Below are 57,092 nucleotides of genomic sequence, written 5' to 3'. Positions count from 1 at the left end.
TGGGGCCGTGGAGCCGCCCGCATGTCTCGCAATCCTATGTGTTCCAGTGCGCGGATGACGGCTGGATCGCGCTGCACATGTCCTCCCCGCCCAAATTCTGGGAAAATCTGGCCGAGGCGGTCGGCCGTCCGCAGATGCTGGAGGATCCGCGCTTCGCCACGCGGGATGCGCGCATCGACAATTACGAGCAGATCGTCGCCTATCTCGCGCCGCTCTTCGCCGAGCATCCCCGCGCCTGGTGGTGCGAGCGGCTGGCCGCGCTGGAAGTGCCGCACTCGCCGGTACTCTCGTCCAATGAAGTGATCGAGACCGAGCAGGCCAAGCATCTGGGGCTCGTGCTAGAGGCGCCCGGCCCCAAGGGCACCTTCCGCACGATCCGCTCGCCCGTCTCCTTCGATGGCGAAGCGCAGACGAGCGTGACAGCGCCGCCCACCGTCGGGCAGCATGATGCCGAGATTCTGGGAGATTTCCGCTCTCCGAAAGACAGCTGAGCGCGCGCAGACCGCCGCGTTTTGCGCTCTCCCTGCATCACCCCTGTAAAAATTGCTGAAATTCGGGCACTTCGCCGGGCCTTGATCGTTCGTTGGCTATGAATGGCCGAAATTCCCAAGCCGGCGATCGCGACACGCTCCTTCTCGACATGCTCGGGAAGGGATTGACCGGACGTTTCAAGACACCCGAAGACCGCAGTTTCTCAGACCTCCTGAGCCAGCTGGACCGGGCTGCCGACGCGGACAGGCGAAGCGCGCAATCGCGCTCCGCATGACAATCGGCACGTCGCGGCCTATCTTCGCGTCATGCGCGTCTACACCATCGGTTATGAAGGCACGACGCAGGCCGAGTTCATCGCCGCGCTGAATGCCGCAGGTGTGAAGCGCATCGCCGATGTGCGCGCCGTGCCGCTCTCGCGCCGCCCCGGTTTCTCGAAGAACATCCTCGCCGCCAGCCTGCGCGAGGCCGGGATCGACTATGTCGGCCTGAAAGCGCTCGGCACACCGGCCGAGGGTCGGGAGGCGGCGCGCAAGGGCAATCATGCCCGGCTTGCCGAAATCTACGCGGGGCAGCTGATGCTCCCCGAAGCGATGGTGCAGGCGGCGCAGCTCGTGGAGCTGGTCGAGGAAATGCCGACGGCCCTGCTCTGCTTCGAGCGCGAGCCGGGCTGCTGCCATCGCTCGCTGCTGGTCGCGTCCGTTCTGCCCGATGCAGAGGTGATCGACCTCTTCGCTTGATTGGCCGCCGAAAACCGCTCTCGCGCGTCTCTGCCAATCATTCCTGCGATTCATTCGCAAATTCTCGCTTGACCCTTCCTCTCACACTGTTCATTTGCATCGCTATTGCGACTCATTTTCATTTGCAAGAAATAGGGGACATATGCGGCGCTGTGAGACAGGGAACGGTTTTCAAGGCTTGACGGGCAGCCGCTCGTCACGGGCAGGGCGCTGGAGTGGCGCTGGGCTGGTGCTTGCCAGCGCCCTGCTTTCCTCGGGCGCGCAGGCGCAGGGCGATGACGGCCTCTATCTTGTAGATCGCGCCAACCGCATCGTCGTGACCGCCACGCGCACACCGATCAGGATCGAGGATGTGCCCCTCACCGTCTCGCAGATCACCGCCGAGCAGATGGCCGACGAACTCGTCACCGACATTCGCGATCTCATCCGCTTCGAGCCTGGCGTCAGCGTCCAGCGCCAGCCTGCCCGCTTCGGCGCGGCGCTCGGCGCCACCGGCCGCGCGGGTAACGACAGCTTCAACATTCGCGGCATTGGCGGCAATCGCGTCCTCATCCAGGTCGATGGCGTGCGCGTGCCGGATGGCTTCGCCTTCGGCGCGCAAGCGTCGGGCCGCGGCGACTATGTCGATCTCGGCCTCATCAAGTCGGTCGAGATCCTGCGTGGCCCGTCGTCCGCGCTCTACGGCAGCGATGGTCTTGCCGGCGCGGTCAGCTTCGTGACGTCCGATCCCGAGGATTTCCTGACCGGCGGCAAGTCGGTCGGCGGCCTTGTCCGCGCAGCCTATAACAGTGCGGACCAGGAATTCTCCGAGACGGCAATCCTCGCCGGCCGCAGTGGCGACTGGTCGGCCATGACGGCCTACACGCGCCGCGACTTCAAGGAACTGGAGAACAAGGGGACCGTGGGCGGCAATGGCGCCACGCGCACCATCGCCAATCCGCAGGACGGCCATTCCAATGCCGTGCTCGGCAGGCTCGTCTTCGCCCCGGCCGGCGGTCACAAGCTGCGCCTCACCGGCGAATATCTCGACACCTATCTCTTCACCAACGGCCTGACCGGGCTCAGCTCCACCGTCGATCTGCTCCAGGGCCGCGACACGGGCGAGCGCAAGCGCGTCACGCTGGACTGGAGCTGGGAAGGCGACGGCGCGATCGATGCTGCGCGCGCCGCCGTCTACTGGCAGGACGGGCTGGACAGCCAGTTCACCGACGAAGATCGCACCCCCGCGGCCGACCGCGAACGGCTCAACACCTTCGAGAACCGCGTGATCGGCGCCTCCGCCGATGCCCGCGCCGATTTCGCGACCGGCAGCCTCACGCATCGCCTCGTGTTCGGCGGCGACATCAGCCAGACGCGCCAGCGCGGCCTGCGCGACGGCGTCGTGCCCCCGGCAGGCGAGGTTTTCCCGACCCGCGCTTTCCCGACCACCGAGTTCACCCGCGGCGGGCTGTTCGTCGGCGACGAGATCGGCATCGCGGACGGCGTCTTCACCCTCTACCCGGCGCTCCGCTTCGATTTCTTCAAGCTCTCGCCGGACAAGGACCCGCTCCTCCCCACCTTCACCGGCGCGGCGCAGGACGGATCGCGCTTCTCGCCCAAGCTCGGCGCCGTGCTGAAGCTGGCCGAAACGGTTCGGCTGTTCGCCAATTATGCGACCGGCTTCAAGGCGCCCGAGCCAGGCCAAGTGAACCAGTTCTTCGAGAATATCGCGTTCGGTTATACCTCGCGCCCCAACCCCAACCTCAAGCCCGAGCATAGCGAAAGCTTCGAGGGCGGCATCCGCTTCAGCACGCCGCATATGAGCCTGGACATCACCGGATTCACCTCGCGCTACAAGGATTTCATCAGCCAGGAAGTGGTCAGCGGCGGCTTCACCCCGGCCAATCCCGCCATCTACCAGTTCATCAATCTGGACACGGTCCGCGTCAAAGGCGCCGAAGCGCGCTTCGAGGGGCGCACGGATTTCGGCCTCCATGCCAATGTCGCTCTGTCCTATGCGACCGGCGACGTGATCCGCCCCAATGTGGCGCGAGCGCCGCTCTCGACCATCGATCCGCTCAAGCTGGTGGTCGGCGTGGGCTATCGCGACCGCCAGGGCCGCTTCGGCGGACAGATCATCGCGACCCACAGCGCCCGCAAGGAGATCGATCGCACGACCGGCGTCTGCTCGCCCGCCTGCTATCGCCCGCCGGCTTTCACCATTCTCGACGCCACCGCCTTCGTGCAGCCGATGGAAGGCCTCACCTTGCGCGCCGGCCTCTTCAATCTGCTCGATCAGAAATATGCCTGGTGGAGCGACGTGCGCGGCCTCGCCTCCACCTCGACGGTGACCGACGCCTATACCCAGCCCGGCCGCCACGCGAGCGTTTCGCTCAGCTACCGCTTCTGACCAGCCCCAACGAAAACAGCGCAGGGAAACAACCATGAACCGTCTTCGCCATCTCCTCGGCCCCGGCCTTCTGGCCCTCGCCTTCGCCGTCAGCCCCGCGCTGGCGCATCCGCCGATCGCGGCCGAGCAGGCCGCGGCCAGCTTCGAGCAGGACCGCAAAGACATTCTCGCCATGGCGGGCAACTTCAAGGTCAAGTTCGACATGCAGGAGTCGACCCGCTGGGACGGCGCTTACACGCCGCTCGATCGCAAGATCTCCGGCGGCAACGAGATCGTCCGCGTGATCGAGGATAGCGGCCGAAAGATCGTGCTCCAGCACATCCTCGTGATGGAGCATGAGGGCAAGACCTTCGTGATCAAGCATTGGCGGCAGGATTGGGAATATGAGCCGGCCAAGGTGCTCGTCTACGCTGACCGGAACCTCTGGACGTGGGAAGAGGTGCCCGAGAAGATGCGCACCGGCCGTTGGTCGCAGACTGTCTGGCAGGTAGATGACAGTCCGCGCTATGGCGGCTGGGGACAGTTCGAGACGCAGGGGGGCGTTCGGCGCTGGCGCTCGAACTGGACCTGGCGGCCGCTCGCCCGGCGCGACGCCGTCCGCAATCCGGTCTATGACCGCTATCTTTCGATCAACCGCCACCAGGTCTCGCCCGATGGCTGGATCCACTGGCAGGACAATAGCAAGATGGGGCCGAAGAGCGGCAAGCTCACGCCCATCGTCCAGGAATATGTGCTGAACAGCTATACGAAGGCGAGCGACTTCAACGCCAAGCCGGGCGACGATTACTGGGCGGCGACCAGGGACTATTGGACCCCGATCCGCGCGGAATGGGACCGCATCGCCGTCGCCAAGGGCGCGATCATCATCAAGGAAGAAGCCGAGACCGGCACCGTCATCGCCGGTCGCCTGCTCGAGTTGGCGGACGAGATCGTCGCCGGCAAGACGACCACCGCCAAGGCGCTCGCCGAGGCGAAGAAGCTGATGGACGCCAACACCAAGGTGCTCGGCAACTAAGCGGCACAAGCAACAGGAGAGACCGCCATGTATGCTTTCCTCGACCGGCCCGTCCAATCGCTCAATCGCGGCGGGCAGCTGCTGATCTGGGCGATGCGCCACTGGGTGCGCGCCGCGAGTGCCGGGCGCTGCCCCTGCGGCGACATCGGCCCGGCCTTTCACAAGTGGAACCTCATGGCGGGCTTCCCGCACTTCCACATGATGATGGCGCTGCTCAACCGCAACGCGACCGAGAAGCTGCATTTCGGCACGCTCGAGTGCGAGCATGTCACCGAGCATGAGGCGCTGCTGCTCTCGCTCATCCGCATCGCGCGGGAAGCGCCGAGTGATCAGCTGCGCGGCATGGCCACCGCCATCGTCGACGAAAGCTCGGTAACGCCGGTCCTCATCGCCTTCGCCGCCCTGGCCGAGGCGATGGTCGAGGTCGGCCTGCGCCCGCTCCCGCCCCTCTTCGATCCCGACCGCGCGAGATATCCGATATGAACGACATGACTCATCAGGGCTTCACACTCGAACCGACGGGCGCGCTCAGCGTGGAGGAGGTGCGCTGGGTGCGGCACTGGAACGAGCATCTGTTCAGCTTCGCGATCACCCGGCCGCCGAGCTTCCGCTTCCGCTCCGGCGAGTTCGTGATGATCGGCCTGCCGACCGAGACGCGCCCGCTGCTGCGCGCTTACTCGATCGCCAGCGCATCCTATGCCGACGAACTCGAATTCCTCTCGATCAAGGTGCCGGATGGCCCGCTGACCTCGCGCCTCTGTCGCATCGAGGCCGGCCAGCAAATCTATCTCGGCCGCAAGCCGACCGGCACGCTCGTCGCCGACGCGCTCAATCCCGGCAGTCGCCTGTTCCTGCTCTCGACCGGCACCGGCCTCGCGCCCTTCGTCAGCCTCGTGCGCGATCCGGACATTTATGACCGCTTCGGCCAGATCATCCTCGTCCACAGCGTTCGCCGCGTCGCCGATCTTGCCTGGCGCGAGGCGCTGGAGAGCCAGCTTGCCGGCGATCCGCTGGTGCAGGATCAGGCGCTGCTCCAGTTCCACTATCACCCGACGGTCACGCGCGAGCCCTTCCGCTCGACCGGCCGCATCGGCACGCTGATCGACAGCGGCGCGCTGTTCGAAGGCGTGAGCGGCCCCGCCCGGCTCGACCCCGCGACCGACCGCATCATGCTCTGCGGCTCGATGGACATGATCCGCGAGTTCGCCGCGCGGCTCGATGGCATGGGCTTTGCCGAAGGATCGAACGCCAAGCCCGGCGACTATGTGATCGAGCGCGCCTTCGTCGACTAACTAGCCCCTCCCCTTCAGGGGAGGGGTTTGGGGTGGGGGACAAACTCTCGATTTTGCCTGTCCTTGATCGCGAGCTCCAGCCCCACCCCAACCCCTCCCCTGAAGGGGAGGGGCTAAGCTCTGCTCCCGTTCGCCCCAAGCAGACCCAACTTCGCCGACCGCAAAGCCTTGCGCGCGCTACCATGCTAGGGCCACACTTGGATTGGCGCGCCACAGATCGCGTCGGCACGGGTGAGGAGGTGAGCATGGAATTGCGCGGCAAGGTCGGCGTCGTCACGGGCGGCGCATCGGGCATCGGCAAGTCGATCGCGGCGGCCTTGGTCGCCGAGGGGATGCAGGTCGTCATTTCCGACATCCAGGCCGACCGGCTGCAGGCCACCGCCGACGAGATCGGCGCGACCGCCATCCAGACCGACGTCTCGAAAGCCGAGGAGGTCGAGGCGCTCGCCCAAGCCGTGAAGGCCCGCTTCGGCGCCGTCCATCTGCTCTGCAACAATGCCGGCATCGGCCCCATGGGCATGATCAAGGACCTGACCCTCAACGACTGGCGCTGGATGCTCAACGTCAATCTCTGGGGCGTGATCCACGGCGTGACGAGCTTCCTGCCGATCCTGCGTGAGAACGCCGATGGCGGCCATATCGTCAACACCGCCTCGATGGCCGGTCTGATCCCGGTCCCCGGCCTGACCGCTTACTGCACCACCAAATATGCGATCGTGGGCCTGAGCGAAGCGATGGCGCAGGACTTGGCGCTGGAGGGCGGCAAGATCGGCGTCTCGATCCTGTGCCCCGGCCCGGTCCAGACCGATCTCGGCAACAGCACGCGCAATCGCCCCGCCGAGCTCGCCGGCGGCCTCGCCGATGTGCAGCTCGAAGATTCGGTCCAGTTCCAGGATCAGGCGGTCGACTGGCTCTCGTCCGAGGCGACGGCCAAGCTCGTCGTCCACGCTATCAAGCATAACGAGCGCTACATCATCACGCATCCGTTCATGGCCGAGCCGGTCGAGCGCCGCAATCGTGTGATCGAGGAGGCCTTCCGCACCGAGGCCGCCCGCCGCGCGGAGACTGCCGAATGAGTACGCCAGAAACGCTGCTGCCGACGCCCACGCCTTCGCCCCACATGCCCGCCAGCGATGGCGACCCCTTCTCGCCCGGGTGGATCGCGCGCCTGCCTTACGCGGACGCCGAGCTCTGCCAGAGCGCCCCGGCCACCTGGATGGAACAATATGGCTTCGTCGCAACCGGCAGCCACGCCATCGTCCGCGCCATCCTGCCGGACTGGCGCCGCTTCACCTCCACGGCCAAGCCCTGCGACGATCCCTTCAGCCTGGTCCCGCCGATCCTCGTGACCGAGGACCCGCCTGAGCATACCGAAGTACGCAAGGCGCTCATGCAGTTCTTCACCCCCGTCGCTCTTAGCCGCAATGCCGATGCCTTCGCGGCGGCAGCGGAGGCGACCGTCGCGAAGGCGCTGAAGCGCGGCACGGTCGACGCCGTGCGGGACATCGCCGCCGCCTTCGTGCTCAAGGTCTTCCCGGACATGATCGGCCTCAAGGACGAAGGCCGCGAGCTCATCCTCGATTTCGGCGAGGCTGCGTTCAACACGGTCGGGCCCATCAACGAGATCTTCCGCGAGAGCTTCGAGCGCGCCGGCCCCGCCTTCGCCTGGATCGAGGAGAATACGCGCTACGACACGGTGAGGCCCGGCGGCCTCGGCCGCGCGATCCTCGATCTCGGCAAGGATGGCGTCATCTCCATGGAGCGCGCCGAGCTGCTGCTGCGCGCCACCATCGCCGCCGGTTTCGATACGACCGTGCTCGGCATCGCCAATGCCATCGGCGCCTTCCTGCGCTTCCCCGATCAATGGGACGTGCTGCGCGCCGACCCAAAGCTGATCCGCGGCACCTTCGAGGAAATGCTGCGCTACGATCCGCCCGCCCGCGTGCAGGGCCGCACTGCCAATGTCGATTGCGAGATCGAGGGCGTGCAGTTCCGCAAGGGCGATCCCGTCGCCCTCTTCCTCACCGCCGCCGGCCGCGATCCGGCCCGCTGGGAGGATGCCGACCGCTTCGACATCCGCCGCACCGGCGCCAATCTCGGCTTCGGTGCTGGCATTCACCTCTGCCTCGGCCAGGCTCTCGCGCGCATGGAATTCGACGCCGTCCTCGCCGCCCTCGTCCGCCAGGTCGCCCGCATCGAACCCGCCGGCGAAGGCCGCCGCTTCATCAACAACGCGGCGGTCGGTTGGAGGGAATTGCCGGTGCGGCTGGTGGGGGCCTGACGGTCAGGTCCTCGCCCTACCCCAGCTTCCCAGCAATCCACCGCTCGATCACCGCCGCGCCCTCGTCGCTGTTCTTCTCCAGCATCATCGCGTGGCCATTGCCGAATACTTCATGGTCCTCGAAGCGGACATGCTCGACATCGGCGCCGGCCTGCCGGAGGACATCGACGGTGCCGTGATTGTCCGCCGCCATCCAGCTCGCCTGTGCGGTGACGACGGCGATGGGGTAGCCCCGCAGCCCCGGTAGCGCGCGGGCGGGTTCGGCCTGGACGCGGCAGGCGACCAGATCGGGCGCGGGCGCGGGGCGCTCGACCGAGACGGGCAGTTCGCCCTCGGCCAGCGGCGGATCGAAGCGGATCGGTGCCGCCGTCAGCCCATAGGGCAATTGGCGCTCGGGCGGGCTGCCGGGCATGCCGGTAAAAGGCGGACCATAGGGCTCGATCGCGACCAGCGCCTTGATGAGATGCGGCCGCGCGTCCGCGATCATCCAGCCGCAGGGGCCGGCCGCGCTGTGCGTCATGAGGATCGCCGGGCCGATCAGGTCGAGCGCCTCCGCCCCCGCCTTCTGCGCGGAGAGATGGCTCGCCGCCATGTCCGATTGCGAGGGACCGGTGCCCGCCATGAAGGCGTCCAGCGTCGGGTCGCCGATCTCGCCGGTACCCGGCCACTGATTGTGAAGATGCGCCTGCGGGTAGGCCTCCGGGCGCTTTGACGGGTTGGTGAAGAAGGCGCTGATGAACTCGTAGGCGCCAAGGCCGGACATCGGCCCGAGCGCATCGGGATGATAAGGCGCGCGGCCATGGCCCGGCCGGTCCATCACATAGACGGCATAGCCCGCCCGCACGAAATATTTGGCCCAGCCCTCGCGGCCGTCCGGCGTGCCGAGATAGTCCGTGCCCTGCCCGCCGCCGCCATGAAGCATCAGGATCGGCCAGGGCTTGGTCAGTGCGGTCGGTATGAAATATTCGACATAGGCCTGGCCCGCGATGACCGTCCCGCCCGGTGTCGCGCGCCGCTCCATGCCCGTCCAGAAGAAGCCGTGCGCGGCGAGGCTCAACGGCTTCGTGCAAGCTGCATGCAGGTCCCCCGGTTTCAAACTGCGCATGGCCGCTCCTCTCTGCTTTGCTCTCATTAGCTACCTTGCTACAGACATGCCAAGCGCGGCGCGACTGTTTCCGATGCCGGGTGCAGGAGAGAGACATCATGGAAGATTGCGGCGACGTGCTGATCGTCGGGGCCGGCCCTGTCGGCGTGTTCAGCGCCCTTGCGCTGGCGCAGACGGGCGCGAAGGTCACGCTGATCGAGGCGGGCGCGGACATCATGAATTCGCCGCGCAACGGCGTGCTGCTGCCGACCAGCATCCTCATCTTCCAGGAGCTCGGCATCCTGCCGGAGGTGGATGCGCTCGGCGTCACCGGCCGCTCGCTGGCGGTACATGTCCCGGGCTATGGCGAGAAGTTCGTGCTGCAATATCCCGAGATGTTCGGCCCGGTGCTCGACCGGCAGCTCCATGTGGGCCAGCATCTCTTCACCGCCGTCGGGCTTGAGCATGCGAAGCGCGCGGGCGTCAACGTCCTGTTCGACACCGCGCTCGTCGCCCAGCGTCAGACCGACGAACACGCCATTGCCGAGGTCGAGACCAACGGCACGCGCCGCGAACTGCACGCGAAATGGCTGATCGGCGCCGATGGCGGCGGCAGCACGGTGCGCAAGCTGATGAACGTCACGTTCGACGGCTTCACCTGGCCCAACCGCTTCGTCGCCAACAACATCTACTGCGACTTCGACCAATATGACTACGAGCCGGCGAACTTCATCTGTGATCCGGTCTATGGCGGGGTCGTCGCCTTGCTGAGCAAGGACGGCCTCTGGCGCGTCACCTATCAGGAGGATGCCTCGCTCCCGGTCGAAACCTTCATGGAGCGCCTGCCCGAGCGGTTCGACCATATCATTCCCAAGGGCGCGAGCTACACGATCGACAGCTCAAGCCCCTATGCGCTCAACCAGCGCGCGGCGAGTTCACTGCGCGAAGGCCGCATCCTGCTCGCGGGCGACGCCGCGCACGTCACCAATCCAAATGGCGGCATGGGCATGACCGGCGGCATCTGGGACGCGATGATCCTCTCGGACGTGCTCGGCGCCGTCATCCGAGGCGAGGCGGACGAGGCCATTCTGGACGCTTACTCGAAGGAGCGCCTGCGCGTCTTCTGGGATGTCGCCTCGGCCAGCGCGGTCGAGAACAAGAAGATGCAGGAACGCAGCGACCCCGCCGAACGCGAGGCCGATCTCGCCGGCTTCCGCGCGCTCGCCGCCAATCCGGAAATGAGCAAGGTGACTTTCGCCTATCCCTTCCGCCTGATCGGCGACACGCTGCGCCCCGGCTCCCGCTGGGCCGGCGTCGATCCGACGCGCGGCACCCAGATCGGCACTTCGGCATCGCAGCTCTCGACCAGCCAGGCCTGAAACCGCGGTTTTGAGCCAAAGGTCACAAAGGTCACACTTTCGCGCTTGTTCTTCCGCACCGCCACTGGCGGCGCGAGACGGGATTTTCTGACCTGAGAAAGAGCTCGATCCGATCGTGCCATGGGTCGAAGGCTGTCGGACAGCCCTAATTTATGGACTGCCGATCCAAACCTACAGGTGCAGCGCCGCCGCCGCGATCGTCGCAAGGATCCCGCCTCCCAGCGCCGGTCGCAGCCAGGCGCCGACCAGAGCCCGCCGCGCCATAACGAGCGCCAGCAGCACGATGGTCGCGCTCAGCCCCCAGAAGATCGCCACCAAAGGCGCGCCGTTGCCGATCACCAGCCGCGCCAGGAAGGTCGCCGTCAGCGCCAGCGGGAAACCCCAGACCACGCCCGCCCAGAGCGCGCTCAGCCGCGGATGGTCGTATCCCCGCCGCTCGCGCTTGCCGAGCCAGATCGAGACACCCGTCCCGCTCACCACCGTCACCGCCAGACCGAACACGAACCAGGCGATCTTGACCGGCAGCCCTCCGAAATTGCCGAAGTGCAGATTATAGGTCGAGGCTGCCATCTGCTGCCCGACATGTCCGTCCGACAGCCCGGCATGCCCGTGATAGCGCCCGTCGGCGTCGTAATTATAATTGTCGCCGTAGATCAGCCGGCGGTCATGCTCAGCGATGATCTGGACATGCTGCCCCTTCGTGCCCGGATCGTGCAGCACGACATAAGTGGGCCGCACGTGAGGAAAGCGCGTCGCTATGTCGCTGAGCGCCGCCGCCACGTTCGGCACCTTGCCCGGCGCCGGATCGGGCTTCGCCTCGCCGCCGAAGATCGGGGCATAGACCGCCTCGATGTCGCCCTTGTAGAAGCCTGCCGCCATGCCATAGGCATTGAGCGTCGCAAGGCCGATCATCGCCCCGGTAAGCGCGATGGCGATGGCGAACGGCAGCGTCCAGACGCCGAGCCGGTTGTGCCAGTCGGCGAGGCCCACGCCGCCCTTGTCCCGGCTGCGCAGGCGGAAGGCATCGCGGAAGATGCGAGGATGCGCGATCACGCCCGTGACCGACAGCGCCAGCATCATCACGCCCAGCACGCCCACGATGCTGATGCCGACCAGCGACGGCAGGTTGAGCGTATAATGGAGCTGCACCAGAAAGTCGGACCAGCCGATCTGCTCCGGCCCGACGACCGCGCCGCGCGCATCAACATGCACCGCACCATGATCGGTCGTGATGGTCGTGCGCGGCACAGCATCGGCGGGCATATGCACATAGAGATGCGTGGTCGGCGTCTTGCCCTTCTCGCTCGCCAGGACGGCCTCGACACCCGCCTGCACCGCGGCCGGCGAGATGTGCGCCATTTCCGGGGCGACCGGCTGCTCCAGCCGCTGCCACTCCTCGTAGAAGACGCTGAGCGTGCCGGTGAGGCAGACGAGATAGACCAGCGCCCCGGCCAGCAGGCCGAGCGCTGCATGCGCGGAAAGGCCCCGTTGCACGGTGCTCTTGTGAAGGATCTGGTTCATCGCACGATACTCACCGCAAGAAGCCCCGCACAGGCAAGCCCCGGCAACAGCAGGACAGCGAATTGCATCCGACGCGCCGGCCAGACGAGCAGCACCGTCGCCAGCAAAGTCCAGACCAGCGGGACGATCAGCAGCATCAACGCATTGCTGTCCGCCTCGTGCAGCCCCGCGCCGGCTGCCGCGATCCGGCTCGCCATGCCGATCAGCACGGAAACGATGAAGGCCAGCGGCACGGCGATGAGGAATGTCAGAAACCGCTCGCCGATCCGCTTCGGCTCCTTACCCTCGGGCAGCATATTTGCGCGGCGATTGGAGGCGGCCACCCTGGCGGGCGGCGCCGTGATCGCGGCATGGGTCAGAACCGCCATCGCGACGGCGGTCGCGACCGCCGAAACGACAGCCATACCCCAGGCCCCGTCCGACATCGCGCCCAGAACGAGCGCGAGCAGCAGCAGGCCCCAGCCGAGCGCATTCAGCGCCATGGAGCGCCGGGCAAGACTCCAAGCATAGCGAAGCAGGCCGACGCTTGCGGCGGCAGCGGCCGCCGCCGTCAGGATCAAGGCATTTCCGGTCATCAGAAGCGGTAGCTCAGCGTCGCGTAGATGTTGCGGTCCGCACCGTTGAAGCAATCGCCGCGCGCCAGACAAGCCGAATAATAGCGCTTGTCGAACAGATTGGTGGCGTTGAGCGCGATCTGCCAGCGCTGCCAGTTCAGCTCCACCAGCGCATCGACCAGCGTATAGGCGGGCGTGCGCACGCCGCTCGGGAAGGCGGCGCCGAACGACCAGTTGGCGGCGCTATGCCGCACGCCGGCACCGATCCGCAGGCTTCGCGCCTCGCCGAGGTCGAAGTTCTTGGTGCCCCAGACGGAGGCATTCACCTTGGGCACATTGTCCAGCTGCTTGCCGAACTCGTCGAGATAGGCCTCGTTGTAACTGTAATTGGCGATGAGCTCGTAATCGCCCGGCAGCCTCCGGCTGGCCTCGATCTCGAACCCCTTGGAAGTGCTCTTGCCTGCCTGGATGCGCTGCTGCGGCTTGGCCGGATCGTCGATCAGGCGGTTGTTCTCCTTGATGTAATAGCCGGTGATCGTGAGCAGGGTGGCGTCGTCCGGGTGGAACTTGACGCCGCCCTCGAACTGGTTGCCGCGCGTCGGGCGAAAGATCCGGCCGGTGCCGTCGCCGGGGATCGGCTGAAAGGATTCGGTGTAACTGAAGAAAGGCGAGACGCCCGGCACCAGCTCGCCGATGACGCCGGCGCGGAAGGTCGTCGCATTGGCGCTCTCCACAGCGCCGCCGCTCGCCTGCGTGCGGACATGGTCGTGCCGCGCGCCGAGCACGACCGAGACCCGGTCCCACAAGCGGATCTGGTCCTGCACGTAGAAGCCCGTCTGGTTCTGGCTGGTGTCCTCGGCCGAATAGGTCGGCTCGGGTAGCCCACCGCCATAATCGGAGAGCGCGGCATAGTCGGGAGCATAGACGTCGATCGTCTCGAGCGCGAAGCCGCCGGTCTTGCGCACCTTGTTCCAGCTATAATCGATGCCGGCGAGCAGCACATGCTCGATCTGCGCACCGGTGTTGAAACGGTACTGGAAATTATTGTCGGTCGAAAAGATCTCCATCCGCGCAATGCTGCCATCGACATAGAGGCCCATCACCCGCTTGGCCGGATCGAGGAACGGGTCGGTCGGATTGGAGTAATTGTCCGGATAATGGGTCAGGTAAGTGAGATCGCTGTCGATATAGCGCGCCTTGAGGCTGAGCTTCCCCTCGCCGAAACGCTGGTCGAGCATCGCCGTGCCTTGCAGCAACCGCCCGTCATAGCGGTCCCAGCCGGGCTTGCCGATGAAGCGGTCGTGCGGCAGCTCGCCATTGGGATTGCCATAGAGCGTACCGTACAACGGCAGGAACTGTGCGGTCGAGCCGCCGTCATCCTCCTGGTAGAGGCCGATCAGCGTCAGCTCGGTATTCGCGCCGGGCCGCCAGCTCAGCGACGGCGCGAGCATGATGCGATCGTCCGGCACATGGTCCGTCTGGCTGTTGGCGTCGCGCACGCGCGCAACGACGCGCGCCGCCAGATTGCCCGTAATCGGCCCCGTTATATCCGCGAGCGCCTCCTTGCGATCGAACGACCCGTAGCGAACCGAGACCTCGCCACCGAACTCATATTGCGGCCGCTTGGAGACCATGTTGATCAGGCCGCCCAGCGAGCCCGAGCCGAACAGCACCGAGGCCGGCCCACGCACCACTTCGATCTGGCTGAAATTATAGGGATCGGAGCGGATGCTGGCATAATAGCTGAATAGGTCGCGCATGCCGTCGCGGAACTGCAGCGGATCGATGCCGCGAATGAAGCTGCCGTCCACGCGACTGTCCGGCCCGTAATTATTGGCCTGCACGCCCGCGACATAGCGCAACGTATCGGCGATCGAGACCGCGCCCTGCGCCAGATAGACGTCGGAACTGACGATCGTAACCGGCTGCGGCGTCTCGATGAGCGGCGTGTCCGTCTTCGTGCCGGCCATGCTCACCTCGCGTGCGCCGGTCACGATGATGTCGCTCCGCGGGGTCTCCGCATCGGCTCCATCCTCAGCGCAAGCCGGGAAAGCGGTGAACATGGTGCAGGCGAGGAGAGCGGTTTTGGCGAATTTCATGACGTCCCTGAGCATTGTTATAAACGAGCGATGAATCGCATAATGCGAGTCAATATCATTTGCAACAAATGCATTTCCGCTTTGTTTTCTTTGCTCTGGCGGATGCCGAGGCCACAAAAAGAGCCGCCGCGCCCATTGGCGCGGCGGCTCCCGAAAGGTCTCCGCCGGATGGCGGACGGCAGGCGCCGGACCGGAAGGCCCGGCTCTCCCAGCTGGATCAGAACTTCTTCTTGACGCTCACCGCCCATTCGCGCGGACGGCCGGGCTGGCCGTTGGCATAGCCCTGACCGCCGACCGTCTGGTCGTACAGGGTGAGCAGATAATATTCGTCGAACAGGTTGGTGACCTCGAGCGACACGTCGAGATCCTCGTCCGCATTGCGCCAGGTCAGACGCGCATTGGCCGTGCCATAGGCATCGATGCGGTTGCTCGGACGGTTGGCCGAGACCGTGTAGACCTTGCTCTGATACGAGCCATCGACACGCGGCGTCAGCGAGCCCGCGTTACCGAGCGGAATCTCGTACTGAACGCCCACGCTCCACTTCCACTTCGGCGTATAGGGCGCATAGTCGCCATATTGCGGGCCGTTGAGGTTGGTGGGGCCACCCACGGCGACGGTCGTGGCGCCAGCGGTGTAGGTGCCGAAGCGCTTATACTCGAAGTCCAGATAGCTCAGCGCCGCGTCGATGGTCATGCCCTCGACCGGACGGAACGTGGTCTCCACCTCGATGCCCTTGATGTCGGCGTCGCCGGCATTGACCGGCAGGGCGCAAGGCGCGCCGAAGCCGGCACCGGTGATCGCCGTGCAGTTACCGAGCGAAAGCTGGATGCCCTTATACTTCGAGAAGAAAGCAGCGACGTTGAAGCGCAGCTTGCGATCGAACAGATCGGTCTTGAGGCCGACTTCATACGAATCCAGCGTCTCCGGCCCAAAGGACAACGCCTGCTGGACGAAGAAGGGACGCGGATTGACGCCGCCGCCCTTGAAGCCCGTCGAGAACTGCGCATAGCCCATCACGTCGTCGGTGAACGCATACTGGACGTTGGCGCGGTAATCGACGCGCTCGCCGCTGTAGCGGCCGATCGTGCCGTTGAGCGGCAGCACGGCATTGGCAGTGACCGAGGTCGGATCATTGTACGGCCGCTGGCGGATATACTGATAGGTCTTCGATTCCTTGGTATAGCGGATGCCGCCGGTCAGCGTCAGCGGATCGATCGGGTTCCACGAGATGTGGGCGAACGCCGCCTTGCTGTCGGCATCGACCGGATCGCTCTGCTGGAACTGCAGGCCCGAGGAGCGCAGGTCCTGGAACGAGGTGTAGACCGACTTCTGGTCGCTGTAATAGCCGCCGACCGTATACTCGATCGTGTCGCCGATCGAGCCGTTGAGCCGCAGCTCCTGGCTGAAGAAGCGGAAGGTCAGCGGACCATAACCGAGGCTGTGCGCCATCGGCGACACGTCATTGTCGTTCGAGAAGTTGGACGTGTACTTGCGGAACGCGGTGATCGAGTTCAGCTGCAGATTGGCGCCCAGTTCCCATTCGATCTGACCGGAGATGCCCCAGCCGCTGAAGCGGACACGGCCGTCACCCGAGGATGAACGGAAATTGCCGTCCGCGGGCATGTCGTAGCTCGCATAGTTGCAATATTGGCCACAGACGAAGCGGTTGTCATAAGCCAGCAGCGCGTCGGGCGCCGCATAGGGATTGATGTCGCGACCGGGCGCCGAGGCAGTGGCATAGTTCTGCGCCGGCGACGATCCGGTGGCCGGGATCAGCGGCAGCGGGAAGCGCGGGCTCGCCACTTCGCCATTGGGATAGCTCCGCAGGAGCAGCACCGAGCCGGCAGCTGTGCGGTCATCCTCTGTATAGTCGCCGATGATGTTGATATCGATCGTGTCGGTCGGACGGAAGCGCAGCTGGGCGCGTCCCGCGATGTAGCCGACTTCGCCTTCCTTCGCGATGAGGCAGTCCGGGCGGTTGGTCTTGGCGGGGACGCCGCCGGCCGGGTTCACCTGGAACGTGCCCGATGCGCCGTTGATCGTGTAGGGGCGCGTGAAGGTCGCCGAGCCGCCGGCCGGATAGACACAGCCGAAGTCGAGGCGGTCCACATAGCCCTCCTGCTTCTTCGCGACGCCGGCGATGCGGACATCGACGCCCGGAGCGAGGTTGAAGTCCGCGCTGGCGCGCAGGTCGAGGCGGTTGCGGCTGCCATAAGCGGCCGTGATGCTGCCCGTGTTCGTGCCTTCCGGCTTCTTCGAATAGAGCTTCACCGCGCCGCCGATCGAGTTACGGCCGGCGAGCGTGCCCTGCGGGCCGCGCAGCAGCTCGACACGGTCGAGATCGAGCAGGTCGAGGATCGAGCCGGTCAGCGTCGCATAATAGACGTCGTCGACATAGAAGCCGACGCCCGGCTCCAGCGCGGGGTTGAAGTCGAACTGGCCGACGCCGCGGATGTTCGCGCCGAGCGAGGGACCGAAGGCGGCGCCCTGTGGCTTGAGCGTCACGGACGGCGCCTGGTTGGCGACCTGGCTGATGTCGGTCTGGCTGCGCGATTCCAGCATGGCCGAGTTGACGGCGGTGATGGCGATCGGCGTGTCCTGCAGGTTCTGCGCGCGGAACTGCGCAGTGACCACGATCTCGTCGGTCTGGCTGTCGTCCGCCTCGGCCGTGCCGGCCTGCTCCGCTGCCTGTGCCCACGCGATCGACGGCATCGCCAGCGCAAGCGCCGACGAGCAAAGATAGAGCAATTTGGTGTTCATGGGTTCTCCCTCCATTCAAGTTTCGATATTCGGCGATCGACTTCAGGCCGCCGCCGTATGTGATGTTTGCTGTGACGTCTGGCCGGTTGGTTCCGAGTTTGCGGTGTCTTGCCGGAGGTCGGCCTCTTCCTCATCGACAGCCCGTTGCACTTTGCCGAGCAGGCCGAGCAGTTGCTCGCGCTCGCCAATGTCCAGATGTTTCGCCAGCAGCTGCTCGGCCGCCTCGTGCCGGCGCAGCACGGCAGTGAGAGCGTCCTCGCCTTGTGCGGTGATGAAGAGCCCCTTGCTGCGACGGTCCCGCCCCGCGCCCCGCGTCAGCAGGCCCCGCGTTTCCAGGCGGCTTGCGACCTTCATGCCGACCGAGCGGTTGCCCGCGAGCAAGCGGCCGAGCAGGGTCTGATCGCAGCCGGGCTGCTCGCGCGCAAGCAGCAGCGCCGTCGTGTCGGCAGGCCGCAGCGTCTCCGCCGCCAGATGGCGATTGAGGCAGCGCAGCGCCGCGCAGTGCGTCATGTCGAGCTGATAGCCCAGTATGTCGGCAAGTTTCACCGCCCGCACCTCTCCTACGGGCGCCGTCTGTATCCGCTCGATACAGTTGCAAAAAGAGATAATGTGTTTCCTAAATTATCTTATGTCGTGGCGTTGCAAAACTGCATCAGCGTCTCGCGACAGCGCCCGCTGCAACGAAAATCGGGCGGCTGGCGGTTGAACTTTGAAGGCTTCTTTCCGACTAGCGAAACATCGGCCTATATGGATTGCGGCACCGTTGGCTTGCGCGCATTTTCGCGTAGCGGAACTCCGAAAGGGTCCGCCTCGCGTACCGGGGTTAGAGTATCTGTTCATGAAACAAGATGAGAGAGAGAAGAGCAGCGAAAGCGTCCGGTCCGTCGAGCGTGCGATCGCATTGATCGAGGCGCTCAACCGGCGCCCCCTCTCCACACTTCAGGATCTCCATCGCGACACCGGATTGCCCAAGCCGTCGCTGGTGCGGCTGCTCCGCACGCTGGAAGCAGGCGGTCTGGTCACACAAACGGGGAGTTACGGCGCCTATCGCTTGCTCGGCCGCACACGCTCGCTCTCCGAGGGTTTCCCGCACGAGCCGCTGATCGTCGATGTCGCCGAAAGCCTGATGATCGAGTTCACGCGGCGCGAAGGCTGGCCGCTCGCCTTCGGGATGCCGGACATTGATGCAATAGTCGTTCGCGCCAGCACGATTCCGCACACCTCGCTCACGCTTGCCCACTCGACTCTCGGCCTTCGTCTCAGTTTCGTCGGCTATGCACTCGGGCGCGCGTTCCTCGCGCATTGCTCGCCGAGCGAGCAGAAAGCCTATCTGGACGTGATCCGACACAGCACCAAAGCCGTGGACCAATTGGCGCAGGACGTCAGGGCCACAAAGCGCATGCTCAAGCAGGTGCGCGAACAGGGCTATGCGACGCGCGACACCGAAAACTTCCCGCTGACAGGCGGACTTGCGGTGCCGGTTTTCGAACGGGGCCGGCTCGTCGGCAGCCTCGGCATGACATGGCTGTCGGCTGCGATGCCAGTGCAACAAGCGCTCGATCAATATGTGCCGCTGATCACCGCTGTGGCTCGGAACATCTCGCAGGAAATCGAGAGCCAGCGGCGGGCGCACAAGTCCGGTACGGCACGCCAGACGGATCGCCACGCGGCCTGACGGGGCGGCCGGAAGGTCGGCCCGTTTGATTGGCTGACAGGGCCGGCCCTGTCTGTTCCCGGCGCCATCTCTCTCGGCAGTTTCCAGCAAAGCCAGGCGATTGCTAGGCACAGGCATCGATCGCATCGACAGACGCGAACGTGAAATGGCCGATGCGCTTGGCCACCCCATTATAAACGCTATGATGCACCCCGATTGGGGGCGCGAGCATGACGGAAATCCTGTTTCTCGTGACGATCATCCTTGGCGTGATCGTTTTCGACCTGCGCAGCAAAGTGAAACGGCTGGAGCGCACATTCCGGGAAGGCGGCATGTCGCTGGCCGTACCGGAGCAACCGCGCCGCGCGGCCGTCATCGTCGATGCGCCGGTGATCCCACCCGTGCCGCAGGCGCAGCCGCTCGTCGTGCCGCCGGAGATCCCGGTCGAGGTGCAATCGGCCGAGCCCGTGCCGGAACCAGTCGTGGCGCCCTTGGCAGCCGTACCGGAACCATCGACGCCCGTGGAGGCTGCCACGGCTTCGCCGGAAGCGCCGCCCGCAGCACGCTGGGAGCCGGACCAACCACCGCCGCCGCCTGCCAAGCCGAAGCGCGCCTCGATCAGCTTCGAGGATCTCTTCGGCCGCAAGCTTCCGATCTGGGCTGGCGGCATCACCCTGGTCGTCGCGGCGGTGCTGCTCGTCAAATATTCCATCGATGCCGGCCTGCTCTCCCCCGTGGTGCGGGTCGTGCTCGGTCTCCTTTTCGGCGCCGGGCTGATCGGCGGCGCGGAAGTCGCGCGACGCAAGGCCGACCTTGTCCAGGACGCCCGTATCGCGCAGGCGCTGGCGGGCGCCGGCATCGGCAGCTTCTATGCCGCGATCCTCGCCGCTCATAGTCTCTATGCGCTGATCTCGCCCGGCCTGGCCTTTGCGGGCCTCACCGCCGTCACCGCGCTCGCAATGGGCCTTGCCCTGCGTTTCGGCGCACCGACTGCCGTGCTCGGCCTCGTCGGCGGCCTCGCAACACCGGCCATGGTCAGCAGCGGTGAACCCAATGTGCCAATGCTCGCGGGCTATCTCGCGCTGGTCATCGGCGGAATCACGCTCCTGTCACGCAACCAGCGCTGGTTCTGGCTCGGCGTCAGCGCGCTCGCGGGCGGCGGCGGATGGACCGCGCTCCTCCTGGTTTTCGGGGGGCTGGACCAATTGTCGAGCCTCTCGGTCGGCCTGCTCATCCTGATGCTCGGCCTCGGCCTGCCGATTGTCGCCTCGGCCGATCGACGCGGTCCGGTGCTGCAAATCGTCTCGGCCGTCATCGCCTCGCTGCAGCTTGCCCTGCTCGTCGCGACCGGCGGCTACGCGATGCTGAGCTGGGGACTCTATGCGCTGCTCTCGATCGCGTTCATCTGGCTGACCCTGCGCATGCCCGCCCTGCGGACGACCGTCGCGGTACCGCTGCTCACCAGCCTTCTGCTCGCCGCGACATGGCCCGGGCCAGCCGCGGGATCGTTCATCGCCGTCATCGCGGGCATCGTGATCATCTTCGGCGGCAGTGCGCTCTGGCGGCTGTGGCGTGCGGACGGCGGCGTAATCGACGCGGCGCAGATCGTGCTGACGGCGCTCGGCGGCTTCTTCGTTTCCTACTGGCAGTTCCAGTCGGTTCCGCCCGGCGTGGACACGCGTTTCGCGCTGATCGCCCTTGGCTTCGCGGCGCTGCCCGCCGCTGGTGCGGCGCTTGGCTGGATGCGGGCGGAACGGCAGGGAGACCTGCGCTTCGCGATGCTCGTCCTCTCGTCGGCGCTTCTGGTGGTCATCGCCGCCATACTCGGCCTCGCCGAATGGACGGTCCCGGTCTCCATCGCCCTCGTCGCCGCCATCGTGCTGACGATCGGCGAAAGGGCGCAGGATGCGCGCGTCCGTCACGGCTCGCTCGTCTATCTGGGCATGGCGCTGCTCGCCCTCATGGGCACGGGATCAGGCGAGATGGAGCTGAAACGCCTCTCGATGGAGCTTTTGGTCGGTGGGACCGTGCATGCACTGCTGCGCTGGGCAACCACGCTCGCCGTCACGGCGCTCTTCGCCTGGCGCTTTGCCGGAACCTTGATCGGCGGGACCGCGCAAGGCATCGCCGCCGTGCTCGCCTATGGCTTGATCGCGCAGGTCCTTCCGGCGCCCTGGCTCGCCATCACCGCTGCCGCCGGCATGCTCCTCGCGAGCGAAGCTACGCGCCGCATGCCCGCGCTCAACCTGCGTGTCGCGCCGATCGTGCTCGCGGTCATTGCCGGCCTGTGGGCGCTGGAGCCGCTCGGGCGCTGGCTGCTGGCCGGCGCGGAATCGCTCGCCGGCGATCCCGTGCTGGTGAGCGAGCTCTCCCCGCTGCAGCTGGCCCTCAAATATCTGCTCGGCCCGGCCCTGATCGGCGTCGTCGCGCTCTGGCAAATGCGGGATCGCCTGACCGGCAAGGTCGGCCAAATCGCGTTCGGGCAGATGAGCGTGGTTGGCCTGATCGGCCTGCACATCCTCTACAAGCAGCTCTTCGCCATCGCCGACTTCGCCGCCTTCGCGCATCTCGGCCTCGCCGAGCGGACATTGTGGCAAGTGCTGCTGATCGCCGGCGGCATCGCCCTTTGGCGCCTCATGCCCGCGCGCCGGGAAGGCCTGGCCCTGGTCGGTCTCGGCCTCGCGCACAATCTCTTCTACACCGTCCTCCTGCATAACCCGCTCTGGGCGGAACAAGCCGTCGGCAACTGGCCGGTCGCCAATCTGCTCCTGCCGGCGTTCGGCATCGCCTTTGCAGGCCCTGCCGTGCTGGAGCGCATGGCGCCGGCGCTGCAACCCCGTCTGCAGCGTCCCGCAGCCATCCTGCGCATGATCGTCGTGCTGCTCTTCGCGCTTGCGACGCTCCGCCAGCTGTTCGGCGGGAGCATCCTCATCGACAGCGATGTCGGGCCGAACGAAAGCATCCTGATGTCGGTCGCCGCGATCGCGCTCGCCGTGGGCTATCTGATCTGGGGCATCAGGAGCGGCCAGCGCGCCTGGCGCATCGGCTCGCTGCTGCTGATGCTCGTCGCGGTCGCCAAGGTCTTCCTGCTCGATGCCTCGGGCCTGGAAGGGCTGCTGCGCATCGTCTCCTTCCTCGCGCTGGGCTTCAGCCTGATCGGTATCGGCTGGCTCTACAGCCGCTATCTCAAGCCCGACACGACCTGACGGCATATCCACGCGCAATCCGCGATTTGACGTCGATCAAGGTCACACGGGACCAGACGGGCATAGTCGTGATCGCCCTGTGGAGATCGCGCCATGACCTTTTGCGGTCAAAGACACTTTTCGCCGCCGTCGCTCGAGATTGTCCTGGAGGACCATTTGATCCAGCGGATCCTGTGCGATGATCTCGAGGCCGTGGCGGACCGGCTGCCCGCCCTGCCGACCTTGCCTGCCATCCGTCGGCTATGCGATCGGTTGCAGTGCATCACGACATCGCACTTCGTTCGCGCCGAGCGCATGCTGGCCAGCCTGCCGACGCCCCAAAGACCCGGCCATGCGGCCATGACTGCGCTGCACCGCATGCACCTGATCGACGAGATTCATGCCCAGGATCTCATCGCCACACTCTGGCAGCATGCGCGGCTCGGCAAGGGCCAGAATGCCGATCAGCTTGGCTATATGCTGCGCTGCTTCTTCGATGGCTGTCGGCGCGCCATTGCTCTCAAGGAAAGCATGATCGCAGGCGCCGGTCTCATGCCGATCAGTCTGGATTGACGATCTCGGATAGCTCCTCGGGGTTCTTGATCGTGCAAACCCTGTCGCCATTCGCGAAGGCGATGACCTCGTTCGTGCGCAGGCGCGTGAGCTGGCGGCTGACCGTCTCGATGGTCAGACCGAGATAGTCCGCCATTTCGCCCCGGCTCACCGGGATCGAGACATGCAGCAGGCCGTCCGCCCCGCGCGATCCAGCGCGCGCCGCCAGATCGAAAATGAAGCCGGCCACCCGCTCCTGCGCATTCTTGCGCCCGAGCGAGAGCATCCGCTCGCGCGCCTCGTTGAGCGAGGCCATGGTGCGTCTGAGCAGCATCCGTTCCATCCGCGGATAGTCGCCGAGCAGCGTCTCGAACGCGGCGCGCGGATAGCCGCACAGGTCCGTATCGACGATGGCGGTCACAGTGAGCGTCGTCTCGTCGGTGAACAGCTGGCCGACGAAATCGCCGGGGAACAGCAAGCCGACGATCTGCTCGCGGCCATCGGCCAGTGTCGCCGTCACCTTGAGCGCGCCGCTGACGAGGTTCGCGCAGAAGGTGCTGGCGTCGCCAGCCCAGCTGACGATCTGCCCCGCCGGGACGATTCGGCGTCGGCCGATCACGCGCAGCGCCGTCAGCTCCGTATCGCTCATGCTCGCACACAAGGCGCTATCCCGCACGGCGCAGCCCGAGCAGCGCGACGTTTTCGGCTCTTCATGGGAACGAGCGACGGGCAGCACGTCAAGTCGCGCCATGATCTTTCTCCATTTGCTGTTTGACCGGGATCAACTCTGCTTGTTTCCGCGGTGTGCCGATATAAGGGATGTTACTAGGTCGGCTTCGTGCGGCTCTTACGCCGCAATGGCCCTGGCCACCGCTTCGATCAGGAGATGCGGGCGGAAAGGCTTGTCGAACAACTGGACGAAGCCCTCGCGCATGGCGCGCTCGATCATCGTGTGCGACGTGAACGCCGTCATGAGGATCGCCGGCCCGGACCAGCCTGCCTTCCGGAGACTGCGCAACAGCGAAATGCCGTCCTGCTCGCCAAGACGATAGTCGGTCACCAGGCATGCCGCTCCGGCGAAACTGCTGTCGGCCAGCAAGGCGGACGCCGTCGAGAAAGCCCGGACGCGATAGCCCTCCCCCTCCAGCATCAGCTGAAGCGAGCGCCGGACACTCGCATCATCCTCGACCAGCAGGACTTGCGGTCGCGGCGTCGGCGGGCCGACATGGGGCGAAGGGAGCGTCATGGACGCCCTGATGACAGTCCGGACGGCTCGCCGTCCTTACGTAAACTTACTAGGGCGAACACTCCAGCCGAGGAGCGAACCGAAGCGCGGCGAGCCTGCTATTCCTCGGTCGCGATTCCGGCGGCAAACGCGATCCTGAGCGCATCGGACAGGCTGCGCACTTCCAGCTTGGTCATGAGATTGGCGCGGTGAACTTCGACCGTGCGCGCCGAAATGCCGAGGTCATAGGCAATCGTCTTGTTGGGCAGCCCCCTGGCCAGACCATTCAGAACGTCCCGCTCGCGCGGGGTCAGCGCGGCCAGCCGAACCTCGGCCTCCTTCGCGCGCCCGATCGCGCTGTCGGCTTCGGCAATCCGGGCGAAGGCGGTCTCGATGGCGTAAAGCAAAGTCGCCCGCTCGAACGGCTTCTCAAGAAAGTCGACCGCGCCCGCCTTCATCGCCCGCACGGCGATGCCGACATCGCCATGGCCGGTCATGATGACCACCGGCATCGTCACGCCGCGTTCGGCAAGCGTGCGCTGAACATCCAGTCCATCCATCTCCGGCATCCGGATATCCAGCAGGACGCAGCCATGCTCGGCATGCTTCACATCGGCGAGAAACATCGTGCCCGAGGCCCATGTCTCCACCGCATAGCCGGCAGTCCTCAGCAGGAAACTGGCCGACTTCCGGATCGCCTCCTCGTCATCGACAATGTGGATGAGCTTTCGATCAGCCATGGTCGTCCTCTTGTCCGGCACGCATCAGGGTGAAGTGGAATTCGGCGCCGCCGCCCTTCGCGCGCGGCTGCATCCAGATGCGCCCGCCATTGGCCTCGACGATCGTGCGGCAGATGGAAAGGCCGAGGCCCATGCCCTCGCTCTTGGTGCTGACGAAGGCCGTGAAGAGCTGACCGGCAACATCCGGCGCGACACCGGGACCGGTATCCGCGACGATGATGCGCACGAAGCCCGGCTGCTCGTCGAGCTTGCTTGTCACGGTGAGCCGGCGCTCCTGGCTCTCGCTCATCGCCTCGCAGGCATTGCGGATCAGGTTGATGAGCACTTGCTGGATCTGGATCTTGTCGACCAGCACGGGCGAGGCATAGGGATCGAGATCGAACTGCGGCTCGATGCCCTTCTCGCGCGCGCCCATGAGACCGAGGGCGGCCGCCTCGTTGATGAGCGCAGGCAGCGGCTCGATGGTCTTTTCCACGTCGCCGCGGGCGATGAAATCGCGCAGTCGCCGCACGATATGGCCGGCGCGCAGCGTTTCCTTCGCTGTTTCCTCCAGCGCTTCGCGCAGCATCGGCAGATCGTCCGGATCCGGCGCGGCGAGCTGATGGCGCACGGCCTCGACATAGTTGGCGATCGCCGTGATCGGCTGATTGAGCTCATGCGCCAGTGTCGAGGCCATGGTGCCCATGGCACTGACGCGGGCAACGTGAATGAGCTCGGACTGCAGCGTCTCCATCCGTTCCTGCGTGCGCTGACGCTCGGTCAGATCGCGAATGAAGCCGGTGAACAGGCGCTCGGCCGAACCGAGCGCCTCGCCCACCGACAGCTCCATCGGGAAAGTCGAGCCATCCCGGCGCTGCGCGAAGACGACGCGGCCGATGCCGATAATGCGCTTCTCGCCCGTCGTCAGGTAGCGCTCAATATAGCCATCATGCCGCTCGCGATCCGGCGAGGGCATGAGCATGCTGACATTGTGGCCGCGCACCTCCGCTTCGGCATAACCAAACAGCTTTTCCGCCGCCGCGCTGAACGAGCGGATCGCGCCGCTCTCGTCGATCACCACCATGGCATCCGGCACGGTCGAGAGGATGGAGCGCATATGGCTTTCGCGCGCGCGCAGCAGATCCTCCACGGCACGGCGCTCGGTAATGTCCGAGACGATCTTGGCATAGCCGCGCATCCTGCCCTCGTCGTCACGCAACGCGGTGATGGCGACGGATGCGAGGAATTCCGAACCGTCCTTGCGGACCCGCCAGGCTTCCTCCTCGAAGCGTCCCTCGGCCGCCGCGCGGGCGAGATCGGCTTCCGGCTTTCCGGCGGCGATGGCATCGGGCGGATAGAAAAGCGACATATGGCGACCGAGCACATCTGCTTCGGGCCAGCCTTGCAGACGTTCCGCGCCGCGGTTCCAGATCGTCACCCGGCCATCGCGATCCAGCATGTAGAGAGCCAGCCCCTGAGCGCCATCGATGAGCAGGTTGAGCTCTTCGGCAATCTGCGCGGAGTCCCTTGCCTTCATCCGACGATCACTCCGACCCCAATGATCTTGCAGGCTTTTCCGCAACGAACAGGGCTACCTCACCATCACTGCCGCCGCTCTTGACCGAGGTCAAGGAGCGCGCGCCGGGGCGTGGCTAGAAGCGAGACGTCGAATCAAATCTCGATGCTGCCCTGGGAGTTCTTCATGACCGGACTGACGATGCGCGCGGGAAGCTTCCTTTGCGCTGCGCTGCTCGCCTTCATGGCGGCGGCTTTCGCTGCCGATGCCGGCTTTGCGATCCATATGACGATCGTCTGCCTGGCCGCCCTGATCGCCTGCTGGGCGACCATTTCCAGAGCGGACTATACCGCCATCGCGCGGGGTATCCTGCACATGCCGGACGCCGGGCGCTATGATGACGACGTCATACGCTGGGGCGTCATCGCCACGGTCTTCTGGGGCATGGCCGGCTTCCTCGCCGGACTGTTCATCGCGTTGCAGCTCGCCTTTCCGGTGCTCAACCTGGGCCTCGAATATACCAGCTTCGGACGCCTCCGCCCGCTGCATACATCGGCGGTCATCTTCGCCTTTGGCGGCAATGCGCTCATCGCGACCAGCTTCTATGTGGTCCAGCGCACCTGCCGCGTGCGCCTCGCTTTCCCCGGCCTCGCGAAATTCGTGTTCTGGGGCTATCAGCTGTTCATCGTCCTCGCCGCCACCGGCTATCTCCTCGGCATCACCGAGGCGAAGGAATATGCCGAACCGGAATGGTATGTGGACCTGTGGCTCACGATCGTCTGGGTGGCCTATCTCGCGGTCTTCGCCGGCACCATCGTCCGCCGATCCGAACCGCATATCTATGTGGCGAACTGGTTCTATCTGAGCTTCATCCTGACGATCGCGATGCTCCACATCGTGAACAATCTCAGCATGCCGGTGAGCCTGCTCGGGTCGAAGAGCTACAGCGCCTTCGCGGGGGTGCAGGATGCGCTCACGCAATGGTGGTACGGCCATAATGCGGTCGGCTTCTTCCTGACCGCCGGCTTCCTTGCCATGATGTACTACTTCGTGCCCAAGCAGGCCGAGCGGCCGGTCTACAGCTACCGCCTGTCGATCATCCACTTCTGGTCGTTGATCTTCATGTATATCTGGGCGGGTCCGCACCACCTGCACTACACCGCCCTGCCCGACTGGGCGCAGACGCTGGGCATGGTGTTCTCGGTCATGCTGTGGATGCCGAGCTGGGGCGGCATGATCAACGGCCTGATGACGCTGAACGGCGCCTGGGACAAGGTTCGCACCGATCCTATCATCCGCATGATGGTCATGGCGCTCGCCTTCTACGGCATGAGCACCTTCGAGGGACCGATGCTCTCGATCAAGAGCGTCAACAGCCTCTCCCATTACACCGACTGGACCATCGGCCATGTCCACTCGGGGGCGCTCGGCTGGAACGGCATGATCACCTTCGCGGCGATCTACTATCTCGTGCCGCGCCTCTGGGGCCGCAGCCGCCTCTACTCGCTGCGCATGGTCAACTGGCACTTCTGGCTCGCGACCGTCGGCATCGTCTTCTACGCCGCCGCCATGTGGGTCGCCGGCATCATGCAGGGGCTGATGTGGCGGGAATATGGGGCGGACGGCTACCTCGTCTATGCCTTCTCGGACAGCGTGGCGGCGATGCACCCCATGTACCTGCTGCGCGCCTTCGGCGGAGGTCTCTACCTCTCGGGAGCGGTCATCATGACGGTGAACGTCTGGCGCACCATCCGCGGCGACCTGCGCACCGAAGCCCCGATGAGCGACGCCGCCTTCGATCCGGCAAGGGACCGCCCGGTTCTCGCCCAATCCCTCGCAACGCCTGCAGAATGAGGACGGACAAGCCATGAGCAGCTTTGCAGACAAGCACAAGAAGCTGGAGCGCAACGTGACGCTCCTGGGCCTGGCCTCCCTCGTGGTGGTCGCCATTGGCGGCATCGTCGAGATCGCGCCGCTCTTCTGGATCGACAACACGATCGAGAAGGTGGAGGGCATGCGGCCCTATACGCCGCTCGAGCTCGCCGGTCGCAACATCTACATGCGGGAGGGCTGCTACAATTGTCACAGCCAGATGGTCCGCCCCTTCCGGGACGAGGTCGAGCGCTACGGCCATTACAGCCTCGCTGCCGAGAGCATGTTCGACCACCCCTTCCAATGGGGGTCCAAGCGCACCGGGCCGGACCTCGCCCGCGTGGGCAAGCGCTACTCCGACGAATGGCATGTCCAGCACCTCAAGGATCCGCGCTCCGTCGTCCCAGAATCGATCATGCCCGGCTATGCCTTCCTGGCGGACCGGGACCTCAAGGCCGGCGACATGACCGCGCATCTCAAGGCGCTGACCCGCGTCGGGGTGCCGTACAGCGACAAGGATGTTGAGCTGGCGAACGGCGACCTGCTGGCGCAGGCCGATCCCGAGGCCGACACCGCCGACTTGCTCGCCCGCTATCCCAAGGCGCAGGCCCGCGACTTCGACGGCAATCCGTCGCGCCTGACCGAGATGGATGCGCTCGTCGCCTATCTGCAAATGCTCGGCACGCTCGTCGATTTCGAGAGCGCCGCGCCGCAGGAGGTCCGGCGATGAGCTACAACGACCTGCGGCATCTGGCCGACAGCTATGGCCTCGCCGCCATGCTGCTCATCTATCTGGTGCTCGTCGGCTGGGCGTTCCGTCCCGGCTCGCGGCGCCACAACGACACCGCCGCCACCATGATCTTCGCCGAGGATGGCGAGAGGATCGCGGCCCTCGACGAGGACAAGAGCCATGGCTGACAAGAAGCGCATCGACGCGCCGACCGGCACGCAAACCGTCGGCCACGAATGGGACGGGATCGAAGAACTCGACACCCCGATGCCTCGCTGGTGGCTGCTCACCTTCTATGCCACGATCATCTTCTCGATCGGCTATGTCGTCGTCTATCCGGCGCTGCCCGGGCTGACCGGCGCGACGAAGGGCACGGTCGGCTGGTCCAGCCGGGGCGAACTCGACAAGACGATGCAGGCCGAGGCGGCACGCAAGGCGCCGATCCTCTCGGCCATTGCCGCCACGCCGATCGAACAGCTTCCCGCGAAACCGCAGCTCATGCAGGCGGCGGTGCAGGGTGGCGCCGCGGCGTTCAAGACGCATTGCGTGCAATGTCACGGCTCGGGCGCGGCCGGATCGCCCGGCTATCCCAATCTCAACGATGACGACTGGCTCTGGGGCGGCGACCTCAAGGCGATCGAATATACGATCACCCATGGCGCACGGAACCCGGAGGTCGCGACGACCCGCACCAGCCTCATGCCCGCCTTCGGGCGCGACGGCATCCTCACAAAGGGACAGATTGAGGATGTCGTCAGCCATATCCGCACGATCAGCGGGGAGGAGAAGCCGAGCGCATCGGCGCGGCGCGGCGCGACCTTGTTCGAGGCCAATTGCGCCGTGTGTCACGGTCCCGCCGGCAAGGGCATGCGCGAATTCGGTGCGCCGAATCTGACGGACGGCATCTGGCTGTTCGGCGGTGACCGCGAGACGCTGGCGAGGACGGTGGCGGACAGCCGCAAGGGCGTGATGCCGGCATGGGATCATGTACTGAGTCCCGTCACGATCAAGATGCTGGCCGCCTATGTCCACTCGCTGGGTGGCGGCGAGGCAACCCTCGCGCCGAATCCGGCGGAGAGGGAGCCGGGAGCGGTCGAATGACCAACCTTAGCCCCTCCTCTTCAGAGGAGGGGTTGGGGTGGTGCTGCAACGGTGCGAATGATCGCGACGCGAGCGATGCTGGCGCATCGCCACCACCCCCTGACCCCTCCTCTGAAGAGGAGGGGCTTTTGTTGGGCCCCTTGATCTCGCTCAATGCCGTTGCGCGCCACGCCGACTAGGACTCGCGCAACCGAAGAAACACGGACGCTGCCAATGTCCAATGTGACCGACCTCACCACGCCGCCGCCTGCCTTTTTCGAGAAGCGCAAGGCGGTCTTTCCCAAGCAGATCGACGGCCCGTTCCGCCGGTTCAAGTGGCTCGTCATGGCGATCACGCTGACGATCTATTGGGGAACCCCGTGGATCCGCTGGGACCGGGGGCCTTATGCGCCGGATCAGGCGGTGCTGGTCGATCTCGCCAATCGCCGCTTCTACATGTTCTCGATCGAGATCTGGCCGCACGAATTCTATTACGTAGCCGGGCTGCTCATCATGGCCGGCATCGGTCTGTTTCTGGTGACATCGGCAGTCGGGCGAGCGTGGTGCGGCTATGCCTGCCCGCAAACCGTCTGGACCGATCTCTTCCAGCATGTCGAGCGCTTCCTTGACGGCGACCGCAATGCCCAGATCAGGCTCGACCGCGCGCCCTGGACCTTCGGCAAGCTCTTCAAGCGCCTGCGTAAATGGGCGGCCTGGCTGCTGATCGCCTTCCTGACTGGGGGCGCCTGGATCTTTTACTTCGCCGACGCGCCGACGCTGCAGCAAGATTTCTGGACCGGGCAGGCGGCGACCGTTGCTTATGCGACGACCTTCCTGCTCACCATGACCACCTTCATCTTCGGCGGCTTCATGCGCGAGCAGGTCTGCATCTACATGTGCCCCTGGCCGCGCATCCAGACAGCGATGACCGACGAGAAGTCGCTTATCGTCACCTATCGCCACTGGCGCGGAGAGCCGCGCACGCGAGGCCTGAAGAAGGCAAGCGAGGAACATCTGCCCACGGGCGATTGCATCGACTGCATGCAGTGCGTTCAGGTCTGCCCGACTGGCATCGACATTCGCGAAGGGCCGCAGATCGGCTGCATCACCTGCGCCTTGTGCATCGACGCCTGCGATCGGGTCATGGCGCAGATCGGGCGGCCGCGCGGCCTCATCGACTATGCGACCGAGCTGGATTGCGAACGCGAGAAGCTGGGTGAAGCGGCCGTGCCTGCGATCAGGCGCCTTCTGCGGCCGCGCACGCTGGTCTATCTGGGTCTCTGGACCGCCATCGGCGTCGCGATGCTCTTTGCGCTCGGCACCCGCACCCGCGTCGATATCGCCGCCAATGCCGATCGCAACCCTCAGTTCGTCCGTTTGTCCGACGGGTCGATCCGCAATGCCTATCTCGTCAAGCTGCGTAACATGCAAAGTCGTCCGCGCGAAATGATCGTCAGCCTCGCCGGACTGCCCGGCGGCCAGATGTGGCGGGAGAGCGAAACCCGCGCACAGGCAGGGCGCAGCTTGCGGCTCGCCGTCCCGGCCGATCAGGTGTTGAGGGAGCGCATCTATGTCGTCGCGCCCGCGACGGGCGCGGCACGGGAGGACTTCGCCTTCGCGCTTCAGGCAGCCGACGACAGCACGGAAAAGGCACGCGACGAGGAAAGCTTCGTCCGGCCGGGAGGCATGCAATGAAACAGACAGCACAAAAGGCCCGCGCCTTCACCGGCCGGCACATCGCGATCATCCTCGTCACCTTCTTCGGCATCGTGATCGCGGTGAATGTCACGATGGCGTGGTTTGCCAGTTCGACCTTTGGCGGACTGGTGGTCGATAACAGCTATGTCGCCAGCCAGAAATTCAACGGCTGGCTCGAGAAGGCGCGCGAGGAAGAGGCGCTCGGCTGGTCGCTCGACGCCGTGCGCACGCCCGATCGCCACATCGCCGTCACGCTCTCCAGCGCCGGCCGGCCGATGGCGGATGCACAGGTGACGGCGCTGATCCGCCACCCGCTCGGCATGGCGCCGGAGCGTCAGCTGCGCTTCCGAACGCTGGAACCGGGCCGCTACGAGAGTATCGAGGCACTGCCCGCCGGTCGCTGGGTCGCCCATCTGACGATCGCCGCCAATGGCCGGCAGCTCAACCGCATCCTGGACCTGCCATGAGCTATCTCGACCCCGGCGAGGACTGGACCGGCGGTCCGGTCGAGACACGCTTCACCGTGCCCGACATGCATTGCGCGGGGTGCATCGCCAAGATCGAACGCATGCTGCCGCAGCAGCCCGGGATCAGCGCCGCGCGCGTCAACTTCTCCGGCAAGACCGTCACGGTCGCCCATGCCGACGATCTCGCCGAGCCGGACATCCTCCGCGCCTTCGATGCGATCGGTTTCGAAGCACAACCACTGCACGACGCGGCAGCGGCGGAACGCAGCGCCTCGCTCAAGCGCCTCTTGCGCGCGCTCGGCGTCGTCGGCTTCGGCGCGATGAACGTGATGCTGCTCTCGGTCTCGGTCTGGTCCGGCATGGAAGGCAGTTCGCGCCATCTGTTCCACTGGATCGAGGTGCTGATCGCGGTACCGGCCATCGCCTATGCCGGCCGTCCCTTCTTCGAATCCGCCTATCGCGCCCTGCGCGCACGCACGACCAACATGGACGTGCCCATTTCCATCGGCGTGCTGCTCGCCACAGGCATGAGTCTTTACGAAACGATCGTCGGCGGACGACATGTCTGGTTCGACGGCGCACTCATGCTGCTCGCCTTCCTGCTCGCCGGTCGAGTGCTCGACGAAATGATGCGCAGCCGCGCGGCGATCGGCGCCGCAGCGCTGGTACGCCGCACGGCTCCGGGCGCGATGCGGCTCGATGCGCTGGGTGATAGCCACTGGGTGGAAGCGGAGGCCCTGCGGGTCGATGACCGGCTGCTCGTCGCGGCAGGCGAGCGGCTGGCGGCCGATGGGATCATCGAGACCGGGGCTAGCCGTTTCGATCTCTCGCTGCTGACGGGCGAAAGCGCCCCGGTGGCGGCCGGGCCGGGCGATGTCGCGACTGCCGGCACGCTGAACCTCGACGCGCCGGTGACGCTGCGCGTGACCGCCGTGGGCGAGGCGCGCGCCATTGCCGAGATCGCGCGGCTGATGGAAGGTGCGTCGCAGAGCCGATCGCGCTTCGTCCGCCTCGCCGATCGCGCGGCCGGCCTCTACGCTCCGGCCGTCCATCTGCTCGCGGCCATCAGCTTTGGAGGCTGGATGCTCGCCGGCGCCGGCTGGCATGAATCGCTGCTGGTCGCGCTCGCCGTGCTCATCATCACCTGCCCGTGCGCGCTCGGCCTCGCCGTGCCGGTCGCGCAGGTCGTCGCGTGCAGCGCCATGATGCGCGCCGGGTTGCTGGTGAAGGACGGCAGCGCACTCGAGCGACTGGCGCAGGCTGATGAGGCGCTGCTCGACAAGACCGGCACGCTGACGCTCGGCCGCCCTGTGGCGGAAGGCATCGACGCGATCCCCGTGGACAAGCGCCCGATCGTCCGCGCTCTCGCAATGGCCAGCCGTCACCCGCTCGCCATTGCGCTGCGTCAGGCGCTCGGCGGCGCGGATGTCGGACCGGCGACGCTCACCGACATTGTCGAGAAGCCGGGCGAAGGCGTCGAGGCGCGGTTCGAGGGCAAACCAGTCGCGATGTGCCGCCCACTCGCAGGCGAACTCGGCCGCGCGCCGGACGATCGCGCCGCCGTTGCGCTCGACCTGGGCGAGGGAGCGCCTGTCATCATCCGCTTCGCCGATGCGCTGCGGCCCGGCGCCGCGCAGGCGCTGGCCGAACTCGACGCGCTCGGCCTGCCCGGGCGCATCATGTCCGGCGATCGCCAGGAGGCGGTGGCCGCTCTCTCCCGCACGCTGGGCGTCGCCGGGCAGGGCGACATGCGCCCGACCGACAAGATGGCCTTGCTGGAAACGGACATCGCCGCCGGTCGTCGCCCGCTGATGATCGGCGACGGTCTCAACGACGGCCCTGCCCTCGCCGCCGCCCATGTCTCCATGGCCCCGGCCTCGGCGAGCGACGTCGGTCAGCAGGCGGCGGACATCGTGTTTCTGGGCGACAGCCTGCTCGGCCTCCCCAAGGCCGTGCGCGCCGCCCGCGCGACGATGCGCGTCGTGCGGCAGAATTTCGTGCTGGCAATCGGTTACAATATCCTTGCCGTCCCGCTCGCCATGGCCGGCAAGGTGACACCGCTGATTGCCGCCATCGCGATGTCGACCAGTTCCCTCATCGTCATTGCCAACAGCCTGCGCCTGCGGAGTGCCGCCAAATGAACGGTGTCCTGCTGTTGATCCCCATCGCACTCGGCCTCGGACTGCTCGGTCTCGGCGCCTTCCTCTGGTCGATGCGCGTCGGCCAGTTCGACGATCTGGACGGGGCCGCCATGCGGATCCTGATCGACGACGACGAGGCGGAGAGTCCAACCTCTCTCGACAGCGCGGCGAGGCTTAACTGATCGCGGAAAGCCGTCCGCAGGCGGTGGACGAGAAATGATCGAGCTTTCCACCTTCGAGTGACGACACGGCGTATTTCGGTAAAAATACTTAGGCAACTCGTTCAAGCAACGAGTAATTGTTTGTTAAAATTTCGAAGCATGCACGCAAATGCGCGGACAACAATATGTGCCGCTTTTGGGAAGCTAAGTATTGTTCCCGAATTTATCTCTGCTTTCGAAATGCATAGAACGGGCCTCGCAACAACGCCCTAAAGGTCGCCAGTTAGGCCGAGAGCTCCCACCTCTCGGCCTAATTGTCATGTGCAGACGAGAAGAAGGCCTCCGGTCGCCCGGAAGCCCTCCTGTCGATCGGCCGGCGCCGCTCAGAAGCGGTAGGCCAGCCCCGCGCTCAATACCCAAGGATCGAGATTGTGCCGCGTGCGCAATATCTCGGTGCCCGCGGCGTTCCGGAACGAGGCGATGGGCTTCACGAAATAGCGCTTCGCGTCGAGCGTAAGGCCGAAGCCCTTGTCTCCGATCGGGATATCCGCGCCCACCTGCAGCGCAAAGCCGACCTTGCTTTTCACGTCCGCGCTCGCCGCGCCCAGCGCCGCCTTGCCGCCGGCACCTACCTTGGAATCCAGCACGAGGAAGTAACTCGGGCCAGCGCCTAGATACGGCTTCACAGCGCCGAGGCCGGTCAGATGATATTTGAGCGTGAGGGTCGCCGGCACGATCAGCACGTCATCGACCAGATGACTGACCGCCGCGATCGCGCCGGCGCCATCGACATGATGCGCCGTCGTGCAGCAGATCGTCTCGACCGAGATGTTCGGCGTCATGAAATATTCAATGGCCACGGTCGGCACGAAATTGTCGCTGGCCTTCGTGTTCGTGCCCGCGGGCAGAGCGAGCGTGGTCGCCTCCACCTTGTCGATGCTGCCCTCGGGCAGCACGGCGGTGCCGAGCAGTTTGACCTGCAGCTTGCCGTCCGGCGCGCCGGCATGCGCCGCCATCGGCAGCATGAGGGCGAGTGCCGCGGCCGCGCAAGAGATAGTCTGTGCCTTCATGGCCCTTTTCCTTTCTTTCAGTGAACCACGAGCCGGCGGTAGGTCGGCGCGGCAGGCGCGACATTGACGCGCCGCAACCGGCGCCTTGATCGAGGGCAAAGCGCCGCGCGCGCCGGCGCGCTAGGGGATGTACATGTGGACATACTTTCCCGAGCTGCTCGCGCGCCCCGTGCCGCGCTACACGAGCTACCCGACCGCGGCGGAATTCTCGCCCGCAGCCGGCGCGATCGACCAGGTCGAGGCGCTGGAGGCAGTCGCCCCGGACCAGCCGGTTTCGCTCTATGTCCACATCCCCTTCTGTCAGGAAATCTGCTGGTATTGCGGCTGCAATACCGGCCGCGCCAATCGCGCGCAGCGGCTCAGCGCCTATCTGGACGCGCTGACCGCCGAGATCCGCACGGTCGCGACCCGGCTCGGCGGGCGCGGCAAGGTCAACCGGATCGCGTTCGGCGGCGGCAGCCCCAACGCGCTGGCACCGGCGGAATTTCTGGCCCTGCTCGCGACCCTGCGCGACGCTTTCAGCACCGACCGGCCGATCCTCTCCATCGAGCTCGATCCGCGCAGTTTCACGCCGGACTGGGCAGTGGCGCTGGGCGAGGCCGGCGTCTCGCGCGCCAGCCTCGGCGTGCAGACTTTCGATCCCGCCATTCAGGCCGCGATCGGCCGGGTCCAGCCGCGCGCGCTGATCGGCGAGACGGTCGCCGCGCTGCGGGCCAACGGCGTCGCCTCTATCAATTTCGACCTAATCTACGGCCTGCCCGGCCAGGACCAGGCGGGCCTGTCGGCCACTTTGGACGAGGCCATCGCCCTCGCGCCGGAGCGCATCGCCCTGTTCGGCTATGCCCATGTGCCCCATTTGCTGCCACGCCAGCGCCGCATCGACGCATCCAACCTGCCGGGCCAGGACGAGCGTTTCGCGATGGCGACGCTCGGCCATGAACGGCTGACCGCCGCCGGCTACGAAGCGATCGGCTTCGATCATTTCGCGCTGCCCGACGATGCGCTGGCGCGTGCCCAGCGCGAAGGGCGCCTGCACCGCAACTTCCAGGGTTTCACGGAAGACGACGCCCAGGTGCTGATCGGTCTCGGCGCGACCGCGATCAGCGCCTTTCCGGACCTGCTGGTGCAGAACGAGAAGAACAGCGGCCGCTACCGCATGCGCGCCATGGCGGGCCAGCTGACCGGTGAGCGCGGCGTGCGGCGGGACGCGGAGGATCGGCGACGCGCGCATGTGATCGAGGACCTGCTTTGCGGCCGCATCGCCACCGTCGCCCCGTTCCTCGCCGAGGATGGGTTAAGGGATCGGCTCGCGCCTTTCCTCGCCCATGGCCTCGCCGTGCTGGAGCAGGGCGGATTGCAGATCACGCCCGGCGGCCGCCCTTATGGGCGCGCGCTCGCTGCCCTGTTCGACCGCTATCGCATCGACCAGGGTCAGCGCTTCAGCACGGCGATCTGACAGGATGGCGTCGGCGATCAGCCTCGCGGGCGGCGCCGCGCTGGGTCTGGCCTCAAGCCTGCATTGCATCGGTATGTGCGGCGGCATCGCCGTGCTGTTCGGCTATTCGCCCGGCGGGTGCGACGCGGCCGCGGCAGGCCGGGAGCAGGCCCTGCTCCATGGCGGCCGGATCGCCAGCTATGCGCTGCTGGGCGCAGCAGCGGGCAGCCTCGGCAGCGCTGCGCTGGGCGGGATCGAAGCGGGCAGCGGCCAGGCCCTGCTGCGCTGGGCCGCCGCCGTGTCGCTCGGCTGGATGGGACTGGTCACGGCGGGCATTGCCCCAGCTCCCGCCTTGCTTGCGCACGGCGCCGGGATGGGCCGCTGGCGCATGCGGCTGATGCTGCACCTGCCGCCCCCTGCCCGCAGGATGGCTGGCGGGGTGCTCTGGGGACTCCTGCCGTGCGGGATGGTCTATGGCGCCCTGCTTTACGCGATGTTCGCCGGCACGGCGCTTGGCGGCGCGCTGGTCATGCTCGGCTTCGGCCTCGGCACGCTGCCGGCATTGGCGCTTGCCGGCCTCGGTTTCCGGTCGATGCAGACGGCCTTGCGCACGCGCGGCGCCGCGCAATTGCTTGGGGCCGCGATGATCGCAATCGGATTTCTGAGTCTGCTGGAAAGCCCCGCCGCGCTGAACGCATGGTGCGCGCGCATTGCAGGGCAATTCTGAACAAGAAAGCCGCGCCGGACTGCTTCCGACGCGGCATTTTTCGGTCTCAGGCCGCCTTGCTGAGCGTGGCGGGAGTCTCCAGCAGCATCGTCGCCGCAGCCGTGTTGGAGATCGGGATGTGATAGTTGCGGCTGACCTCGCGCACGTCCGGCCCAAGCGCGCCGCGCGCGGCGATCCAGTTCAGGATCTCGATGCCCTGACTGCCCGCCAGCTCGACGATATCGACCGCGCTGTGCGCGACCAACGCCTCGGGCTCTGGTCCCAGATGGTCGAGGCAGAAGCGGTCATAATCCTTGTTGATGAAGCCGGCTCGTTCACCGTCGAGCTGATGTGACAAGCCGCCCGTGCCGAAAATGACGATCCGCTCGGCGCCCGGCCAGCTCGCCAGCGCGTCATGCACGGCGCGGCCGAGCGCGAGGCAACGGCTCGGACTGGGCAGCGGGTGCTGCACGGTGTTGAGCGCGATCGGCACGATCCTGACCGGTCGATTGTCCGCGCCGGGCCATGACAGGGCGAGGGGCACGGTCAGTGCATGATCGACCGCCATCTTCTGGCATGTGGTGATATCGAACTCGCTGGCCACGAGATGCTCGATGATGTGCCATGACAGCGCCTCGGCGCCTGGAAATGGCTTCATCACGGGCAGGCCCCAGCCCTCGTCGGCATTGTGATATTCGGCCGCCGCGCCGACCGCGAAGGTCGGCATCGTGTCCAGGAAGAAATTCAGGCCATGGTCGTTGTAGAACAGCACCGCGACATCCGGGCGGGCAGCGGCCAGCCAGCGATGGATCGGGTGGAACCCGTCGAAGAAGGGCTTCCAGTAGGGGTCCTCCTGCAGGCCGCGGGCGATGGCGCCGCCGATGGCGGGGACGTGGCTCGTGAAGATGCCGCCGACGATGTGTGCCATGGTCAGAGCTCCCCTTCCGCTTGAAGTTTGTGACGAAATTCCTCGACCGTGACGCCCGTCTGCTGGGCGCCGAGATCCTGGACGCTGAGACCGAAAATGCCGGCCAGCTTGGCGAGGTAGTAAATGTTGCCGCCCGCATCGATCATCGCGAGGACGTTGCGCGAGGCGACGGCCGCCCGCTGCTGCGACGTCAGGCCGAACCGCTGGCAATAGCCCTCCTCGTCAGCGCGGAACGCTTCCCGATTGGCCTCGTCATTGAACGAGTAGCACATGGCGTTGAGCGCATAGCCGCGCGCCGCAGCGTCGCCGTCGAACAGGGAGGTTCCCGGTATCGTCCGTCTGTGCGGTCGTGCCGTGAGCGTTTCAACGATTGCAGTCATGGGTCTGTCCTTTCGCTTCGCCGCCATGATCGTTGTTGCGGCAGCGCGCGCATTGACGTGCATCAAGGGCGATCTTGACCCGGCGCAAGGCATGAAAAGGCCGCGCCCCGGGGAGAGACGCGGCCGTCCGTGGCATCGCTGTGCCGCGGGTCACGCGGCGAGCTTGCTCTCGTCGGCCCAGTTGCCGTGCAGACCCTGGCGCAGGCGCATGGGCAGCTTGGCACGCGCGATCGGCCCGTCCTCGACATGTTGCGCGTCGAAGATCGCAAGATCCGAATAGTTGGTGACGTGGTTATCAACGAGCGCGACGACATAGCCCTCGCCTTCCGGCGCATCGGCACTGCGCGGAATGAAGCACGGCTCCTGGATCGCGCATTGCGGCCCGGCCCACCAGCTCTTGCGCTTGCCCGTCGCGAGATCGACATGCCCCAGCGTGTTGGTCAGCGCATAGAAAGCGCCGCCCGGCCCCTCATAGGGCTTGTCGGTATCGAGGATCAGCATCCAGCCGTGACGATAGGCCTGCGTCGCATAGCGATCGTCGATGCGCGGAAACTCGTCCGGTACATCGACCAGCCGCTCGATCCTGTCGAGCCGATCGTCATTGCGCGCCATATCGACCGTCCAGCGCGTCAGATAGCCCCGCCCCGCCACCGGATCGAACGGCGCATCGTTCACGTCCGGGAAGAAGGGAAAGCTGTTGTTGGCCGAGACCGGCATGTCGATGTGAACCTTGGTCCCCTCGTTGAAGGCATTCATGACATGGCCGACGAAGCAATTGTCGGTCCTGAACCAGCGCAGGTCGCGCGCATCGCCGTTGCGCGGCAGCACGCCCATGTAGCAGGGCATGCTGGTGTCGAAGCCGAAGAAGGGCTTGCGCTGCTCCAGCCGCTCCCAGTTGCTGATGAGCGGCATGGTCGTGAACACGGCATAATCCTCCGTCACGCCGAAATCATGCATCATGCAATAATATTGATTGTGGAACGGGATCTCCTTCACCAGCTCGCCGGTCGGGCTGATCTCGATATAGGCCATGTCCGTGGTCATCAGGCCCCTGGCGCCATAGGAGAAGGCGCAGAGATTGCCGGTGACGGGATCGATCTTGGGATGGGCGCAGAAGGTCTGGCTCTGCAGCTTGCCGCCGAAATCCGTGTAGCCGAAGCTCTCCAGCGTGAGCGGGTCCATGAGCAGGCAAGGACTGTCCTCCTTCATCGCGTAGAGCATCCCGGCGTGGACCAGCACATTTGTATTGGCGGTGCCGCGGATCCGGCCCTTCACCGCCTCGTCGTCGGTCAGCGGATTGCGATAGGCGCCGAACAGAGCCTTGCCGGCCGCGCGCTCGAGCAGCCATTTGTCGGTATGCGCATAACGCTGGCGAAAATCGATCCGCCCGTTCTGGAACCTGAACAGGCTCACCATGCCGTCGCCGTTGAAGAACTGGTCATCCTCGAATCTGGGCGCGAATTGGGCATCGGGATGAACGCGGTGGAACGTGCCCGCCAACTGGTCCGGCACCTGCCCCTCGATCTCCAGATCCAGGATGTCACCTTCGATCCGTGACGGACGCAAGGTTCCGGAAAAACTCGGTGTATCGGGAAAATGTGCCATATGTCCTCTCCGCGCGGTGGAAGAGGAAGACTGGGCAACCACAAATGCCCCCGCCTTGATCCCGATCAAGGAATGGGAAAGCGGCACTGGGGGATTCCCGTGGATCGAGCCGGAAGCAAATTCTCCTGAACAGGGCGTTGCCAGACACGGCCGTGCCGATCGCGCCACGGCCGGAGACGATCCGGACGGGGCTGGCTATGCATATCGGTCCGACGGGGGTAGGATGCCGTCCGGGGCTTGAAAGCCGGGGAGGTAGCGCTGGTGAGGATCGACAGATTGTCCACGGACGATGTGCCGGCGGCATCGCGCTTTGACTTCTGGCGGGGCATTTTCGCCGAGCGGGACCAATCGATGGCGCTCGAGGGCGATCCCGGCGCTTTCCACGGCAATCTCACCAGGTTCACCGCAGGCGAGCTTAAGATCACCTCGGTGAAATCGAGTCCCCTCGTCACGCGCAGCGGCGCGAGTGCGGACCATGGCGAAACGAACTTCAGCCTTCAGCTGGTGCATTCGGGCCAATGCCTGTTACGCCACGCCGGGGCAGAAACCGTCGCGGAGACGGGTGACATGTTTATCATCGACCCGCGAAGATCATACGAACTGGCTTTCAGGAATCCGGTTCAGGGGCTTGTACTGACGTTGCCCCGGATGCGTTTTGGCGGCCATGCCGAGGCGCTCGAAGCCCTCGCTGGCCGGCGAATGAACCTGAATGGCGGCTCGGCTGCCGTGTTGTCCGGATTCGTTCGTTCGGCCTGGGATCAGCTCGTCGAGCGCGATGGCGAAGAGTGGCCGGAATCCGCCTCCGCGGTGATCTGGGAGCTGCTCACCGCGGCCTTGCAAGGCGACCGCGCCGGCGCCTTTGGAGGCAGCCGCGCGGATGACCTGCGCCGCAGGGCAATTGCGCTTATCGATAGCCGGCTGCTCGACCCCGAATTTCGCAGTTCTTCGATTGCCGGGGAACTGGGGGTCAGTGCGCGCTATCTTCAACAGGTCTTTGCGGAAGTCGGCACGACGCCGTCGCGCATTTTACTCGCCCGCCGGCTTGACGCCGCCGCCGCGCGCCTGCGGCATCCGGACAAACGCTGCCGCATCACCGACGTCGCGCTGGAAGGCGGGTTCAGCGACTTGAGCTACTTCAGCCGCGCCTTTCGCCGCCGCTTTGGCGTCGCGGCGCATTCCTATCGGTCGAGCCTCGGCGCCACGACCGCAGGCTGGGACAGCGGCGCTCCTTCGGCCTAGGATTCCCTGGCCACCTCGGTTGCGGACAATGTTTGTGCGGTCTCGTCCAAGCATGTCCATATGGCCGCCATTACCTTCAAAGCGGTGGAGGAGCGCAATGGATCGCGAACTGAGCTGGGTAAATGGCGCAAATGAGCCGCCGCTGCTGGACATTACGATCGGCCAGGCACTCGACCGGGCGGCGGAGCAATGGGGCGAGGCCGATGCGCTGGTGTCGGTGGCACAAGGGCTGCGGTGGAGCTGGCGGGAGCTCGCCCAACGCGCGGACGACCTGGCGGCGGGATTTCTCGCACTGGGGCTCGAGCGCGGAGACAGGATCGGCATCTGGTCGCCCAATTGTGCCGAATGGGCGCTCACCCAGTTTGCTGCCGCGAAGATCGGCCTGATTCTCACGACGATCAATCCCGCTTACCGAACTGCGGAACTCGAATTCATGGCCGGGAAGGTCGGCCTGCGCGCAGTCGTGGCGGCGGAGAGATTCAAGACGAGCGACTATGTGGCCATGCTCGAGGCGGTCAACGTGCCGAGCCTGGAGCACAGGATCAGCATCGGCGGCTCGACACGGCCGGGCTGGCTTGCCTTTGACGGCTTGCCGCTGCTGGGCTCGGAGCATCATCGGGACCGCGCCCGCGAGATCGGCGCGGAGCTCGACTGCCGCGACCCGATCAACATCCAGTTCACCAGCGGCACGACAGGGCTGCCCAAAGGGGCAACGCTTTCCCATCGCAATATCCTCAACAACGGCTGGTTCGTTGGACGAACGCAACAGCTCGGCCCCGGCGATCGCATCTGCGTTGCGGTGCCCCTCTACCACTGTTTTGGCATGGTGATGGGAAATCTGGCCGCCGTGAGCTGCGGCGCGGCAATGGTCTATCCATCACTCGGGTTCGACGCGGAAGCGACGCTCGCGGCGATCGCGCAAGAACGTTGCACGGCCCTGTACGGCGTGCCGACAATGTTCATTGCGCAGCTCGATTGCCCGCGTTTCGATGCCTATGACCTGACCTCGCTCCGGACCGGCATCATGGCCGGCTCCCCCTGTCCAATCGAGGTGATGAAGCAGGTCATCGGCAGAATGCACATAACCGACATCACCATCGCTTATGGGATGACCGAGACCAGCCCGGTCAGCTTCCAGAGCGCGATCGACGATCCGCTGGAAAAGCGCGTTTCCACGATCGGCCGGGTTCAGCCGCATCTCGAGGTGAAGATCGTCGATGCGGAAGGCAGCATCACACCGCGCGGCGTTCCGGGTGAGCTCTGCACGCGCGGCTATTCCGTGATGCTCGGCTATTGGGACGACCCGGAGCATAGTGCCGAAGCGATCGATGCCGAGGGCTGGATGCATACCGGCGATATCGGCACCATCGACGAGCAGGGATATGCCAGCATCGTCGGGCGGATCAAGGACATGGTGATCCGGGGCGGCGAGAATATTTATCCGCGGGAGATCGAGGAGTTCCTCTACGCCCACCCCAAGATCACCGACATTCAGGTCGTGGGCGTACCGGACCAACGGATGGGCGAGGATCTCTGCGCATGGATCCGCCTGGCGCCCGGCGAAACCTGCACCGAAGAGGAAATCCGTCACTTCTGCCAGGATCGGATCGCTCACCACAAGGTTCCGCGATACATCCGTTTCGTCGACGAATTTCCGCTGACAGCCTCCGGCAAGGTACAGAAGTTCGTTATCCGCGATCGAATGATCCGCGAACTCGGCCTCTGACCGCCCGCTGGGCGTTCCCTGTTGCTTGCGGAAGCTCTCGTCGAACGTCTTGGCGCCTCAGCCGGTTGGTTCCTTGAGTTTTCCCTGCCCCGCCATTATTCTATTTGGACAAAGGGGTTACCAAGCGCCCATGCTAGAGCATTTCTCGACCGCGCGCGTCGATACGGATACCAAACTCGGCTGGTGGAATACTCTGCTCGAGCAGACCTATAGCGGCCTTCGCGCGTCTCCCATGAAGTCACGCTTCGATGCGGAGATCTATCGGTGGAGTCTGGGAGAGACCCAGCTGACGAGACCCCGTTCGTCCGCTGCCGTGGTGACGCGCGAGCACAAGATCCGGCAGCCTTCCGAACAATCGCTCGCCTTCCATCTGCTGCATCATGGTTCCGGCCCGTTGAGATTGCGGCAGCGGGGTCGGGATATTTCGCTCAAGACCGGCGATCTTGTCATTTGCGCCGGCGAGGAGCCCTACCGCTTCGACATCGACGGGGCGCACGAACTGCTGATCGTCGAGCTACCCAGGCGGCTGCTCGCCGATCGCGTGCCGTTCATCGACAATCTGGTTGCGACCCAGATATCGGGCGACACGCCCGGCGCGCGCATCCTGCGTTCCTATCTCCTCTCGATCTGGCGAGAAGGGGACGCCCATCCCGGTCCCGCCATGCTGGATGCCTTCTCCACCACCTTACTGGATCTGCTGGCGCTGCCGCTGAATGAGGATCAAGTTGACCCGCACGCTCCGGAACCGCCTCTTGTCCGGCGGATGAAACGATTGATTGAGGCTCATCTTCCCGATCAGGACCTGTCTCCGGCGAGACTGGCAGGGGAGCTCGGCGTGCCCTTGCGGACGCTGCAGGCAGCATCGGCCCAGTGCGGGATCACGCCACTTGGCCATATCATGCGACGTCGGCTGGAGCGTGCGGCAGAGTTGCTCATTCTGGAATCGGACAGGCAAGTCATTCAGATCGCCTATGATTGCGGCTTCTCCGACAGCAGTTACTTTGCCCGTCAGTTTCAGAAGCGCTTTGGCGTCAGTCCGAGTCACTATCGCCAGAGGCACTGAGCGCCCTTTCCTGCGCGAATGTCGGGACTTTCTGCGCGATCGTCCGCGCGGCACGTCTCTCCCCCCCTTTAGGAGGCTCCAAAATCCTGGAGTGTCCGGGGGGAGGAATCATGAAGCGCATACTGACGAGTTCCACGTTGGCGATCGTTGCCCTGACGGCAGCGCCGGTCTGGGCACAGGATGCTCCGCCGCAGGAAGAGGCAGGCGGCGGCATTGAAGAGATCGTCGTCACCGCCCAGAAGCGGGCAGAGAACGTGCAGGACGTGCCGATCGCCATCTCTGCATTCACCTCGACGGCGCTCAAGGAGCGCGCGGTCACGTCGGTCGCATCACTGTCTTCTCTGGCACCGAACGTCAATCTCGATGGCGGCACGCCCTTCTCAGGCTCTTCTGCGGTCCTGTCGGCGACGATCCGCGGTATCGGTTCCGACGATTTCGCCTTCAACATTGATCCGGGCGTCGGCATTTATCTGGACGGCATCTATCTCGCCCGCACGGTCGGCGCGAACCAGGACCTTCCCGATGTAGAGCGCATCGAGGTGCTCAAGGGGCCGCAAGGCACCCTGTTCGGCCGCAATACCATCGGCGGCGCTATTTCCATCGTGACGCACGATCCGGGCAAGGATTTCCGCGCGAGCGGTGACGTGACGGTCGGCAGCTACAATCTGGTGAAGGTGCGCGGCACGATCGACGTGCCGCTGACGGACACGCTGTTCTCCTCGGTCACGTTCGCGACGACCAACCGCCGTGGCTTCCTCAAGCGCATCCCGTTCGGCGATCAGCGCGCCAGCAATTCCGACCCGATCACCAGCTTCAACCAGGCCGATTATGACAGCGCCTCGCGCGAGGGCGGCGACAACAGCGTCAGCCTGCGCGGCAAGCTCAAATGGGACAATGGCGGCGCGATCACGGCAACGTTCACCGGCGACTATACGCGCCAGGACAGCTCGGCGCAGGCGACGAAACTGCTGGCCTCGCTGAACCTGCCCGGCAACTTCGCCGGTTCCGCCTCGCTGCCGGGCACGGCATTCGATCCAACCGGCACGACGGGCTTCCTGTTCTCCGGTCTCTACAATTTCTGCATCGGCGCCACGGCATCCGAGATTGCCGCACGCAATGCCCAGGCGCTCTGCGGCGCGCGCGGCACGCAATATCTGGCGAACCGGCTGGTCAGCAGCTTCGCCAGCGCGAATGTCGATGGCAATGCGTTGAACGACCGGCTGCCCTGGGACTCGCGCTATGTCCTCTCCGATCCCGACCAGAGCTACGCGACCGGCCAGAGCTTTACAAAGCTGACCGCCTGGGGCCTGGGTGGGACGGTGCAGGCAGAGGTGACCGACGATCTCACCATCAAGTCGATCACCGCCTATCGCGAAACCAAGTGGAAGTCGGGCAGCGACCTGGACGGATCGCCGCTCACCATGCTGGAACTGAGCTTCGAGCAGAACCAGTGGCAGCTGAGCCAGGAACTGCAGCTGCTCGGCCAGGCGTTCGACGGCAAGCTCAACTATGTGCTGGGTGGCTATTACTTCAAGGAGAAGGGCGATCTGCACGATTACGTCATCTTCTCCGAAGGCCTGCTGCAGGTCGATGGGCCCAACAAGTTCGACACCGAAAACTACGCCTTCTTCGGTCAGCTGGATTTCCGTCCGACCGAGTTGATCGGCATCACGATGGGCGGGCGCTATACCCATGAGCGCAAGGAATTCGAGGGCGGCCAGCAGGACCTGAATGGCTTCAACTACAAGCTGTTCGGTTGTGCCGACGCCAATGGCAACATCAGGCCAATGGGAGACTTCCCGCTCGCGCCGCCGGTCGCGGCTGGCGGACCGCCTTGCTTCGCGGCCCTGTCCTTCCCCGATCCGACCCAGCCGACACGGGTCTACGTGCCCGGCGTCAATCGCAAGGTCTTCGACAATTTCTCGCCGAAGGTCGGCATACAGCTGCATCCGAGCGAGGATGTCATGGTCTACGGCTCGTGGTCGAAGGGCTACAAGACCGGCGGCTGGACCACCCGCCTCACCAACCCGCAAGGCAATGTCGCGCCCGATTTCGAAGAAGAGAAAGCGACGACCTGGGAAGTCGGCGTCAAATCGACGCTGCTCGACCGGCGGCTCCAGATCAATGCGGCGGCATTCACCACCGATTACGACGGCCTGCAGCTCAACATCCAGATCGGCACGTCGCCCACCATCGACAATGCCGGCAGCGCGCGGATCAAGGGCTTCGAGCTGGAAGTGGTCGCGGCGCCCCTGGATGGGCTGACCATCAACGGTTCGCTCGGCTATATCGACGCGCACTATACGCAAATCGCCCCTGCCGCCTTGGTCAATGCCGGCACCATCCCGGGCATTCAGGCCGGAATCTTCGTCGGCGCGCCGCTCCCGAAGACAGCGGAATGGAAGTTCAATCTCGGGCCGCGCTATGAAGCAAAGCTGGGCAATGGCGGCTCGATCGTCATGCTCGCCGACTGGACGCATAGCACGGAGGTCTGGAACGATATCGCACGGACGTCTGCCCTGCTTCGTCCCGCGAACGACATCGTCAACGCCAGCCTGACCTATAATGAGCCGGACGACCATTGGTCGCTGACGGTTGGAGCGACCAACCTTACCGACGAACGCTTCCTGACCAGCGGCGGCTCGAACCTTGCCGCCGGTGTACTCTTCGGCACCTACAACCGGCCGCGCGAGTGGTACGCGCGCTTCGGCTTCAAATTCTGACTGCAATCCGACTGCTTGCGTGAACCTTGTCGCGGTTTCCTTCTCTTCCCGGGAAACCGCGACCTTTTTCCCGGGCGGATCGACCCGTGGCTCAAGGAGACGTTATGTCCGATACTTTCCGCATGCTGATCAATGGCGCGTTCTCCGCCGGCACCAGCAGTTTCGAGGTGATCAATCCGGCCACGGGACAGGCTTTCGCACGGTGCCCGAAAGCCGATGAGACGCTGCTCGACGCTGCCGTCGCGGCCGCCAAAGCGGCGTTCCCGGCCTGGTCCGCGCTACCGGTCGAGCAACGCGCGGCGAGTATCGAGGCGATCGCGGCGGATCTCGAGGTGCGTGCGAGCGAATTCGCCAGCTTGCTGACGACCGAGCAAGGCAAGCCGTTCGATCAGGCCATGGGCGAGGTGATCGGCTGCACCTATGTGCTGCGTGCCTTCGCCGGCATGCGTCTCGAGCCGAAAACCCTGCGCACGGCGGCCGGCAATCTCGTGATCGAGCATCGCACGCCGCTCGGCGTCGTCGCGGCGATCACGCCATGGAATTTCCCGCTCGTTCTGCTCATGAACAAGCTCGGGCCGGCGCTCATCTCGGGCAACACCATGGTGCTGAAACCCGCACCGACCACGCCGCTCACCACATTGCTTTTCGGCGAACTGTGCCGCGCGCATCTGCCCGCCGGCGTCGTCAATATCATCTGCGACGAGAATGATCTCGGCGCGGTACTCACTGCCCATCCCGATGTCGCCAAGATCGCTTTCACCGGCTCCACCGCGACCGGCAAGAAGGTGATGGCCTCGGCCGCCGCCATGGTGAAGCGCGTGACCCTGGAACTCGGCGGCAACGACGCGGCCATCGTGCTGGACGATGTCGATCCCAAGCTGGTCGCCGGGAAGGTCTATGCCGGCGCCATGACCAATGCCGGCCAGATCTGCGTCGCGGTGAAGCGCGCCTATGTGCCCAGCGCCATGTATGACGATTTCTGCGAGGAAATCGCCAGGCTCGCCAACGAGGCCATTGTCGATGACGGCGCCAAGCAGGGTACCACGGTGGGTCCGATCCAGAACAAGGCGCAGTTCGACAAGGTGCGCGGCCTCATCGAGGATGCCCGCACGCGCGGCAAGATCATCGCGGGCGGCGAAGTGCTCGACCGCGAAGGCTATTTCATTCCGCCCACGATCGTGCGCGATCTGCCGGACGACGCGCCGCTGGTCCGTGAAGAGCAGTTCGGTCCGGTTCTGCCGGTGCTCAAATATGACGACATCGACGATGTCATCGCCCGCGCCAATGATAGCGAGTTCGGCCTGGGCGGCACGATCTGGGGCAACGACGTCGCGAAGGCGACCGAGATCGCGAAGCGCATCGACACCGGCACCGTCTGGATCAACCAGCATCTCGCCATCGATCCCAATATCCCGTTCCGCGGCTCCAAGCAGTCCGGCCTGGGCGGTGAACTCGGCGAGGCCGGTCTCCACGAATATACCCAGGCGCACATCATCAACGCGGTCGAACTGGCCTGATCGGAGAGGGGCAATCATGGCAACGCAGGTTCAGGCAGCCGTGCAGCGCGCGGTCGGCGCGCCACCGGTCATCGAGACATTGACGATCGACGATCCGCGCGAGGGCGAAGTGCTCGTCGCGGTCCGGGCGGTCGGCGTGTGCCATACCGATATGGTGATGCGGGACGGCCACCTGCCCATCCCTCAGCCCGTGGTGCTCGGACATGAAGGATCGGGCGTCGTCGCGAAGGTCGGCGTCGGCGTTACGGGCCTCGCCGTGGGCGACCATGTCGTGCTCAGCTTCGACAGCTGCGGGCATTGCCCGTCCTGCGACGATCAGGAGCCTGCATATTGCCACCACTGGTTCCCGCTGAACTTCGGCGGAGGACGTGCGGACGGCACCACTGCTCTTGCCGACCAGGCGGGCCAGCCGGTTCACAGCCACATCTTCGGCCAGTCCTCGTTCGCCACCCATGCGCTGGTGCGCGCCCGCAATTGCATAAAGGTGGCAAGCGATCTGCCGCTCGAGCTGCTTGGACCGCTGGGTTGCGGCATTCAGACCGGGGCGGGCACGGTGCTCAATGTGCTGAAACCGCGGCCCGGCAGCAGCCTGGCCGTCATCGGCACCGGCGCGGTCGGCCTGTCGGCGATCATGGCTGCCAAGATTGCGGGCTGTGCCACGATCGTCGCGCTCGATCTCAACATGGACCGGGTGGCCCTCGCGCGCGAGTTGGGCGCGACACACGGCTTTCAGGCCGATACGGCAAGCCCGCTCGATCATGCGCGAGCGGCCGGTTGCCTGAGCGGCTTCGACTATGTGATCGACACCACCGGCATTCCGGCAATATGCACCGGCGCCGTCAAAGCGCTCGGCTCACGCGGCGTCCTGGCACTGGTGGGCGCCTATCCGCCGGGTTTCAGCATCGAGCCGGAGGCAAGCTTCCTGATGAGCGGCGGACGAGTGGTGCGCGGCGTGGTCGAGGGCGGCGCCGATCCGCAGCGCTTCATCCCGGAGCTCGTCGATCTCTATCGCGCCGGTCGTTTTCCGTTCGATCGGCTCGTGCGCTATTTCGATTTCTCGGACATTGCCCATGCCATCGAGCAAGGCGAAACGGGCCGGGTAATCAAGCCGATCGTTCGAATGCCCTGATGGGATTTGCTCGCACCGGGCATTGACGCTCGCTGCATCTTCGCGAGCTCCCCTCGCGTCATGGCCTCAAGAAATCCGCGACTGAGAAAAAGCCGAAGGACGACGACCGGTTGTCCGGCCCGTCTACTGCCTGGGATTTGAGGAAAGCCTGGTGCGGATGGTCGGACTCGAACCGACATGTATTGCTACGGCGGATTTTGAGTCCGCTGCGTCTACCATTTCGCCACATCCGCGCCGGTGACTGCTCCCGCCCATAGGCGGCACGCCGGGCGGCGTCCAGAGCCAAGGGCCCATCGCGTCGCAAGGCCATTGTGCGGTTGCACAAAAACGGCACGGTTGTAATGTGCCCGCGCCTCAGTCCGAACACGGACGATCCGCCATGAAAGGGGCCGTCTTGCCCGAGAAATCCGCGACATTGATCCTGTTCGGCGCCACGGGCGACCTGGCGCACCGGATGCTGTTCCCGTCGCTCTATCACCTGATGTGCGATGGCCTCTTGCCCTCGCCCTTCCATATCCTCGCCTCTGGTCGCACGGAGATGGACGATGCGGCCTTCCGCGCCACCATAGCCGAGGCGCTCGCGACCTATGCGCAGGCCGAGTTGCTCGACGACGCCAGGGTCGCGACCTTTCTCGAGATGATCGTCTATGCGGCGGTGGCTGCGGGCGACGATAGCCAGTTTGCGGCGCTCGCCGCCCGTGCGACCGCCTTCAGCGACGGTCCCATCGCGGTCTATCTCTCGACCCCACCCGCGCTCTTCGCGCCGACCGCGCAGGGCCTGGCCAGAGCCGGCCTCGTGCTGCCGAGCACGCGCATCGCCATGGAAAAGCCCATCGGCAAGGACCTCGCCTCGTCGAAAGAGGTCAACGACGCGATCGGCGCGCTTTTCCCCGAGGAACAGATTTTCCGCGTCGATCATTATCTCGGCAAGGAGACCGTGCAGAACCTGATGGCGCTGCGCTTCGGCAACCGGCTGTTCGAGCCATTGTGGAACTCCAGCGCCATCGATCATGTCCAGATCACTGTCGCCGAGACGGTCGGGCTGGAAGGGCGCGTCTCTTATTATGACGGCGTCGGCGCGCTCAAGGACATGGTGCAGAACCACGTCCTCCAGATTCTCTCCATCATCGCGATGGAGCCGCCGGCCAGGATGGAGTCGACCTCCGTGCGCGACGAGAAGGTGAAGGCGCTGCGCTCACTGCGGCCCATGGATCCCGAGACGGTCCGCACCCACAGCGTGCGCGGGCAATATCGCGACGGCGCGGTCAAGGGGAAGCTCATCGCCGGCTATGCCGAGGAACTGGGCAAGGAAAGCGACACCGAGACGTTCGTGGCGCTCAAGGCGTATCTCGACAACTGGCGCTGGACCGGCGTGCCCTTCTATCTGCGCACCGGCAAGTGCATGCCCAATCGCCAGTCCGAGATCCTGATCCAGTTCAAGCCGGTCACGCACTCAATCTTCCGCCGCAACGGCTATGGCAGCGCGCTGGAGCCCAACCAGCTCATCATCCGCCTGCAGCCGGACGAGAATATCCGCCTCTGCATCATGGCCAAGCGCCCCGGGCTGGATCGCGACGGCGTGAAGCTGCAGGAAGTGGGGCTGGACGTCAGCCTCGCCCATGCCTTTGCCGGCGAGCGCCGCCGCATCGCTTATGAGCGGCTGCTGCTCGATCTGCTGGAAGGCGACACGACCCTGTTCGTGCGCCGCGACGAGGTCGAGGCGCAATGGACCTGGATCGACAGCATCTCGGCGGGCTGGAAGGCCTCGGACCAGAAGTCGGTGCAATATGCCGCCGGCACCTGGGGGCCTTCCGCGGGCATTGCGCTGATCGAGCGCGACGGAGCAAGCTGGTATGACTGAGCTTCATTCGACCATCGCCAAGGTGACCGATCGCGTTACCGAGCGCAGCGCGCGTAGCCGCCTGCGCTATCTCGACCTTATCGAGCGTGGCCGCGACGCGGGCACCAATCGCGATCAGCTCGGCTGCGGCAATCTCGCCCATGGCTTCGCCGCATCGGGCGAGGACAAGCCCGCCATTCGCGCCGGCAAGGCGATGAACATCGGCATCGTCACGGCCTATAACGATATGCTCTCGGCCCATCAGCCCTATGGCCGCTATCCCGAGGCGATCAAGATCGCCGCGCGGGAAGTCGGCGCGACGGCGCAGGTGGCGGGCGGCGTTCCGGCCATGTGCGATGGCGTGACGCAGGGCCTCGCGGGCATGGAGCTATCGCTGTTCAGCCGTGACACCATCGCGCTTTCGACCGCTGTGGCGCTCAGCCACGCGATGTTCGAGGGCGGGCTGATGCTCGGCATCTGCGACAAGATCGTGCCGGGGCTGCTGATGGGCGCGCTGCGCTTCGGCCACTTGCCGATCATCTTCGTGCCCTCCGGGCCGATGCCATCGGGCCTCGCCAACAAGGAGAAGGTCCGCATCCGCCAGCTCTATGCCGAGGGCAAGGTAGGCCGCGAGGAGTTGCTGGAGAGCGAGAGCGCCAGCTATCATGGCGCGGGCACCTGCACGTTCTACGGCACGGCCAACACCAATCAGATGATGATGGAAGTGATGGGCCTGCACATGCCCGGCGCCGCGTTCGTCAATCCGGGCACGAAGCTGCGCAGCGAACTGACTCGCGCCGCCGTTCACCGCGTCGCTGCGATCGGCTGGGACGGCGACGATTATCGTCCCCTTGGGGCTTGCGTCGATGAGAAGGCGATCGTGAATGCCGCTATCGGTCTGCTGGCGACCGGCGGCTCGACCAATCATGCCATCCATTTGCCCGCCATGGCGCGCGCGGCCGGTATCGTCATCGACTGGACCGATCTTGCCGAGCTCAGCTCGGTCGTGCCGCTGCTGGCGCGGGTCTATCCCAATGGCCCGGACGACGTGAACCACTTCCACGCAGCCGGCGGCATGGCCTGGATCATCACCGAACTTCTAAACAGCGGGCTGCTCCACCGCGACATCATGACCGTCGCCCGCGCCGATCTCACCGATTATGGCCGCATGCCCAATCTGGAGAATGACGCGCTCGTCTGGGACAAACCGCCGAGCGCGCCGGGCAATGACGCGATCCTGCGCCCGGTCTCCAACCCGTTCAATGCCGATGGTGGCATGAAGCTGCTCTCGGGCAATCTCGGCCGCTGCATCATGAAGACCAGCGCGGTCGATCCGGTGCGCTGGACCATCGAGGCGCCGGCTCGCGTGTTCGCCGATCAGGACGAGGTCATGGCCGCGTTCAAGGCCGGCGAGCTGGACCGCGACGTGGTCGTGGTCGTTCGCTTCCAGGGACCCCGCGCCAACGGCATGCCCGAGCTGCACAAGCTCACCCCGCCGCTCGGCGTGTTGCAGGACAAGGGCTTCAAGGTCGCGCTCGTCACCGACGGCCGCATGTCCGGCGCGAGCGGCAAGGTGCCCGCCGCCATCCACCTCTCGCCCGAGGCGCTCGGCGGTGGTCCGATCGGCAAGCTGCGCGACGGCGATCTCGTCCGTGTCTGCGCGGTCGAGGGCACGCTCGAGGCGCTGGTCGATGCCGCCGAGTGGGATGCCCGCGAGCAGGCCATCGCCCCGCCCCCGCCATTCGACACGGGCCGCGAACTCTTCGCCCTGTTCCGCCACCACAGCGATCTCGCCGAAAGCGGCGCCTCGCCGATCCTGGCAGCGATGGACGCCGAGTTGTGACGGAGCCGGAATCGTGACGGAGATCGTCGCCGCCGACATCGGCGGGACCAATGCCCGCTTCGCCCGCGCGACGATCGATGCGGCCGGCGTGCCGACGCTCGGCGCCGTGCGTAAATACAAGGTCGCCGACTATCCGAGCCTCGCCGCCTGCTGGCAGCGCTTCGCCGGCGACGAAGGCCGCGCCTTGCCGGACAAGGCCTCCATCGCCTTTGCCGCGCCGATCCTGCAGGACACGATCAAGCTCACCAACTCCAGCTGGATCGTCCGCCCTGCCCATCTCGCGCAGGAGCTGGGCGTCGCGCAGGTCCGGCTGGTCAATGATTTCGAAGCCGTGGCCCATGCCGTGGCGCGCCTGCCCAATGCCGATCTACCCTTGCTCTTCGGGCGGGACACGCCTTTTCCCCGCGATGGCGGCGTTACCGTGCTGGGGCCGGGCACCGGCCTCGGCGTCGCGATGATCGCGTTTGACGAAGGCGTGCCGCACATCATCGCGACCGAAGGCGGCCATACCGACTTCGCGCCGCTCGACAGCCTCGAAGCGCAGGTTCTAGATCAGCTGCGGCAGGACTATCGCCGCGTCTCGACCGAGCGCATCGTCGCGGGTCCAGGCCTCAACAATCTCTACAGGGCGCTCGCCAGGATCACGCACGAAAAGATCGAGCTGCTGTCCGACGCGGATCTCTGGAGCGCGGCGCTCGATGGGACCAACAGCCTCGCCCGCACCGCGCTGGAGCGCTTCTGCCTCTCGCTTGGCTCGATCGCCGGCGATCTGGCACTTGCGCACGGACCGCATGCCGTGGTGCTGGCCGGCGGCCTTTCGCAACGGTTGCGCGATTTTCTGGTGACTGAGAGCGGTTTCCACAGCCGGTTCACGGCAAAGGGCCGCTACGAAGCCCTGATGCAGACGATCCCGGTGCGGCTCGCCACGCATCAGGAAATCGGTCTTTACGGGGCGGCCGCCGCCTGGCGGGAAAGCAAGGAGTGACGATGACGGTCGATGACGTGATGGCGCTCGCGCCGGTGATCCCGGTGCTGATCGTGGACAGGGTCGAGGATGCTGTCCCGCTGGCCCAGGCGCTCGTCGCCGGGGGGCTTCCCGCACTCGAGGTAACGCTGCGCACGCCCGCCGCGCTCGAGGTGATGCGCGAGATGGCGAGCGTGCCCGGCGCCGTCGTTGGCGCAGGCACGGTGCTCAATCCCAAGCAACTTGACGACGCGCTCGAAGCCGGCGCGAAGTTCATCGTCTCGCCCGGCCTCACCGAACCGCTCGGCAAGGCCGCCGTCGCTTCCGGCACGGCCTTCCTCCCCGGCATCGCGACGGCGGCGGACATCATGCGCGGCCTCGATCTGGGTCTGGACCGCTTCAAGTTCTTCCCCGCTTCCACGAGCGGCGGCCTCCCCGCGATCAAGGCGCTGGCCGCCCCGTTCGGCGGCGTGCGTTTCTGCCCGACCGGCGGCATCACCATGGAGACCGCGCCGGAATGGCTGGCCCAGCCGTTCATCGGCTGCGTCGGCGGGAGCTGGGTCGTACCGAAAGGTCCGCTCGATCCGGCGAAGATCGAGGCGCTGGCGAGGGACGCGGCGGCGCTGCGGCCCTGAACAGTTGCGACCATGTCGCTTCACCTTGAAATTTGATACCGCATGAGGTATCCATTCACATGAGCAAGGCGGAAAAGCTTCTGAACGCCATGCGGCGCAATCCGGCTGGCGACTGGACGGTCGAAGATATCAGGAAGCTGTGCGACATGCTGGGATGGACGTGCCTTCCTCCCTCCGGAGGTGGCTCTCACTGGAAAATCGCGGCGCCGGGTTTGGAGACGATCCTCACCATTCCAGCCAAACGGCCGATCAAGCCGATTTATATCCGCAAGCTCATGGACATGGTGAAAGGCGGCGAACATGGCCAGGACGACTGAATATGCGATCATGGTGGAACCGCTCAAGGAAGCGGACGGCGGCGGCTGGTTGGCGACAGTTCCCGCACTTCCCGGCTGCACGGGCGATGGCGAGACGCCGGAAGAAGCGCTCGCTGACGCTGAACAGGCCGTGGTCGCGTGGCTCGACGCCGCAAAGGAGTTGGGACGAGACATTCCCGGCCCGGCATCTCTCGGTCAATGGCGCCAGCGTGTGCCGCGCTCGCTCCACGAGAAACTGAAGATCGTGGCGGCGCGTGAAGGCGTTTCGCTCAATGCCTATGTTGCCAATGTGCTCGCGGAGAGCATCGGACGGCACAGCCGCTAGCGCGACATCTTTTGTCGTCATCCCAGCTTTCGCCAGAGTGACAGCCAGATATCAAGCCAGCCCGTCCGCCCTTAGCTTGAGACCCGCCGTAAACAGCGGCGTCGTCGCCTTCTCGAACTGGCCGGGCGTCAGCTCGAAGAAGTGGCGGAATTCGCGGTTGAGATGGCTCTGGTCGAAATAGCGCAACGCCGCGAGCTGATCGGCGGTCGGATCGCCGAAGCCGCGCATCGCCTGCGCCATGTCGAGGAAACGGCTGCGGCGCAGGATCACCTTCGGGCTGTGGCCGAAGGTCGCATAGCATTGCCGTTCGAGCTGGCGCACCGACATGCCGACCTGGCGCGCCGCCTCGATCACCTGGATCGTGCTGTCGTTGCGCGCAATATCCTCGAACATCGCCATGGCACCGGAAGGCAGCGGGCCGCCCAGCTTGGCGAGCCGCTCGCGCAGCGCGTCCTCGATCACCTTGACGATCCGGTCATCGTCATTGGCGGCGGCCACGTCGCGATACAACCGGTCACCGAGCCCGCCCCAATATTTCTGCAACGGCGCCGCGCGATCCGCCACGTCCCGTGCCGGCTCGGAGAAGAGGCCCGCCCAGCCGCTTGGCCGGAAGGCGAAGCCGACGACGAGGAACGGCCCGCGCACCCTCACACGCCAGGGAATGCCATTCGAGCCCATCAGCAGGATGGAGCCGAAGGTCGACCATTCGCCATCTGCTGTCTGCGCCGCCCAGTCGCCTTGCAGCAGGATGCGCACGATCGCCGTCTCCGACATCAGCTTGTCGATGAGGACGAAATCTTCCGGCAATTGGGCATGAAACACGTAGTGACGGCGGACATAGCTAGCGAGATCGCCCGAAGGCGCATAGCTGCGAGACAGAAGCAATCCGCGCGACCTTGTTTTTGACTATCCGGTGGCATCCTTGCATCTGCTTTACCGCAGGGCAAGCGCCATCGTCACCGGGATCGTCAAAAAAATCCGCAGAAATCAGCGCTAATTTCGCGTTATTCCAAAGCGCCCCAAAGGCTCTTGGCCGACACATA

At 65.4% G+C, this 57,092-nt stretch carries 50 protein-coding genes and 1 tRNA gene (2 of these 51 running past the window's edge); 34 read left to right on the top strand and 17 right to left on the bottom strand.

Translation table 11 applies throughout. The features are described 5' to 3' along the window. From KM135_RS01090 to KM135_RS01055, 8 genes are all read left to right on the top strand, one after another. Window positions 1-491, top strand: the 3' end of a protein-coding gene (locus tag KM135_RS01090; protein WP_246605647.1) for a CaiB/BaiF CoA transferase family protein. Its footprint begins 652 nt before the window's first position; 491 of the gene's 1,143 nt are visible here — the last part of the coding sequence; its start codon lies beyond the left edge, outside the window; the stop codon is at window positions 489-491. Between the two features lie 306 nt (window positions 492-797). Further along, the gene (locus KM135_RS01085; RefSeq protein WP_221712053.1) at window positions 798-1,229 is read left to right on the top strand and encodes a DUF488 domain-containing protein; all 432 of its coding nucleotides are present in this window, start codon (window positions 798-800) and stop codon (window positions 1,227-1,229) included. A 229-nt stretch (window positions 1,230-1,458) separates the two neighbouring features. Beyond that, window positions 1,459-3,618 (top strand): TonB-dependent hemoglobin/transferrin/lactoferrin family receptor, encoded by a 2,160-nt coding sequence (locus KM135_RS01080; protein ID WP_343228117.1) that lies wholly within the window; start codon window positions 1,459-1,461, stop codon window positions 3,616-3,618. Between the two features lie 34 nt (window positions 3,619-3,652). Further along, entirely contained in the window at window positions 3,653-4,633 is a 981-nt protein-coding gene (locus KM135_RS01075; RefSeq protein WP_221712051.1) for a DUF6607 family protein, read from the top strand. Window positions 4,634-4,660: 27 nt separating this feature from the next. Then, window positions 4,661-5,116: a hypothetical protein gene (locus tag KM135_RS01070; RefSeq protein ID WP_221712050.1), complete on the top strand. Its 456-nt coding sequence runs from the start codon at window positions 4,661-4,663 to the stop codon at window positions 5,114-5,116. Next, complete coding sequence (locus tag KM135_RS01065) at window positions 5,113-5,925, top strand: ferredoxin--NADP reductase (RefSeq protein ID WP_221712049.1); 813 nt, start codon at window positions 5,113-5,115, stop codon at window positions 5,923-5,925. The genes KM135_RS01070 and KM135_RS01065 overlap by 4 nt, the downstream gene beginning before the upstream one ends. A gap of 245 nt (window positions 5,926-6,170) precedes the next feature. Continuing rightward, window positions 6,171-7,001: an SDR family NAD(P)-dependent oxidoreductase gene (locus KM135_RS01060; protein ID WP_221712048.1), complete on the top strand. Its 831-nt coding sequence runs from the start codon at window positions 6,171-6,173 to the stop codon at window positions 6,999-7,001. After that, on the top strand, window positions 6,998-8,206 hold the full coding sequence (locus KM135_RS01055) for a cytochrome P450 (RefSeq protein WP_221712047.1): 1,209 nt from the start codon (window positions 6,998-7,000) through the stop codon (window positions 8,204-8,206). Before KM135_RS01060 ends, KM135_RS01055 begins: the two co-directional genes overlap by 4 nt. Before the next feature lie 16 nt (window positions 8,207-8,222). On the opposite strand, the gene KM135_RS01050 is transcribed toward KM135_RS01055, so the two are convergent. Beyond that, entirely contained in the window at window positions 8,223-9,311 is a 1,089-nt protein-coding gene (locus KM135_RS01050; RefSeq protein ID WP_221712046.1) for an alpha/beta hydrolase, read from the bottom strand. Between the two features lie 98 nt (window positions 9,312-9,409). Between KM135_RS01050 and KM135_RS01045 the strand changes: the two genes are divergently transcribed. Further along, the gene (locus KM135_RS01045) at window positions 9,410-10,669 is read left to right on the top strand and encodes an FAD-dependent oxidoreductase (RefSeq protein ID WP_221712045.1); all 1,260 of its coding nucleotides are present in this window, start codon (window positions 9,410-9,412) and stop codon (window positions 10,667-10,669) included. 171 nt (window positions 10,670-10,840) lie between these two features. Here the strand turns inward: KM135_RS01045 and KM135_RS01040 are convergent, their stop codons facing one another. The 5 genes from KM135_RS01040 to KM135_RS01020 all read right to left on the bottom strand — a co-directional run bounded on the left by KM135_RS01040 (window position 10,841) and on the right by KM135_RS01020 (window position 18,150). After that, window positions 10,841-12,190 carry a PepSY-associated TM helix domain-containing protein gene (locus KM135_RS01040; protein WP_221712044.1) on the bottom strand — a complete coding sequence of 450 codons (1,350 nt, stop codon included), beginning with the start codon at window positions 12,188-12,190 and terminating at the stop codon, window positions 10,841-10,843. Continuing rightward, window positions 12,187-12,765: a hypothetical protein gene (locus tag KM135_RS01035; RefSeq protein ID WP_221712043.1), complete on the bottom strand. Its 579-nt coding sequence runs from the start codon at window positions 12,763-12,765 to the stop codon at window positions 12,187-12,189. Before KM135_RS01035 ends, KM135_RS01040 begins: the two co-directional genes overlap by 4 nt. Continuing rightward, window positions 12,765-14,843, bottom strand: a complete 2,079-nt coding sequence (locus KM135_RS01030) for a TonB-dependent siderophore receptor (protein WP_221712042.1) — start codon at window positions 14,841-14,843, stop codon at window positions 12,765-12,767. Before KM135_RS01030 ends, KM135_RS01035 begins: the two co-directional genes overlap by 1 nt. A 217-nt stretch (window positions 14,844-15,060) precedes the next feature. Further along, on the bottom strand, window positions 15,061-17,604 hold the full coding sequence (locus KM135_RS01025) for a TonB-dependent receptor (RefSeq protein ID WP_246605646.1): 2,544 nt from the start codon (window positions 17,602-17,604) through the stop codon (window positions 15,061-15,063). A 42-nt stretch (window positions 17,605-17,646) separates the two neighbouring features. Continuing rightward, window positions 17,647-18,150 carry a MarR family winged helix-turn-helix transcriptional regulator gene (locus KM135_RS01020; protein ID WP_221712040.1) on the bottom strand — a complete coding sequence of 168 codons (504 nt, stop codon included), beginning with the start codon at window positions 18,148-18,150 and terminating at the stop codon, window positions 17,647-17,649. A 292-nt stretch (window positions 18,151-18,442) separates the two neighbouring features. Between KM135_RS01020 and KM135_RS01015 the strand changes: the two genes are divergently transcribed. The 3 genes from KM135_RS01015 (at window position 18,443) to KM135_RS01005 (ending at window position 23,016) form a co-directional block, all read left to right on the top strand. Then, window positions 18,443-19,279, top strand: a complete 837-nt coding sequence (locus KM135_RS01015) for a helix-turn-helix domain-containing protein (RefSeq protein WP_221712039.1) — start codon at window positions 18,443-18,445, stop codon at window positions 19,277-19,279. Window positions 19,280-19,488: 209 nt separating this feature from the next. Then, window positions 19,489-22,464, top strand: coding sequence for a DUF2339 domain-containing protein (locus tag KM135_RS01010; RefSeq protein WP_221712038.1), 2,976 nt, complete (start codon window positions 19,489-19,491; stop codon window positions 22,462-22,464). 156 nt (window positions 22,465-22,620) lie between these two features. After that, window positions 22,621-23,016, top strand: a complete 396-nt coding sequence (locus KM135_RS01005; protein ID WP_221712037.1) for a hypothetical protein — start codon at window positions 22,621-22,623, stop codon at window positions 23,014-23,016. Here the strand turns inward: KM135_RS01005 and KM135_RS01000 are convergent. The 4 genes from KM135_RS01000 to KM135_RS00985 all read right to left on the bottom strand — a co-directional run bounded on the left by KM135_RS01000 (window position 23,003) and on the right by KM135_RS00985 (window position 26,476). Further along, window positions 23,003-23,746, bottom strand: a complete 744-nt coding sequence (locus tag KM135_RS01000; protein WP_221712036.1) for a Crp/Fnr family transcriptional regulator — start codon at window positions 23,744-23,746, stop codon at window positions 23,003-23,005. The genes KM135_RS01005 and KM135_RS01000 overlap by 14 nt on opposite strands. A gap of 96 nt (window positions 23,747-23,842) precedes the next feature. Then, window positions 23,843-24,241, bottom strand: a complete 399-nt coding sequence (locus KM135_RS00995) for a response regulator transcription factor (protein ID WP_221712035.1) — start codon at window positions 24,239-24,241, stop codon at window positions 23,843-23,845. 98 nt (window positions 24,242-24,339) lie between these two features. Continuing rightward, window positions 24,340-24,960, bottom strand: coding sequence for a response regulator transcription factor (locus KM135_RS00990; RefSeq protein ID WP_221712034.1), 621 nt, complete (start codon window positions 24,958-24,960; stop codon window positions 24,340-24,342). Next, complete coding sequence (locus KM135_RS00985; protein WP_221712033.1) at window positions 24,953-26,476, bottom strand: PAS domain-containing sensor histidine kinase; 1,524 nt, start codon at window positions 26,474-26,476, stop codon at window positions 24,953-24,955. The genes KM135_RS00990 and KM135_RS00985 overlap by 8 nt, the downstream gene beginning before the upstream one ends. 165 nt (window positions 26,477-26,641) lie before the next feature. Between KM135_RS00985 and ccoN the strand changes: the two genes are divergently transcribed. From ccoN to ccoS, 8 genes are all read left to right on the top strand, one after another. After that, the gene (gene ccoN, locus KM135_RS00980) at window positions 26,642-28,309 is read left to right on the top strand and encodes a cytochrome-c oxidase, cbb3-type subunit I (RefSeq protein WP_221712032.1); all 1,668 of its coding nucleotides are present in this window, start codon (window positions 26,642-26,644) and stop codon (window positions 28,307-28,309) included. A 13-nt stretch (window positions 28,310-28,322) separates the two neighbouring features. Next, window positions 28,323-29,057: a cytochrome-c oxidase, cbb3-type subunit II gene (gene ccoO / locus KM135_RS00975; protein ID WP_221712031.1), complete on the top strand. Its 735-nt coding sequence runs from the start codon at window positions 28,323-28,325 to the stop codon at window positions 29,055-29,057. Then, window positions 29,054-29,245 (top strand): cbb3-type cytochrome oxidase subunit 3, encoded by a 192-nt coding sequence (locus tag KM135_RS00970; protein ID WP_221712030.1) that lies wholly within the window; start codon window positions 29,054-29,056, stop codon window positions 29,243-29,245. Before ccoO ends, KM135_RS00970 begins: the two co-directional genes overlap by 4 nt. Beyond that, on the top strand, window positions 29,238-30,158 hold the full coding sequence (gene ccoP / locus KM135_RS00965) for a cytochrome-c oxidase, cbb3-type subunit III (protein ID WP_221712029.1): 921 nt from the start codon (window positions 29,238-29,240) through the stop codon (window positions 30,156-30,158). The genes KM135_RS00970 and ccoP overlap by 8 nt, the downstream gene beginning before the upstream one ends. 213 nt (window positions 30,159-30,371) lie before the next feature. Next, entirely contained in the window at window positions 30,372-31,832 is a 1,461-nt protein-coding gene (gene ccoG, locus KM135_RS00960) for a cytochrome c oxidase accessory protein CcoG (protein ID WP_221712028.1), read from the top strand. Then, window positions 31,829-32,302, top strand: a complete 474-nt coding sequence (locus tag KM135_RS00955) for a FixH family protein (protein ID WP_221712027.1) — start codon at window positions 31,829-31,831, stop codon at window positions 32,300-32,302. The genes ccoG and KM135_RS00955 overlap by 4 nt, the downstream gene beginning before the upstream one ends. Then, window positions 32,299-34,443: a heavy metal translocating P-type ATPase gene (locus KM135_RS00950; RefSeq protein WP_221712026.1), complete on the top strand. Its 2,145-nt coding sequence runs from the start codon at window positions 32,299-32,301 to the stop codon at window positions 34,441-34,443. Before KM135_RS00955 ends, KM135_RS00950 begins: the two co-directional genes overlap by 4 nt. After that, on the top strand, window positions 34,440-34,625 hold the full coding sequence (ccoS, locus tag KM135_RS00945) for a cbb3-type cytochrome oxidase assembly protein CcoS (RefSeq protein WP_221712025.1): 186 nt from the start codon (window positions 34,440-34,442) through the stop codon (window positions 34,623-34,625). The genes KM135_RS00950 and ccoS overlap by 4 nt, the downstream gene beginning before the upstream one ends. Before the next feature lie 362 nt (window positions 34,626-34,987). Here ccoS and KM135_RS00940 read toward each other — a convergent pair whose 3' ends face one another. After that, window positions 34,988-35,674 carry an OmpW/AlkL family protein gene (locus KM135_RS00940; protein ID WP_221712024.1) on the bottom strand — a complete coding sequence of 229 codons (687 nt, stop codon included), beginning with the start codon at window positions 35,672-35,674 and terminating at the stop codon, window positions 34,988-34,990. 133 nt (window positions 35,675-35,807) lie between these two features. On the opposite strand from KM135_RS00940, the gene hemN reads away from it, so the two are divergent. Both hemN and KM135_RS00930 read left to right on the top strand, forming a co-directional pair. After that, complete coding sequence (gene hemN, locus KM135_RS00935; RefSeq protein WP_221712023.1) at window positions 35,808-37,130, top strand: oxygen-independent coproporphyrinogen III oxidase; 1,323 nt, start codon at window positions 35,808-35,810, stop codon at window positions 37,128-37,130. Window positions 37,131-37,134: 4 nt separating this feature from the next. Next, a complete protein-coding gene (locus KM135_RS00930; RefSeq protein ID WP_221712022.1) occupies window positions 37,135-37,836 on the top strand; it encodes a sulfite exporter TauE/SafE family protein in 702 nt (233 codons plus the stop codon). A gap of 46 nt (window positions 37,837-37,882) precedes the next feature. On the opposite strand, the gene KM135_RS00925 is transcribed toward KM135_RS00930, so the two are convergent. The 3 genes from KM135_RS00925 to KM135_RS00915 all read right to left on the bottom strand — a co-directional run bounded on the left by KM135_RS00925 (window position 37,883) and on the right by KM135_RS00915 (window position 40,728). Next, complete coding sequence (locus KM135_RS00925; protein WP_221712021.1) at window positions 37,883-38,743, bottom strand: class III extradiol dioxygenase family protein; 861 nt, start codon at window positions 38,741-38,743, stop codon at window positions 37,883-37,885. Window positions 38,744-38,745: 2 nt separating this feature from the next. Continuing rightward, window positions 38,746-39,186: a protocatechuate 4,5-dioxygenase subunit alpha gene (locus KM135_RS00920; RefSeq protein WP_246605645.1), complete on the bottom strand. Its 441-nt coding sequence runs from the start codon at window positions 39,184-39,186 to the stop codon at window positions 38,746-38,748. An 87-nt stretch (window positions 39,187-39,273) separates the two neighbouring features. Beyond that, window positions 39,274-40,728 (bottom strand): lignostilbene-alpha,beta-dioxygenase, encoded by a 1,455-nt coding sequence (locus tag KM135_RS00915; protein WP_221712020.1) that lies wholly within the window; start codon window positions 40,726-40,728, stop codon window positions 39,274-39,276. 276 nt (window positions 40,729-41,004) lie between these two features. Here KM135_RS00915 and KM135_RS00910 point away from each other — a divergent pair, with 276 nt between their 5' ends. From KM135_RS00910 to KM135_RS00885, 6 genes are all read left to right on the top strand, one after another. Next, window positions 41,005-41,967, top strand: a complete 963-nt coding sequence (locus tag KM135_RS00910) for a helix-turn-helix domain-containing protein (RefSeq protein WP_221712019.1) — start codon at window positions 41,005-41,007, stop codon at window positions 41,965-41,967. A gap of 97 nt (window positions 41,968-42,064) precedes the next feature. After that, on the top strand, window positions 42,065-43,693 hold the full coding sequence (locus tag KM135_RS00905; protein WP_221712018.1) for an AMP-binding protein: 1,629 nt from the start codon (window positions 42,065-42,067) through the stop codon (window positions 43,691-43,693). Between the two features lie 130 nt (window positions 43,694-43,823). Next, complete coding sequence (locus KM135_RS00900) at window positions 43,824-44,756, top strand: AraC-like ligand-binding domain-containing protein (RefSeq protein WP_221712017.1); 933 nt, start codon at window positions 43,824-43,826, stop codon at window positions 44,754-44,756. Between the two features lie 110 nt (window positions 44,757-44,866). Next, window positions 44,867-47,479: a TonB-dependent receptor gene (locus tag KM135_RS00895; RefSeq protein WP_221712016.1), complete on the top strand. Its 2,613-nt coding sequence runs from the start codon at window positions 44,867-44,869 to the stop codon at window positions 47,477-47,479. A 104-nt stretch (window positions 47,480-47,583) separates the two neighbouring features. After that, a complete protein-coding gene (locus KM135_RS00890; RefSeq protein WP_221712015.1) occupies window positions 47,584-48,996 on the top strand; it encodes an aldehyde dehydrogenase family protein in 1,413 nt (470 codons plus the stop codon). 16 nt (window positions 48,997-49,012) lie between these two features. Further along, complete coding sequence (locus KM135_RS00885) at window positions 49,013-50,125, top strand: NAD(P)-dependent alcohol dehydrogenase (protein WP_221712014.1); 1,113 nt, start codon at window positions 49,013-49,015, stop codon at window positions 50,123-50,125. A 149-nt stretch (window positions 50,126-50,274) separates the two neighbouring features. Here the strand turns inward: KM135_RS00885 and KM135_RS00880 are convergent. Next, window positions 50,275-50,358, bottom strand: a tRNA-Leu gene (locus tag KM135_RS00880). Window positions 50,359-50,519: 161 nt separating this feature from the next. Here KM135_RS00880 and zwf point away from each other — a divergent pair. The 6 genes from zwf to KM135_RS00850 are packed head-to-tail and all read left to right on the top strand — an operon-like array spanning window position 50,520 to window position 56,049. Then, window positions 50,520-51,986 carry a glucose-6-phosphate dehydrogenase gene (gene zwf / locus KM135_RS00875; RefSeq protein ID WP_221712501.1) on the top strand — a complete coding sequence of 489 codons (1,467 nt, stop codon included), beginning with the start codon at window positions 50,520-50,522 and terminating at the stop codon, window positions 51,984-51,986. Then, a complete protein-coding gene (gene edd, locus KM135_RS00870; protein ID WP_221712013.1) occupies window positions 51,979-53,808 on the top strand; it encodes a phosphogluconate dehydratase in 1,830 nt (609 codons plus the stop codon). Before zwf ends, edd begins: the two co-directional genes overlap by 8 nt. Before the next feature lie 13 nt (window positions 53,809-53,821). After that, window positions 53,822-54,793, top strand: coding sequence for a glucokinase (glk, locus tag KM135_RS00865; protein WP_221712012.1), 972 nt, complete (start codon window positions 53,822-53,824; stop codon window positions 54,791-54,793). 2 nt (window positions 54,794-54,795) lie between these two features. Further along, complete coding sequence (gene eda, locus KM135_RS00860) at window positions 54,796-55,407, top strand: bifunctional 4-hydroxy-2-oxoglutarate aldolase/2-dehydro-3-deoxy-phosphogluconate aldolase (RefSeq protein WP_221712011.1); 612 nt, start codon at window positions 54,796-54,798, stop codon at window positions 55,405-55,407. A gap of 59 nt (window positions 55,408-55,466) precedes the next feature. Further along, on the top strand, window positions 55,467-55,724 hold the full coding sequence (locus tag KM135_RS00855; protein ID WP_221712010.1) for a type II toxin-antitoxin system HicA family toxin: 258 nt from the start codon (window positions 55,467-55,469) through the stop codon (window positions 55,722-55,724). Then, the gene (locus KM135_RS00850) at window positions 55,708-56,049 is read left to right on the top strand and encodes a type II toxin-antitoxin system HicB family antitoxin (RefSeq protein ID WP_221712009.1); all 342 of its coding nucleotides are present in this window, start codon (window positions 55,708-55,710) and stop codon (window positions 56,047-56,049) included. Before KM135_RS00855 ends, KM135_RS00850 begins: the two co-directional genes overlap by 17 nt. Window positions 56,050-56,100: 51 nt before the next feature. Here KM135_RS00850 and KM135_RS00845 read toward each other — a convergent pair whose 3' ends face one another. Continuing rightward, complete coding sequence (locus KM135_RS00845; protein WP_221712008.1) at window positions 56,101-56,934, bottom strand: helix-turn-helix domain-containing protein; 834 nt, start codon at window positions 56,932-56,934, stop codon at window positions 56,101-56,103. Between the two features lie 119 nt (window positions 56,935-57,053). After that, a protein-coding gene (locus tag KM135_RS00840; RefSeq protein ID WP_221712007.1) for an SH3 domain-containing protein crosses the window boundary here: on the bottom strand, window positions 57,054-57,092 show its final stretch. It continues 438 nt past the right edge of the window; 39 of the gene's 477 nt are visible here — the last part of the coding sequence; the start codon falls outside the window, past its right edge — the gene reads right to left on this strand; its stop codon occupies window positions 57,054-57,056.

It is taken from the genome of Sphingobium xanthum (genome assembly GCF_019737615.1).
GTDB classification, from domain to species: domain Bacteria; phylum Pseudomonadota; class Alphaproteobacteria; order Sphingomonadales; family Sphingomonadaceae; genus Sphingobium; species Sphingobium xanthum.
Note: the sequence above shows the minus strand (reverse complement) of the source record. Positions and strands in the feature narration are given on the sequence as shown.

What these genes read in the sequence shown, in the direction of transcription:
- KM135_RS01085 (WP_221712053.1), top strand. Translation starts at nt 798, where the DNA reads ATGCGCGTCTACACCATCGGTTATGAAGGCACGACGCAGGCCGAGTTC.
- KM135_RS01075 (WP_221712051.1), top strand. Translation starts at nt 3,653, where the DNA reads ATGAACCGTCTTCGCCATCTCCTCGGCCCCGGCCTTCTGGCCCTCGCC.
- KM135_RS01070 (WP_221712050.1), top strand. Translation starts at nt 4,661, where the DNA reads ATGTATGCTTTCCTCGACCGGCCCGTCCAATCGCTCAATCGCGGCGGG.
- KM135_RS01065 (WP_221712049.1), top strand. Translation starts at nt 5,113, where the DNA reads ATGAACGACATGACTCATCAGGGCTTCACACTCGAACCGACGGGCGCG.
- KM135_RS01060 (WP_221712048.1), top strand. Translation starts at nt 6,171, where the DNA reads ATGGAATTGCGCGGCAAGGTCGGCGTCGTCACGGGCGGCGCATCGGGC.
- KM135_RS01055 (WP_221712047.1), top strand. Translation starts at nt 6,998, where the DNA reads ATGAGTACGCCAGAAACGCTGCTGCCGACGCCCACGCCTTCGCCCCAC.
- KM135_RS01050 (WP_221712046.1), bottom strand. Translation starts at nt 9,311, where the DNA reads ATGCGCAGTTTGAAACCGGGGGACCTGCATGCAGCTTGCACGAAGCCG.
- KM135_RS01045 (WP_221712045.1), top strand. Translation starts at nt 9,410, where the DNA reads ATGGAAGATTGCGGCGACGTGCTGATCGTCGGGGCCGGCCCTGTCGGC.
- KM135_RS01040 (WP_221712044.1), bottom strand. Translation starts at nt 12,190, where the DNA reads ATGAACCAGATCCTTCACAAGAGCACCGTGCAACGGGGCCTTTCCGCG.
- KM135_RS01035 (WP_221712043.1), bottom strand. Translation starts at nt 12,765, where the DNA reads ATGACCGGAAATGCCTTGATCCTGACGGCGGCGGCCGCTGCCGCCGCA.
- KM135_RS01030 (WP_221712042.1), bottom strand. Translation starts at nt 14,843, where the DNA reads ATGAAATTCGCCAAAACCGCTCTCCTCGCCTGCACCATGTTCACCGCT.
- KM135_RS01025 (WP_246605646.1), bottom strand. Translation starts at nt 17,604, where the DNA reads ATGAACACCAAATTGCTCTATCTTTGCTCGTCGGCGCTTGCGCTGGCG.
- KM135_RS01015 (WP_221712039.1), top strand. Translation starts at nt 18,443, where the DNA reads ATGAAACAAGATGAGAGAGAGAAGAGCAGCGAAAGCGTCCGGTCCGTC.
- KM135_RS01010 (WP_221712038.1), top strand. Translation starts at nt 19,489, where the DNA reads ATGACGGAAATCCTGTTTCTCGTGACGATCATCCTTGGCGTGATCGTT.
- KM135_RS01000 (WP_221712036.1), bottom strand. Translation starts at nt 23,746, where the DNA reads ATGGCGCGACTTGACGTGCTGCCCGTCGCTCGTTCCCATGAAGAGCCG.
- KM135_RS00995 (WP_221712035.1), bottom strand. Translation starts at nt 24,241, where the DNA reads ATGACGCTCCCTTCGCCCCATGTCGGCCCGCCGACGCCGCGACCGCAA.
- KM135_RS00990 (WP_221712034.1), bottom strand. Translation starts at nt 24,960, where the DNA reads ATGGCTGATCGAAAGCTCATCCACATTGTCGATGACGAGGAGGCGATC.
- KM135_RS00985 (WP_221712033.1), bottom strand. Translation starts at nt 26,476, where the DNA reads ATGAAGGCAAGGGACTCCGCGCAGATTGCCGAAGAGCTCAACCTGCTC.
- ccoN (WP_221712032.1), top strand. Translation starts at nt 26,642, where the DNA reads ATGACCGGACTGACGATGCGCGCGGGAAGCTTCCTTTGCGCTGCGCTG.
- ccoO (WP_221712031.1), top strand. Translation starts at nt 28,323, where the DNA reads ATGAGCAGCTTTGCAGACAAGCACAAGAAGCTGGAGCGCAACGTGACG.
- KM135_RS00970 (WP_221712030.1), top strand. Translation starts at nt 29,054, where the DNA reads ATGAGCTACAACGACCTGCGGCATCTGGCCGACAGCTATGGCCTCGCC.
- ccoP (WP_221712029.1), top strand. Translation starts at nt 29,238, where the DNA reads ATGGCTGACAAGAAGCGCATCGACGCGCCGACCGGCACGCAAACCGTC.
- ccoG (WP_221712028.1), top strand. Translation starts at nt 30,372, where the DNA reads ATGTCCAATGTGACCGACCTCACCACGCCGCCGCCTGCCTTTTTCGAG.
- KM135_RS00955 (WP_221712027.1), top strand. Translation starts at nt 31,829, where the DNA reads ATGAAACAGACAGCACAAAAGGCCCGCGCCTTCACCGGCCGGCACATC.
- KM135_RS00950 (WP_221712026.1), top strand. Translation starts at nt 32,299, where the DNA reads ATGAGCTATCTCGACCCCGGCGAGGACTGGACCGGCGGTCCGGTCGAG.
- ccoS (WP_221712025.1), top strand. Translation starts at nt 34,440, where the DNA reads ATGAACGGTGTCCTGCTGTTGATCCCCATCGCACTCGGCCTCGGACTG.
- KM135_RS00940 (WP_221712024.1), bottom strand. Translation starts at nt 35,674, where the DNA reads ATGAAGGCACAGACTATCTCTTGCGCGGCCGCGGCACTCGCCCTCATG.
- hemN (WP_221712023.1), top strand. Translation starts at nt 35,808, where the DNA reads ATGTGGACATACTTTCCCGAGCTGCTCGCGCGCCCCGTGCCGCGCTAC.
- KM135_RS00930 (WP_221712022.1), top strand. Translation starts at nt 37,135, where the DNA reads ATGGCGTCGGCGATCAGCCTCGCGGGCGGCGCCGCGCTGGGTCTGGCC.
- KM135_RS00925 (WP_221712021.1), bottom strand. Translation starts at nt 38,743, where the DNA reads ATGGCACACATCGTCGGCGGCATCTTCACGAGCCACGTCCCCGCCATC.
- KM135_RS00920 (WP_246605645.1), bottom strand. Translation starts at nt 39,186, where the DNA reads ATGCACGTCAATGCGCGCGCTGCCGCAACAACGATCATGGCGGCGAAG.
- KM135_RS00915 (WP_221712020.1), bottom strand. Translation starts at nt 40,728, where the DNA reads ATGGCACATTTTCCCGATACACCGAGTTTTTCCGGAACCTTGCGTCCG.
- KM135_RS00905 (WP_221712018.1), top strand. Translation starts at nt 42,065, where the DNA reads ATGGATCGCGAACTGAGCTGGGTAAATGGCGCAAATGAGCCGCCGCTG.
- KM135_RS00900 (WP_221712017.1), top strand. Translation starts at nt 43,824, where the DNA reads ATGCTAGAGCATTTCTCGACCGCGCGCGTCGATACGGATACCAAACTC.
- KM135_RS00895 (WP_221712016.1), top strand. Translation starts at nt 44,867, where the DNA reads ATGAAGCGCATACTGACGAGTTCCACGTTGGCGATCGTTGCCCTGACG.
- KM135_RS00890 (WP_221712015.1), top strand. Translation starts at nt 47,584, where the DNA reads ATGTCCGATACTTTCCGCATGCTGATCAATGGCGCGTTCTCCGCCGGC.
- KM135_RS00885 (WP_221712014.1), top strand. Translation starts at nt 49,013, where the DNA reads ATGGCAACGCAGGTTCAGGCAGCCGTGCAGCGCGCGGTCGGCGCGCCA.
- edd (WP_221712013.1), top strand. Translation starts at nt 51,979, where the DNA reads ATGACTGAGCTTCATTCGACCATCGCCAAGGTGACCGATCGCGTTACC.
- eda (WP_221712011.1), top strand. Translation starts at nt 54,796, where the DNA reads ATGACGGTCGATGACGTGATGGCGCTCGCGCCGGTGATCCCGGTGCTG.
- KM135_RS00855 (WP_221712010.1), top strand. Translation starts at nt 55,467, where the DNA reads ATGAGCAAGGCGGAAAAGCTTCTGAACGCCATGCGGCGCAATCCGGCT.
- KM135_RS00850 (WP_221712009.1), top strand. Translation starts at nt 55,708, where the DNA reads ATGGCCAGGACGACTGAATATGCGATCATGGTGGAACCGCTCAAGGAA.